Raw genomic sequence first — 57,671 nt, 5'->3', positions numbered from 1 at the left:
CCAATCATCACCCCCAGCCAAGACATGGTGTTAGGGTCCTACTACCTCACCACGGACAATCCCAAACGCCCGAAAACAGAAGACCGCTTCTTTGCCAGCTTTGAAGATGTGATTATGGCATTTGAACAGAAGTTAGTACATATCCACGACAAGATTTGGGTGCGCTACGACGGAGAAATTGAAGGGGACGGGGAAGATAAATCTAACCCGGAACAGGTGATTACCGATGACAATGGTAACGTGTTGAAGATATACAAATTTCTGCGGGTGCGGGAGGATGCCCAGGGGAATTTGATCTCCCAATACGTGCTGACTACCCCAGGTCGGGTCATCTTTAATCACACCATTCGCCAAGCCCTGTTGCAGTAAACAAAGAACGATCGTTCTTGTATTTCATGGAACATAAGGGGGAGCTATGACCACGATACGTAAGGTTGCCGATACATCCATGACCTTAGCTGAGTTCTTGGAGTATGAAGATGAAACTGACTACCTGTACGAATTAGAGAATGGGAAACTAGTTAGGGTGCCAACAGAAAGTCAACTCAATCACCAGATTGCCATATTTTTGTTAGTGACATTTGTGCGTCTTGGTATTTCTGAGAAACTGCTAGGACTTAAGACTGAAATCATCGTTTCCAGCAAGACCGTCCGCATACCTGATTTGGTGCTCATCTCACCAGTTCTGTACGAACGAGTGCGGGGGAATAAGCGTTATCTCATCACCCTGGATATGCCACCCCCGGAATTGGTAGTAGAAGTAGTCAGTCCCAGCAGCGTCAAACAGGACTATGAGGATAAACCCGCAGAGTACAGTGCTAGAGGCATTCCTGAATATTGGATTGTTGATCCCCTGGCACAGAAGGTGACGGTGTGGCAATGGCAAAACAATTGTTACAAGGAAGCAATTTATACAGGGGAGGAGCAAATTTTGTCGTCGTGGTTGGGCGAGTTCTCTTTAACTGCCCGCGTTTTGTTACAAGGGGGTAGTCCCTAGATTGATCCATGGCTGCCAAAGTAGCAGTCTTACAATTGAAAGACCTGATCTTACTGAGGGGGGAAAAATGACTAATCTAGCCTACAGCAACAGTACAACCGATCGGAGGTTGTCTATGGATAGTTACTAACACACAAGTCTCGCCCTAACTCCCCAGGGTTAGAGATTTTCTTTTCTGCCTGTATCGACTGTTCCTTTTATTGATTTTGTGAAAGAGAAAAACGACTATGGAAAAACAGCCCAAACTGCCCAAGTTTATCAATCACATTGTTGGTAAGAAAGACCTGCGCAATCTCATTGCCTATGCCTTTACAGAATTTGGCACTGCCCGATCGGCAGAAATGGCAGACCAGCTCAAGAATTTGGGGTTCCGCTATGCTACTCAGTCGGGGATTTCCATCAGTGTAGAAGACTTGGAAGTACCCCCTGTCAAACGGCGCTTGTTAGCAGAAGCAGAGGCAAAAATTGAACAGACCAAACAGCGCTATGTGAGAGGGGAGATTACAGAAGTAGAGCGCTTCCAAAAGGTGATTGACACCTGGAACATGACCAATGAAGAGCTGAAAAACCAGTTGATGGAAAATTTCAAGGTCAACAATCCCCTCAACTCTGTTTACATGATGTCTATATCGGGGGCGCGGGGGAATGTGTCCCAGGTGCGGCAATTGGTGGGGATGCGGGGCTTGATGGCTAACCCCAACGGCGAAATCATCGACTTGCCCATTAAGGCGAACTTCCGCGAGGGTCTGACAGTCACAGAATACATTATTTCTTCCTACGGTGCGCGCAAAGGTTTGGTGGATACAGCCCTGCGGACGGCTGACTCTGGTTATTTGACTAGACGTTTAGTCGATGTCTCTCAGGATGTGATTATCCGCGAAGTAGACTGCGGTACAATTCGGGGCATTCCCCTGCGAGCAATGCGGGATGGCGATCGTGTAGTGGTGAAGTTAGCCGATCGTCTATTTGGGCGAGTGCTAGCGCGGGATGTCCTGGACCCCACCCAAGGGGAAGTGGAAATTACTCTACCCATTACTGCCGCTGACAATAGGAAGTGGGCGATACCAGGGCGGTTACTCGATCGGGAAGAAGCCCTCACCATTTTTCCGCCGGAAGACGAAACGGAAGAACTACGCACTGACCCCAACACAGGCGTACAGAAACGGGAGAAGTTTTGGGTACTGACCGCTGCCACATCCCTCAAATTGGCAGAAAGATTTACTACTGTACCAGCGCGGGCTATCATTCCTGGCGCTCACCGCAACTGCGATGTCAATGACGAACTCTCTAAAAAAATTGACAAAAAAGGGGTAGAGGAAGTAATTGTGCGCTCGGCACTCACCTGTGATGCTACCCGATCGGTTTGTCAGCACTGTTACGGTTGGAGTTTAGCCCACAATCGGCTAGTGGACGTGGGAGAAGCGGTGGGAATTATTGCCGCCCAGTCCATTGGTGAACCTGGCACCCAGTTGACCATGCGCACCTTCCACACTGGGGGAGCAGTGATGGGGGAAGTAGCACAGCAGAAATCTGCCCCCTTCGATGGCACAGTTAAACTGCCCAAAAAACTCAAACTCCGTCCCACCCGTACCCGTCACGGTGACGATGCCTTCATCGTAGAAGACAAGGGGGAAACGGAAGTAATCATTGCTGGTAAAGACCAGGAAGACCGCTTCACCGTCGTGCAAGGTTCTCTTTTGTTTGTTAAAGATGGGGAGAAGGTGAAAAAAGATACCCTAATTGCAGAAATCCCCGTTGCCGGCAGATCAGCCCGCAAGACTGTGGAAAAAGCCACCAAGGACCTGACAACAGATGTAGCGGGAGAAGTCTATTTCGATCGTCTCATTCCTGAAGAAAAGAAAGACCGCCAGGGCAATACCAGCTATGTAGCAGCCCAGGGTGGCTTGTTGTGGGTATTAGCGGGAGAGGTGTACAACTTACCCCCAGGGGCAGAACCGATTGTGCAAAATGACGATCGGGTAGAGGTAAACAGTGTCCTGACAGTGACTAACTTTATTTCCGAGCACGGCGGGATTGTGCGGCTCAACCCCTCGGTGCATAAAAATGTCTTGGAAGTAGAGATCATCACTGCTTCTGTAGTTTTGGATCAATCCCGTATTGTGGAAGAACATTTCCAGGGACAGCGGCACTATATCCTGGAAACCCCCAGTGGCCAAAGGTTCTCCCTCATGGCGACCCCAGGCACAAAGGTATCCAACAATCAGGTGATTGCCGAACTGATCGACGACACCTACAAGACCAAGAGCGGTGGCATCATCAAATATGCGGGCATTGAGGTGGCACGGCGGGGGCGCAGCCTCAAGCAAGGGTTTGAGGTGGTTAAGGGAGGTACAATTCTGTGGATTCCGGAAGAAGCCCAAGATGTCAATAAAGACATTTCCCTGCTGCTAGTGGAAGACGGACAATACGTGGAAGCAGGCACAGAGATTGTCAAAGACATCTTCTGTCAAACCAGCGGTCTTTTGGAAGTTAAACAAAGGGATGACATTTTGCGGGAGATCGTCATCAAACCGGGGGATTTTTACATTGTCGATGACCCCCTCACAGCGGAACAAAAGCATGAAATGCTAGCCTATCCTGGCACGGAGGTCATGCCTGGTATCGTCGCCCAGGACTTGCGCTACGTGGAATTTGTAGAAACTCCCGAAGGACCGGGCTTGTTGTTACGACCTGTCGAAGAGTTCCATGTCCCCGATGCTCCTGATGTTCCCAGTCAAGAATCTAGCCAAAAGTCGGGTCACTCCATTGGTCTGCGGGCAGTGCAGCGCATCACCTACCGCGACGGCGAACGGGTGAAATCGATCGAGGGGGTGGAATTATTACGCACACAACTGGTGTTAGAAATTGACAGCAATGCACCCCAACTAGGTGCGGATATTGAATTTGACGACACTGATCCCGATAACCTGCGACTACGACTGGTGATTTTGGAATCCCTGGCCATCCGCCAGGAAGACCCAGAGGAAGAAGCCCTGGAAAACACTACCAAAACCCGCCTCCTGGTCAAAGACGGGGATTACATCGAAGCCAAAGCTATAGTTGCTCGGTCAGAAATTCTCGCCCGCCAGGCAGGGACAGTGCGGGGGATCAAGAAGGAAGGGGAGTTAATTCGGCGGTTGTTGATTATGCCGGATAATGCCAGTTTGGCCATTCCCTGTAAGAACCCCCAAGTCCAGGTGGGCGACTTGGTACGCTCTGGTGACCCTATTGGCTCTAAAACCGTCACCCCCGAATCAGGTCAGGTGATTGCGGTAGAAGCCGATCGCGTTATCCTGCGCAAGGGTAGACCCTATCTCATCTCCCCTGGGGCGGTACTGCAGGTGCAACATGGGGATTTGGTGCAACGGGGGGACAATCTGGCTCTCCTGGTGTTCGAGCGGGCAAAAACGGGGGACATCATCCAGGGTTTACCCCGCATTGAAGAGTTACTGGAAGCCCGTAAACCCAAGGAAATGTGCATATTGGCACAGCGGGGTGGCAGAGTGGAGATGATCTATGACGGGGAAGAGGTAACTGCCATTCGCATCCTGGAACCCGATGGTCTGTTTACCGACTACCCGATCGGTGTGGGGCAGAGCATTGTGGTGGTAGATGGCGAAGAAGTGAAACCCGCTACCAGATTGACGGATGGTCCTGCTAATCCCCACGATATTCTGGAAATTTTCTTTGCTGTCTATAAAGAAGACCCCCAGATCATTGCCCTGGCGCAGAAAAAACTCAATGAACTGGAGGACTTTTTCACCGACCGCGAACCAGCAGCGATCGAGACCGCCCTCAAATGCTTGATCAACTACGAGGCAGCACGGGAGAGCTTCCAGCGCGTGCAGGAATTTCTCGTCAATGAAGTCCAGTCAGTGTATCAGTCCCAGGGGGTAGACATTGCCGACAAGCATATTGAAATCGTGGTACGGCAGATGACCTCTAAGGTTAGGATTGAAGAGGGGGGAGAGACCACGCGCCTGCAGGGAGAACTGATTGACCTCAATCAGGTGCAGCAGATCAACGAAGCCATGATCATCGCCAACCGCGCCCCCGCCGAGTATACCCCTGTTTTGATGGGGATTACCAAAGCCAGCTTGAATACCGATAGCTTTATTTCTGCCGCCAGTTTCCAAGAAACGACCAGGGTCTTAACGGAAGCAGCGATCGAGGGCAAATCCGACTGGCTACGGGGCTTAAAGGAAAACGTGATTATCGGGCGCTTAATTCCCGCGGGTACAGGCTTTAATGCCTATGAAAACAACAGCGAAGAACCCCACCGCGATCCTGCTATCCTCCTAGAGGAGGTAGGGGATGATGTAGTCATTGACGATACCACTGCCCGTAACTATTCCCTCGATCGCTTCCCAGAGGAGCTGGTGGACGACAATTCTAAATTCGACGACGAAGAGGAGGACGAGTATGTCTGAGCGGCGGAGCAATCTCCTAATCCCGATCAGCTTACTGCTGGTGGCGGGGGCAGGGGGTTACGGAGCCTATTACTTCTACCAACAGCAGCAGGGGGCAAGGCTAGACACAGTCGCAGAGCATGTAAAATTTGTGCCGCCGACAGCAGTGGCAGGACTGGCAGTCTCAGCTAACTTGGGTCATTGGCAGTCCCTAGAGCGGTTCCAAACCCAGGAATTGCAGGAAGCCTTTGCCGATGTACCCAAAAATTTTCTCTCCTCTGACCTAGATATTGACTTTGCCCGTGACATTCAACCTTGGCTAGGGGCTGTATTTGTAGGCATTTTGCCTCCCCCTGGGCAACAAGCCCTGCATCCTACTGTTGTGTTCACCCAAGACCAGAGTTCTCCCTCAGTGGGAATTACGGGGTCATTTATTGTTGTCATGGGGGTTAGGAATCGCAACAAAGCCGAGAAATTCCTGCAGGAGAAAGTCATTGCCAAGCTGCAACAGCCCCCCCAGAAGGCAGAATACAAGGGGAGCAAGCTATTCATCACCACGGATGGAGTATGGGCGTTTGCCGATCGTTATTTGTTGTTTGCTAATGACCGCCAGAGCCTAGAGGAGGGAATTGATACCTACCAGGGGGGGAAAAGTTTTACCCTACCGCCGATCGAACTTTCCCTCAACCGCCCCCTCCTGCACTTTTATATTCCCGACCTGAAAAGAGCTATAGCCCTAGCGGCCAAAACCACTCCTCAAACCATACCCCAACCGTTTCTGGAGAGAATAGAGGAACAGGCAAAGGCAATGGTCATCGGCTTGGGTGTAGAGGATACAGGTTTACGGCTGCAAGCAGTCACGCAGCTGGGAACAAAAGCGCCCAAATTCCAGCCCGCTCCTGGTAAAGTCATTGCCCATTTCCCTGCTGATACCTATTTTCTGTTTAGTGGTATCAATTTCAAGCAGGCTTGGCAGAACCTCCTAGAGCAGGCAAAGACGGAGAAAACCCAGCAGGAAGCAATCGATGAAATTCGTCAGGGAGTCAAGGACAACCTCAACCTCGACCTGGACAAGGACATTATCGCCTGGATGGATGGGGAGTTTGCCCTAGGAGTCATTCCTTCCGAGGAAGGTATCCTCAAACAAACCCGATCGGGTCTCGTGGCAGTGATCCAAACCTCCGACCGCAAAACCGCGGAAACAACCCTCAAGCGAGTAGATGAACTAACCCAAGAGTTGGGGTTCCCTGTCAAGGTTACTTCCCAGGAAATTAACGGCGTACAAGTACAGGAGTGGACATCCCCCTTTACCCCTGGCAGTATCCTTGCCTACGGCTGGCATCAACCGGACAGCTTGTTTGTGGCGATGGGCCCCCTAGCCAAAGTGATGACACAAAAACCATCCCCTTCCCTGGCCGACAGTGCTGCCTTCAAAGCCATTGCTGGCCAGTTGGACAGTCAGAATCAGGGTTATCTTTATCTCAACTTAGCCAAACTCTGGTCGATCTATGCCCAGGATGTGATTAGTCGTGTGCCGCCTACAGAGGCGAAACAGACACAAGCAGTTATGAACAGCATCAACGGTATGGCAGTAGCCTATTCCCAACCCAGCAGTGAACAGGCAAAGCTGGAATTATTCCTATCCCTGCGCACTAAGTGAGGGAATGGGCGTTTACCATAGCCTGTAAATCCTTGACCTGGGGCAGACGGCGTTCGGAACAGTAGGTCATCATGTATATCCCCCCCAGCAGCCTTACAGTGATGGCCCGCACGCGAAAGTCCTCTGTCAAAAACCAGCACCGCTCCTGTCCCTGGTTGGTTTCGTATTCCGTCTCGATCGTCAAAATGCCATCTTCGCCGAACCAGTAACGACTGACAACGGGAATTTTTTCCACATAGCCCTGATTGCGCAGGAGCTTGCCCTGATGTGCTCCCTGGGGAATATCCACTAAAATGGCTGCCTTCTCTGGGTCAGGAGTCTCTTCTTTGCCGTGTTCTTGCCACATGAAACTAGCGCCCCCCGCCGCTAACTGGGGGTCAACCCCCTGTTGGGCACACACCGCCTGACAGCGCTCATCCTCAGCTTCCAGCACCTCCACGTAGAGGAGAGATTCCCCTGACTGATCAGCAACCAGGTCAAAGTGATGTACAGACCTTTGGGTATACCATACCCCCTGGCTGTAACGGAAAAAATCCATCATGGTTTTGGGTGGCTGGAACATCAGGGAACACTCCGATACAACCTGACTACAGCAGGGCGACGGGGCGTACTACCTCCCCCACTAGCAATAATCGCTTGTTGGCGGCGAAACTCACTGACTAGGTACTCCATCGGCACCACAGACTGACCATAGTAACCATAGTAGTCCCCATACCAGCGGGGAAAACTTGCCCACACATTAGCGGTTTTGGCAATTGCCCGCTCAATCCTACCCGCCTCTACATCCTCCAGGGCACCCTCGCGGCGAATTAACTCGATCGCTGCTAGGTCTTGCCATTCTGGGCTAAAATCGGGCGCACCAATGCGGCGGGCAACATCATCCCAAGTAGTTTCCAAAAACTGGTAAGCACCGGCGGCAGAAGAGCAGAGCCTGCCACTACAGCGTATGCGGCGAGGATGGTCAGCAAAGTTGTAGAAGCGCGTCCCTGTGAACTCAATCTGGTAGCCGTCCTCGCTATCCGTGCCCTCGGCGTAGCGAATCACCCGGAGAAATGCCTGCAAGTTCACCGAAGCAGGGTAGGTAGGGTACTCGCGGGTATCCAGGTAGGAATCAACAACACCAGTAGTAGGCTTGGGCTTGGGTTTGGGTCGTACTGCTGGCGGATTACTGGGCAGGCCACTGCGGCAAAGATGGTTGAGATTGATGTACTGCCCTGTCGAGGTGATCATAAAGCAATCCTGGGCAGAGGCAGATTTGTCCAGCCCAGCAGCGGCAACCACCGCCGTAGTTAGCAAAGTCGCTACAGTTTTACGCATGCAGGATACTCTTCACACCGTTTCCCCACTATACCAGCTAGGGGCGGGCATATTCCAGTTTTTTCTGGGGTATGGTGGTAAACTGGGCAACAATCTGGCGGAATTCTTCTCCCTCGATCGTTTCCTTCTCAATCAGGACATCTACAAGGTAGTGCATGAGGGGAATATGGGCACTGAGAATGCGGTGGGCACGATCGTAGCAGTGGTTAACAATGCGGCGAATCTGTTGGTCAATCTGGCTCGCTACCGCCTCCGAGTATTCTGTAACGGGCATGAGGTCGCGCCCTAAAAATACTTCACTATTGGGACGTTCCAGAGCCGTCAATCCTAATTCCGACATGCCAAACATCGTCACCATTTGGCGGGCGCGGCGCGTGATCTGTTCAATGTCCCCCGCTGCCCCAACGGTTACCTCCGGTGCACCAAAAATCAACTCCTCTGCCACTCTGCCCCCCAAAAGCACCGTGATTTCATCGAGGAGAGAAGCATAGGTCATAAAACTGGGGCTGTAGTCTTCTGTGGGCAAGGGTTTCACAAACCCCCCAATGCCCCCACTGCGGGGAATGATGGTGATCTTGTCCATCAAAAAGGCATTTTCCAACAGAGTTTGCAATAGACCGTGTCCCACCTCATGGTAGGCAATCAACCGCTTCTTCACACTGTCTAGGAGAGGCTTCATGGCTAAACCAATCGTCACCCGATCGAGGGCATCGTCAATTTCTAGGTTGGTAATGGCTTCCTTACGGCGGCGGGCAGTCAAAATAGCCGCTTCATTGAGGAGATTCGCCAAGTCTGCCCCCGCAAACCCAGGCGTACGGCGAGCAATTGCGGCGAGGGAGACCTCATCCGCCAGCCGTTTATTGCGGGCATGGACTTTCAAAATTGCCAACCTGCCGTTGTAGTCGGGGTAATCCACCACAATTTGCCGATCGAACCTGCCCGGACGGAGCAAAGCCGCATCCAAAACATCGGGACGATTAGTAGCCGCCAGAACAATTACCCCTGTATTTGCCTCAAAGCCATCCATCTCACTGAGGAGTTGGTTAAGGGTTTGTTCCCTTTCATCATTACCCCCCCCGAGACCGGCTCCCCTCTGCCTACCCACGGCATCAATTTCATCAATGAACACCAAACAGGGAGCATTTTCCTTCGCCCGCGCAAATAGGTCCCGCACCCGCGATGCGCCCACCCCCACAAACATTTCCACAAATTCTGACCCCGACAGGGAAAAGAAGGGAACACCCGCTTCCCCCGCGATCGCCCTTGCCAAGAGCGTTTTACCCGTACCAGGGGGACCAATCAACAACACCCCCTTGGGAATGCGTGCCCCCACCTTCTCAAACCGTTCCCGGTCCTTGAGGAAGCTCACCACCTCCTGTAGTTCTTCCTTAGCTGTATCAATCCCCGCCACATCGTCGAACACCACCCCTGTCTTCGCTTCTGGCGAAAAGCGGGCACGACTGCGCCCAAAATTGAGGGTCTGAATTGGTCCGCCAGGGGCATTAGCAAGGCGGCGCAACAACAACATCAAAACCAGCACAAATAACACCGTTAGACCGATAGAGACGAACAATCCCCCCCCAGAATTGGCAGGCTTAGGGGGAACGACACCAATATCCACACCATTTTGCCGTAGAGTTTTAATCAGATTGCCGCTATATCCTCTGGCGGGCAGGTCAACCGTAACTCGCTTGCCATTTTGCAGAGTGACAGTAGCCCTGGTATCCGTCTTGTGGTTTTGTTCGATGTCAATCTGTTTGACTTCTTTATTCTCCACTTTCTGCAGAAATTCACTGTAGGTCAAATGTGCTGGAGTCTCCCGCATCTGTGCTCTCACCGTGCCGCAGACTAAGCCCTGGGACAGGACAGTTGCCAATACCAAACCCCGCAGACCCTTCACTGTATTTGACTCCTAAAGGTTAATGAATATAGTGTAATCCAGCCGATCGGCATAATTCTAAGTTAAACTATCTAACACCTTAACTGCAGCAGCCTATGGCCCAGCGTAAAGTTACTCCTGGCTTTTCCGGCGAGGATTTTCTGCAAGCCCTCGATCGCCACGATTACAACTTTCAAGTAGGGCAAATTGTCAAGGGGAAAGTCTTTCAGGTGGATTCCCGCGGTGTCTATGCCGATATTGGCGGCAAATCCCCTGGCTTTCTGCCCATGGAAGAGATTGTCATTGGCATGGAGGATGTCTTTGAAGAGGTTTTTGCCCTAGGGTCAGAACATGAGTTTTTAATCATCCGTGACCAGGACGAAGAAGGGGAAGTCAAACTCTCCATCCGCCGCCTATTTACTAAAAAAGCCTGGCTGACTGTGCAGGAGCTGAAAAATGAAAATCGAGTTTTCCATGTGCGCGTGACAGGGGTAAATCGGGGGGGCGTAGTGGTCGATGCCGGCGGTATTCAGGGCTTCATTCCCCGCTCCCAGTTACTGGAACGGGACACCTTGGACAAACTAGTGGGACAGAATTTGCCAGTGGTGGTGATGGAGGTAGAGGAAGAGCGTAAACGTTTAATCCTTTCCCACCGATCGGCAGTGAAAGTGAGTACCTTCAGTCAGTTGGGCATTGGTCAGCTAGTGGCAGGTACGGTAACGGGTTTACGTCCCTTTGGCGTATTTGTCGATTTAGGCGGAATTAGTGCCCTCCTCCACAACAAGGAGATCAGCGAAAAAAATGTGGGGGATGCCTCTCGCCTCTTCAAAGTGGGGGATAGTCTGCGAGCAGTGGTGATTGAAGTGGATGAATCCCGCCATCGGGTAGGTCTGTCCACCAAAATTTTAGAACTGCACCCAGGGGAAATGTTGGAACGCCCGCAGCAGATTTTTGCGGAAGCAGAAAGCCGTCTGGAAAAGAATGTCAGTAAACTCTGGGACCAGTCTCCGTAGCAGCTCTTGCCGTAGCCCTTGACTTAGTTTACCCTAGCAGCAGGTTTGGGCAAAATCCTATGGTGAAAAAAGTACAATCTCTGGCGGTGGAGGTAACCGTAACTGTCAGCTACGAAGTCAGAACTAGCCCTACTGGTTGTTTGCTGTTTTCCCTGGTGCGAGCAGAATCTAACCCCAGAGAACTAGCTGCCTTTTTGGAGTCCCAGGAAGCATTTTACGACCTGGGTGTCAGTGCCACGCCAGAAGCAGTAGAAATTAGAACAATTGTAGAAGACTCAGACTGGCAGGTGTTGGAGGAAAGGATAGTAAACTTAGTAGAGGAAATGAAGGGGAAGCTGCGCCAAGCTATTCAAGCCTTCGATCGTCTGAAACAGTCCCAACCCCGCGACCGCACGATCGTGTTTAACCTTTAACTGTTGATGCGCCCTACCATGGGGGAACTAGGAGAAGCGAGCGGTTGAATTGGTATCCGCCCCGCCAAAAAGGCAAGACGACCAGCGATCGTGGCTAAACCCATGGCTTTGGCCATAGCTACGGGGTCTTGCGCGAGAGCTATTGCCGAATTGATTAACAAGGCATCTGCTCCCATTTCCATTGCCGCACAGGCTTCACTGGGAGTGCCAATCCCCGCATCAATCACCACTGGTACCCGCGCCTGCTCAATAATAATCTGAATGTTAGCTTTGTTTTTCAGACCCTGTCCTGAGCCAATGGGGGAAGCCAAGGGCATCACTGTCGCACAGCCCATTTCCTCCAATCGTTGCGCCAGTAAGGGGTCAGCGTTGATGTAGGGCAAAACCGCAAACCCCTCCCTAATTAACTGCTCTGCCGCTTTACAGGTCTCGATCGGGTCGGGCAAGAGATAGCGGTGGTCTGGGATCACCTCTAACTTAACGAAATTATTGTCCTCCTGCCCCAGGATTTTTGCCATTTCCCTGCCTAGGCGAGCTACCCGCACTGCCTCTTCTGCTGTAGCACACCCTGCCGTGTTGGGCAACATCCAGTATTTCTGCCAGTCGATCGCTTCCCCTAACCCCCCATGCCCTGCTACCTGTTCTTGCACACGCCGTACCGCCACCGTGATAATTTCGCAGCCACTAGCTTCAATTGCCTGGGTCATAGTACTAAAATCCCTGTACTTCCCCGTACCCGTCATCAAGCGCGAGCGGAAGGTACGCCCCGCAATCACCAGCGGTTGGTCAAGCATAGACTAGTCAGTTACTGCTGTAATCCATTCTAAATAGGTAGGACTACCAGCCACAATAGGGACTTGGATAATTTCAGGCACACTGTAGCTGTGATGGGACTTGATACACTCCTGCAGACGGGCAAAATTTGCCGCCCTGCCTTTAATGAGGAGGAGGTATTCCCCCTCCCGCTGCTGTTTGCCCTCCCAGGTGTAGTAGCTAGTGATGGGCAAGACTTGGATACAGGCTGCTAACCGCTCCTGCAAAATTGCCTGGGCGATCGTTTCTGCCTCCGCCACACTGCTAGCTGTGGTCATTACCAGGGCATAGGACATACTAATTTTCTTGGCTACTCGGGATGCTCTCCTTGGCGGTGCACAGACTCCTAATCTGTAGAAGTACCTGCAACCACTGCAGATTATAGTTGAGACTGTACCATGTCCGCCAATCCTCTCCCTGATGCTGCTGAATGATCTGATACAGATGGGGCAACCGTCGCCACTGCTTCTGGGAAAAGGTCTCAAGGAGAACGAGGCGGTCGTGGAGCGACCCCAGCACCTCCTGGGCGGTAGCCAGATGACGAAGACTGGGATTTAGTTCCTCACCGAAGTAGGGTGTGAAGCACTCCAGTTGGTAACGGGTTAACTTGAATAGCTTGCGCAAGTCATGGAGTTGTTTTTGTTTGCGTAGATTCCAATTGGGTAACAACACGGCTCTGAGACTAGGTAAGAGCAGCTGGGGCATCATCTCCGTTACAGCAAAATCCCCTGCCTCCTGCATATGGGGGTCTTTGAGCCAACTCCCGATCGTTTTCCGCGTCCGCCGGTAAAAAGGGCTGTCCAGCAAAGCAATCATGCGGTGAAAGTATTTTTGCCGTTGCCGTTCCCTCTGTGCCAAATATTTCTGTAACTGCACCTGCTCTACCTCTGGCAGCAAGGGCATATAGTTATTTGTCAAGGCCTGGCGCAGTACGTCCAAATCCCTCACCCTGCCCAGGATACGGCTGATCTGACCCAGTTTAGGTTCCTGCCGACGGATGCTGCGGGGCAAAATCGGGGCAAAACACAATAACCCTGACCGCAGTCGCCGCAAGCCCACCCGCATCTGATGGAGTGCCTCTGGGTCTTGGTCTGCCCGTACTCCCTCCTCCTGCTTAACCCACTTGCGATAGTAGCTCTTCAGTGCCTGGAGTGCACAGGAACCAATCGTTGCCTCGTTCATTTTTGCCCTCTAGGTTAAGAATAGGTTAAATGTAGGTAAAAGATTATAGTTCAGGTTCCGAAAGTTTGGTGGTATTATTAAGATTTGGTACAAAATTAATTCCTATGGCAGAGTCCAAAATTTATCTACGGGGCGTGCGTGCCTATGGCTACGTGGGCTTGCTACCGGAGGAAAATGTCCTAGGGCAATGGTTTGAAGTGGATGCGGAACTATGGGTAGATTTTCTGCGGGCAGCCCAGAGCGATGATATTAACGACACGATCGATTACCGCCACTGTATCAAGACAATCGAGGATTTAATCAAGACCAGCAAGTTTGCTTTGGTAGAAAGATTGGCAGGGGCGATCGTGACAGAGTTGTTGAAAGATAAACGCATCACTAAGATTCGCCTAAAGGTGATTAAGCATCCCCCTATTCCTAACTTTCAGGGTTCGGTTGCCGTAGAAATTTACCAAGAAAATGACACCCTGGACTGTCCCTCTCTAGAAGAGTCAGGGAGCGACAATTACATTACTGCGGTTTACACCGATGGTTCCTGCACAGATAATCCTGGTCCAGGGGGATGGGCAGCTGTGGTCAAGTTTAGTGATGGCAGCAGCAAAGAGTGGGGGGGGAGAGTAGAACGCACTACCAATAATCAGATGGAATTAGAAGCTGTCATTCAAGCCCTAAAATTTTGCCAACCTTATCTCCAGAAACAAAAAATCCCTCTCTATACAGACAGTCGTTACATAAAAGACGGTATTACTACTTGGATCAGAAACTGGCAGAAAAACGGTTGGTTAACCAAGGGAAGGAAGCCTGTGAAAAACAAAGAGTTTTGGCAGAGACTGCAAGCTCTCAACCATCCCAACGTAGAGTGGCACTGGGTAGAGGGTCATGCTGGTAACCTAGATAACGATCGGTGCGATAGACTGGCCCGCGCCTTTGCCCAAGGGAAGTTAATTAATTAATATCACTGAGCGTATGCCAAATTATCGGGTGGAAATCTACGACAAACGATCGGGGCAAACCTATACAGGACTGGTATCTGACCAGGAATACATTCTTGATGCTTTAGAAAAACAGGGAATTATTTTACCCTCTGCCTGTTGTGCGGGCGCTTGTACTACCTGCGCTGTCAAGATCAAAGCAGGCACGATCGATCAACGGGAAGGGATAGGCTTATCCCGCTATTTACAGGAGCAGGGGTATGGACTGATTTGCATTGGTTATGCCCGCAGCGACCTGCTGTTGGAAACTCAAGCTGAAGATGAGGTCTATCGGTTACAGTTCAGTCAGAACTATCCCACCAAAAAGCCGTGGTTTTCTTTTTCCTGGTTGCGCCCTGAGGCAGACTGATAGGTTCTGCAAATATAAACCTGTTGCAACAAAAAACAAAGAATTGAACCTGCCGCTACCACGGACAGTCTTAAGGGTAGTTGCTCAACAAAACCAATGGTTGCCCAATCCGGTTCCATAAACTCACTATCACCTGTAGGGCTGACAGATGGAGAACTCATCCACCGATCGTTGGGGGGTGACACCCATGCCTTTCGTCTGTTGTATCAACGACATCATCCCAAGGTACGGTCTCTTCTGTTTCAAATGTGTGGCGAGGAAGTGTTAGATGATTTGGTGCAAGAAGTGTTTTTGCGGGCATGGCGCGGACTAAGGCAGTTTCGCGGCTCTTGTCAGTTTTCTACCTGGCTCTATCGCATTGCCTGGAATGTAGCTACAGACCAAAGACGATCGTTTGCCAAACGGAATCAAAAACATATTCCTGTACCTGTAGAAGGCTGTCATCATCTGCCTGATCCGGACAACACTCCCTCTCTGCAGCATCTCCACTATCAGCAAATTCTCTATCAGGGATTAGACCAACTGTCCCCTGAGCATCGGGCTGTTATAGTCTTGCACGATTTGGAGGAAGTTCCCCAAAAAGAGATTGCGGCGATTCTTAAACTACCGATCGGTACGGTGAAATCTCGTCTGTTTCATGCCCGCCAAGCCTTGCGGCAGTATCTTATCAGTCAAGGAGTAGAACTATGAAGGAAGACGATGCCCTTGTGCAATTTATCCGCACTTATCGACTAGAAGTACCTCCCCCCAGAGAGGAGTTAGAGGAGAAAATCATACAACAACTGACCCCTCGTTCTGCTGTTTTCCCCTGGTTACCGCTACTGATTGGTACAGTGGTGGTGGGGGCTGGACTCTTTGGTTTTGCTCGCTTTAGGCAGTGGCAGGTGGCACAAACTGAGCTAGATACTAACAGTTTGGAAGCCGCCCTCATGCAAAATTGGGAGGTAGCTACTGCCCGATCGGAAGATTCTCTCTCTTATCTCTTTACTGATCAGGAGGACAAATAACATGAAACATCTTACTTCTTTATTCTTACTGTCAGCACTGACAATTCTGCCTTTGACCGTCTCTGCCCAACCCTCCCCGCCGGAGCGAGAGTTTCCCCGTTGGGAAGAAAGAAGAGGCCGTCTGCTAGAGGAACTGAATCTGACACCACAGCAAAAACAGCAGCTAGAGGTGATTCGGCAACAGCGCCAGGGAGAATTGGCAGACCTGCAACAGCGAAAACAACAACTGCGGCAAGAGATGGATCAACTCCTTAGTTCCAATGCCCCTGAACAACAACTGCGGGCTAAATTCCAAGAAGTTCAAGCAGTCAAATCCAAGATGGCGGAAATTCGCTTTGAACAAATGTTGGCAATGCGCCAAATTCTCACACCTGAACAACGCACCAAATTCCGTGAGTTGATGAGTCAACGTCCGCCTATGCGTCCCCGCCGTTCATTCTAATCTGCTAGCAGGGGAAAAAAGTGTCCTACTGGCCCCTGCCCCCTCCCGATCGTCAGACTGTGCTCGATCGCTTTTGTCACATATGCCTTCCCTTTCTTAACCGCTTCTAATAGAGAAAAACCGAGGGCTAAGTTGGCAACGATCGCTGCTGATAGGGTGCAGCCAGTGCCGTGGGTGTGGGGGGTAGGGATAGCTTCCTGGGGGAATAGTTCCATCTTTTCGCCGTCAAAGTAGACGTCCGTGCCTTTGATTGGTACTGTCATACCGCCACCCTTGACTAGAACCGCTGTCTTTGTTTTTTTATGTATCTCTTCTGCTACAAATTGCATATCATCGATCCCGTTTATATCCCTACCTGTCAACAACTGCGCTTCATAACGATTAGGCGTGATTAACAAAGCTAGAGGTAACAGCCGGTGGGTGATAGAATCAATAGCCTCTTCATCTAACAATTTTGCGCCCGTGCGGGAGACCATCACAGGATCAACTACAACTTGCCGCCAGCCTTGACCGACTATTTTCTTAGCCACTAACTGGACAATTTCTGATTTAAGCAGCATGCCCGTCTTTAGGGCTGCCACTTGCATATCAGCAGCAACTGCATCAATCTGAGCTGTAATCAAAGACAAAGGCATAGCCTCAACGGCGGTTACACCTTGGGTATTTTGGGCAGTGACACAGGTAATGGCACTGGTACCGTGCACACAGTGAAAGGCAAAGGTTTTCAGGTCAGCCTGGATACCAGCCCCCCCGCCGCTATCAGAGCCAGCAATTGTCATCACTACTGGCGGTCGCTCCATATCTCCGTTCACACAGCTATTCCATTTTAGCAAACTGCCCCGCTTCCCCCAAATTAGAAATAAAATAGCTATATCTGTGATAACATCGTAAAAGTTTTGTAGACAAAGTATATGGGCTTGGGGCGTACTCAATGCCAGGTTTTCGATTTGTTGCAGACTCCTGTCTGGATCCTTTGCAAAGGTGAAATTTGGTATGCCAATCTGCCAGGGCAGAATTTATTAAAAGATGCTGGTCATTTTTCTGACCTGCAAGCCGGGAGCAAAGTGACAGAATGGATACTCACTATAGCAGGTAGTAGCTATCTTTGCTATGTCACACCAGTAACGATCGAAGCAGGAGAAGATGCTCTCTTGGTGGAAGCCTGTCTTGACCCCCGCCATGAACTCATGCTGGAAGCTACCCCTGATGCTGTCATGATTGCTGAAGCTGATAGTGGTAAATTGGTGCAAGCAAATGCAAAGGCGTTTTCTCTGACTGCCAAAAGACCGGAAGAACTGATTGGCATGCATCATAGCCAGCTCTACATTGAAGAACAGAGAGAGGAGGCGCAAACTGCTTTTCAGGGCAGGATTGGTGGTTGGTATGAAGGTCTATGCATTCCTCGCCCCGATCGTTATCCTGTCCCCGTCAGCATTTACAGCACTCTGTTTGTGGTGGGAGGTAAGAAATATATCTACAGTTTCTTGCGGGACTTAACCAGACAGCAACAAATAGAGACAGAATGGCACAATACCCTAGCAGAGTTAGCAAAGAGAGAAAATCAGCTAAGCATTGCTCTTTCCAGCGCCAGAGGTGTTTGTTGGGAATATGAAATTGCTACGGGAACGGTAGAGGGGATTGGTACCTTTCAGGTTGGAACTTGGCGCATGGATGCTTGGCGAATGACTTTAGAGGAAAGTCTAGACCAAATTCACCCATTGGATCGACCGATTTTGGAGAAAACTGTGCGTACTCAATTTAGGACAGGCGGTTCTTTTCTGCAGGAAGTCAGGCTGGCAGATTTTGCTATTAACCAACGTTGGTTTTTAGTCAGTGGTCAAGTGTTACTTGATGCTACAGGTAGACCCGATCGGGTGGTAGGCATTACGATTGAAATTACCCAGAGTAAACAGATAGAAATAGAATTACAAAAACAGCGCCGTTTGATGGAGTGGGTAATGACTAACATACCTGCTTTTATTGGTGTAAAAGATAGCCAAAGTCGATATATTTATGCTAATGAAAACCTGCTCAATTACCTGGGATTATCTCTAGCAGACGTGGTGGGCAAAAACAATTGTGAAATTTATACGCCAGAGCTAGCTTTTACTTTTGACTATATGGATCGACAAATTTTGGCTACCAAGAAATCTGTGCAAACAGAGATGGCAGTCAATAAAAATGGTATCGAAAAAGTTTACCTAGTCACCAAGTTTCCCCTCCTCAATGAACAACAGGAAGTGGAAGCGATCGGGGGTATCGTCACAGACATCACAGAACTAAAACAGGCGGAAGATGCAATGCTGCAGAATCAGTCCTATCTGAATTGCTTGATTGAAATCCAACAACAATTACTGATGAATGAGGACAGAAAGTGCTACCCCCGTATCTTGCAACAACTAGGCGAAACAGCAAAGGCTTCGCGGGCTTATATATTTGCTAATCACCGATCGGCAGATGGGCGGCTGTTAACTAGCCAAATTTATGAATGGTGTGCCCCTGGCATCAAACCGCAAATTGACAACCCTGAGCTACAGAATGCTGACTTTGAGGCATATTTCCCTAGCTGGGTAGAACAACTCTCACGAGGGACAGAGGTTGCTTGTATTGTATCTGAATTAACAGAGTTAGGACGACAGATTTTAGAATCCCAGGATATTCAGTCAATTCTGATTTTACCCTTGTTTGTCAATCAAGAATGTTGGGGATTTATAGGGTTTGACAATTGTGTTTCTACTGAACCTTGGTCGGAAGGAGCTTTAGGACTGTTAAGGGCAGCTGCTAGTGCTATTTCTTTCCACCTGGAACGCCAGGAAAACCGCCATGTCTTGATTGAACAGCGCCGCAGAGCGGAAGAAGCCAACGTTGCCAAAAGTCAATTTCTGGCAAACATGAGTCATGAGTTGCGGACACCCATGAACGGGGTAATTGGTCTGACCAGTATTTTGCAGACTACTAATCTAACCCCAGAGCAACAAGATTATGTTCGTACCATTCGTCAAAGTGGGGAAACTCTTCTGACTCTGATCAACGACATTTTAGACTTTTCCAAAATAGAGTCAGGCAGGATTGAATTAGAAATGCAGGATTTTAACCTAAGACACTGCGTAGAGGATGCTATTGACTTGATTTACCCCCAAGTAGCGCAAAAGGGGCTGGAATTACTCTACTTATTCGACTCTAATGTGCCTCTATGGATTCGATCGGATGTGACAAGGCTGCGACAGATTATTCTCAACCTGTTGAGTAATGCTGTCAAATTTACTGAGAAGGGTAGAATCACTGTCTTTGTGTATGTTGCTAAGCAGATTAGTAGCAAAGAAATTGAATTATCCTTTGCTGTGATCGATGAAGGGATTGGTATTCCTGCCGATCGGTTACAGGATATTTTTGATCCCTTTACTCAAGCTGATTCTTCAATTACCAGACGTTACGGTGGCACAGGTTTGGGTTTATCTATTTGTTATAGACTGACTCAGTTGTTGGGTGGTAAGATGAGTGTGGAGAGTACAGAGGGAGAGGGTTCTACCTTTAACTTTACTATTAAAGCTGAGTTAGCTAACTGCCCCCATCTCCCAGCCCCACTGCCTAGAAGAAAAATTGCTGTCTCCGTCCAGCAAAATGATATATATTGCATGATCACTTCTATCCTGAATAGCTTGGGAATGGAGCTTATATCTAATCTTGAGCAAGCCGATGTTTTAATTACAGATGATTTGCAGTCAGCTGCATCTATACCAAAAATCTTCTTATTGGAGTACGGTGAGAGTTATCCTTTTCCGCTATCACTTAGTAAGCCGATTCGTTATGATACTCTATACGGTTTACTAGCTCAAATATTTTTACCGTCAGTTACTAAAGCATCCCAGGATTCTGCTATACGCAAGTTAAGTCAATTCCCTCTACGTATTTTGGTGGCGGAAGATAATGTAGTCAACCAGAAGGTCTGCCTGAAAATGTTGGAAAAGTTGGGCTATCAGGCGGAATTAGTGGCTAATGGGTTAGAGGTACTAGAGGCCCTAGACCGACAGGTGTATGATGTGATTTTACTGGATATCCAAATGCCAGAAATGGACGGGCTGACGGCAACTAAACTGATCAGGGAACGATCGGGCTATCAACCCTGGATTATTGCTCTAAGTGCCGATGCCCAGGCGGAAACTGCCCGCCAGTCCTTCGAGATTGGTGTTAACGACTACCTCACAAAACCAATTCGCATAGATGAAATGTCGGTAGCTTTACAGCGTGCCTACCGCCGTCGCCAGGACGGTCTGTAGCGTGGTATCCTAAAAGCAGTTTGTCGAGCTGTCCATGAAGTTATTCGTTTACCATACTCCCGAAGCGGTTCCCCCTGGTACACCCGACTGCGCGATCGTAGTAGATATTCTGCGGGCAACTACAACTATTGCTACGGCTTTGGCAGCGGGGGCGGAATTTGTGCAGGTATTTGCCAGTTTGCATGAACTAGACCAAGTGGGTAACTCCTATCCCCCTGGGTATTGCCTGCGAGCAGCAGAGCGGGGCGGCAAACGGGTAGAGGGCTATGACCTAGGCAATTCTCCTCTGGACTATACTCCCGATCGGGTTAAGGGGAAAGGGATTTTGCTCAGCACGACCAACGGCACTAGGGCACTGCAACGGGTCAGTCATGCCCCCCAGGTGTTAACAGCAGCCTTCGTCAATTTGGCGGTAATTACGGAATTAGTACAACAACAGCAACCTGAAACTGTATGGGTGGTAGGGTCGGGCTGGGAAGGGAATTTCTCCCTGGAAGACACAGCTTGTGCAGGTGCGGTAGTGGATCGCTTGACCGATCGCTATGACTTGGGGAATGATGAGGCGGTAGCAGCCCATGCCCTCTATAGTCAGTGGCGCCATGACCTGGAAAAGATGTTCTACCAGGCAACCCATGGTCAAAGACTGTTGCGCCTGCAGGGGGAAGCCGACCTAGCTTATTGTGCGCGGTGCGATTTACTCAGGGTCGTGCCTTGTCAGAAGGAGATGGGGGTGTTGCGGGCACTCTAGTTAGCCAATCCCTACCGATACGAACAGTCACATCCGATTCAATGTCCCCCGTGGCTTCTAGCACAATTTCGCCTATCCCTAGGGCTGCCCTTACTTGCTCAGCAACTTCTCGGTCCCCGGACTGGGCAATGATGAGAGTGCGGTCTATTGGCTTTGTCCAGCCTGTTTGGGTGGAAAAAACTTGGGCATAGCCCCGATCGGCTAATTTTTGCACTAGGGAATTGACAGCAGAGGAAGAACCTAAACTATCTTGCACAGCAACGCGAATATGGGCAGGTGTCGTGTTGTCTGTTGCTTCCTCGTCGGGGTAGTAGTTGACTTGGAAATAGCGGTGCATCATCTGCTTAATGTGGCGACTATCTGGCAGCCAGTAACTTAAGTTATACTCTGCCTCGGTGCTAAACCGCCCTGGCAACATTAGCATCTGCACATTAGACCGATCGGTTTTGTGGGCAAAGGCTACTAGCACTAGCATTTCCTCAATCGAGAGATTGGTATCGAGGTTGTTTCGCACAACTTCCAGCAGTTGGGGCACTCTCTTCACTGTTTCCAGATTGAGCTTTTGTTCCAGCAAAGCCCGGATGAGCATCTGCTGTCTTTGCAGCCTGCCAATGTCACCCAAGTCATCCTGACGGAAACGCATAAACTGGATGGCTCGCTTGCCGTCTAAATGCTGCATTCCCTTCTGCAGATTGATATATAGACGCTGGCTGTCGTCCCGATATTGCATATCGTAGGGCACATAAACATCTACACCCCCCAAGGCATCTATGAGCTGAGCGAAACCATTGACATTCACCCGCACATAACGATCGATGGTGACATCATTGAGTAATTTACTGACAGTTTTAGCTGAGAGAATTGCCCCCCCCACAAAATTAGCAGCATTGATTTTACTGAGACCCACCCCTGGAATTTCCACCTGAGTATCGCGGGGAACAGAGAGGACAGTAATAGTTTGGCTGTGAGGGTCAAAGCGGATAAGCAGAATAGTGTCACTTTGCCCATCGAGATTGCCATCCACTGTTTCCCAGTAAGTATTGTTGACGGGTAGGGGGCCCGCCCCTGGTAAGTCAGAGGTCAGAACCACCGTACCCAGCACCAAGATGTTAACAGGACGACGCAACTGTGCCACATGGACTATACTGTCCTCTACGACAGCAGTAGGTGTCCTTTGAAAGGGACGGCTGCTGACAAACAAAGCAGTAGCAGCTCCCAATCCTCCCGCCACAAAGGCTAAACAGACAAGCAGCCAACGTAGGCGCACAGCCCCTAACTTTTTTACCTTCGTAATCACGTACTCCTCACTGGGGTTCCAGGACTTTGCCCAATTCACTATACACTACAAACTCCTGGGGTAGGAACCAACTGGGCATCAACAAAATCGGTACCTCCAAACTGGGCACACCAGAACGACCAAATACTCCCAACTTGCCCTGTAAAAAACGCTGCAACAAACGATCGAAGGAACGACGACTCTCCCGCAGGGGCAGTTTCTCACTCTCTTTTAAGCCAAATTTTGCCCTGGCAGCGGCACGTAAATCTATCTCCACTTGACTTTGTGTCCCGATCGCATCTACTAACTTATTCTGTAGTGCCTGTCTGCCGGTAAACACCCGCCCGTCCGCTACTTCTCTTACGACTTTGGGGTCGAGGTTACGCCCTGCCGCCACATCAGCAACGAATTTTTCGTAGGTGTCCTGGATTAAACCCTGCAGCAATTCCCGCTCGCTATCGGACAGCTTGCGGTAGGGGGAAAAAATATCTTTGTAGGGTCCAGTTTTGATGGTTTGGGGTTCTACACCCAGCCGCTCTAGGAGCTTTCCCACATTAAACCCGCTTAAAATTACACCAATACTGCCTGTTAAAGTGCCATCGTTAGCATAAACCCGATCGGCAGCACTCGCTACATAGTAGCCCCCACTGGCAGCCACATCGAGCATACTGACGTAGACAGGTTTTTTTTCCCGCAGCCGCCGTACCGCTTGGTAAATTTCTTGACTAGCCGCTACTGTGCCCCCTGGGGAATTGATAGACAGGAGTACACCTTTGACATTATCTTCCTCCAGAATCTCTAGGAGACGGTCGCGGACATCCAAGGTATTGGGGTCACTAGTAATGGCACCGGTCAACCTTACTATTTCTAGGTGATTTTCCTGGGTAGGGGGAACCAGAACCGATCGTTGATTCTTGAAGCCCACTACGGCGGAGACAAAGCAGATAACCACGAGGAGGAGAGCCAGCAAGCGATTAGTTTGCATAGAAAACCTCAGTAGAGGACAGAGGCAGAAGCTGCAGTCAACTCCTGCCCAGTAGTGTTACTAACGTACTTTAGCGTAGAAGATACCCCGCAGTTTTACTTCTTTGGGTTCAAAGGCACCAAATTCTGTATCTGAGGGTTGCTCACACTCAAAGGTACCGGCAATTTCCCTAGTGTTGCTATTGATTTTCTCAATTTGCATAGAGAGCTTGCCCTTCATAAATTCATCTTTTTTGATACTGGCTTCAAATTCATCCCGCTTAGCAGTGAGAGCCTCTGCAGCATCGTAACCAATAGCCAGACCTCTACCCTTGGGGTCAATGAAACTAGCTCCACGATAGGTGGGCACCTCTGTTTCCCCTTCAAAATCTACGGCGGTGGTCAAACCAATCAACCCGGGTTGGGATACAGCTTTGTAGTTCTTGATAGAAAACAAAAACGCTACTCTCTCTCCCCCTGGCAATTGCACAGTGATCGGCTGATAGTCCAATCCCTCTTTCTCTTCCAAGACGAGACTGCCATCAGGTTGGAGGGTGACTGTAGCTTTGATGAAATCTAGGCTAGAAGTAGCACGGGTAAGGAGCTTGGTGGGGACAAATTCAGGTTGACGGCGCTTATTGCTGACTTCCTCTTTGACAAAGAAGTTGGTGGGTTCTAAACAAAGATTGTAAATTTCGGTTGGCTTGCCCACTTCCAGAGGAATCACAGCGCGCCCGCGGGCACCCTCAGTCACATCGGGGCACTTGTTTGCCAAACCTGTCCCCAAAATTTCATCATAGGTTAGGGGCTTTTGTACAGCCTCAGCAGGGGCAATACCAAGTATTAACGACAGCACCAGGCAGAAAACCATGCCTAGCCGCCAAATCCAATTAAACCGCATAATTAACCTCTTATTAAAGACCGCTTTAGTTTAGCCTACTAAAATGTGCCGCACTTGACTATATACCTCTTTGACTTGCCAGAACAGTTAATCGGAGTAGCAGCCAACTTCGAGGAAACCTCAAGCCATTTCTGAGTGATGGTATCTTTGTACGCTAAGAAGAGGGTACGTTTACGTACTGCGAGATAAACCCTGTACCACCTGGATCGTAGTCGATCGTTAACGATAGCGAGGGTATTCTTCATAGGTTCCGAAACCAGTGTTGAGCGCCGGCGGCAACAATATGGAATCTCTAAAACACTTAGTTACCGCTAGAGCGACGGAGAGACAGGGATTTGAACCCTGGAAGGTGTTACCCTTACCCGATTTCAAGTCGGGCGCAATCGACCACTCTGCCATCTCTCCCTGTTTAATGTATTGTAGAACAAGTTGGGAGTTATCGTCATGGAGGGAGAGATCGCTGCCAATCGGTTCTTGGTCTGTGGTTTAGGCAGCTTAGGACAACACTGTGTGGCAGCCCTGGAGGAATTCGGTGCTCAGGTTACTGCAATCAGTGAGACCACGCCCAAAACTTGGGAAATTCCTGGGATGAAGGATGCTTTGGATTTATTTTTTGGGGACTGTCGCCAGGGGAAAATTCTAGAACAGGCAGGGATTAGGGAGTGTCGCGGTATCTTACTGGTCACTTCATCGGAGCAGGTTAATATTGAGGCAGCTTTTGTGGCACGCTCCCTTAACCCCCATATCAGACTGGTGGTACGTTCTGGTAAAAAACAGCTCAACGAGATTCTTGCCCAACACCTAGGTAACTTCATTGCCTTTGAACCTGACCAGCTACCCGCAGCAGCTTTCGCTCTGGCAGCCCTGGGAGCACAGACGTTAGGTTGCTTTAAGATAGACAACTACCTCTTGCGGGTAGTTAAGGGGCAGATTACCGATAGTCACCCCTGGCGGCAAAAATTAACCTTGCAAGAAATTAACCGCCCCGACCTGCGTGTCCTCTGCCACGAACAAAAGCACAAGTTACTCTATGCAGGGGACATTTTCCATGACTGGGAACCCACCGATCGTTTGGACACAGATGACAATGTTATCTACGTAGAGGTGTCGGACTATGCCTCTACCCTGGGCACAAAAGACAAGCTGACCTTCCGCCATTGGTTAGGGATGGTTCTCGCTGCCCTCAACCCCCGATCGTGGCAAAGGAGGATCATAGAATTCTTTAGATGGACGGGGCAGGATAAAATTCGCACGATCGCTGCTGGCTGTTTCTTTTTGGTGTTGGCTCTGGGAATTTGGGGCACATTGCTGTTTGGGATGCAGGGGGTGTCTCTAGAAAATGCCTTTGCTACCACGGCGACCTTGATTTTGGGGGGATATGGCGATATTTTTGGCGGCATTACTGACCGTGTGATCGTGCCCCTCTGGTTACAACTGTTTGCCCTCCTGATGACGCTGACAGGGATTGCTTTAACGGGGGTACTCTACGGTCTGCTTACAGATAGCATTTTGAGTTTGCGCCTACGGTTTTTGTCCCGCCGTCCGCCGGTGCCCGATCGGGATCACGTGGTGCTTGTGGGATTAGGGCAGGTGGGGCAGAGAGTAGCAGAGTATTTGCAGGAGTTCCGCCAGCCCTTGGTCGCCCTGCATGGGGAGGAAGTGGACAGTACGGTGTTACCCCAGGTGCCGGTTATCACAGGGGACTTAAAGCAATGCCTACAGTCCGCTAACCTTGCCACGGCTAAAAGCATCATTACTGTCACCGATGATGAAATGACTAATCTGGAGTTGGGTTTAGTTGCCCAGAAGGAAAATCCCCACCTAGACCTGGTGATTCGTACCTTTGAGCCGCGCTTTAGCAGTCATTTATCACGGTTATTGCCCCATGCTCAAGTATTATGTGCCTATGCTCTAGCGGCAGAAGCTTTCGCTGCTGGTGCCTATGGGGAAAATGTGCTCAGTTTATTTCAGTTGCGGCAACATACAATTTTGGTGACGGAGTACACAATTGAGGCAGGGGATACCCTCCATGGCAAGTTGATCACAGAGGTTGCTTACGGTTACGGAGTCTTCCCTGTGCTATATCAATCCCGCACAGGTCAACCTACGCCTCTACCCAGCTACGATATTCGCTTAAAAGTAGGCGATCGGTTAATTGTGTTGGCGACTACAGATGCACTGCACCGTATCGAGTTGGGTAGGGATACAGCCCAAACACGGCGTTGGCGCTTGTGTGTAACTGAGGTCATGGACCGCCGCCACTTGGCTAGTGGGGTAGACACTATTGTCCGCATCACAGGCTGTCAGTTTGAACAGGCAAGGGAAGTGTTCCGCCATCTGCCAGGGGAACTAGATGTGCTATTGTTCAAACATCAGGGGTTACGTTTAGTGCGGGAGTTAGCTAGTTTGCAGATCAGTGCCCATCTCATAGAGGTGAGCTAAACTCGCTTTTAGCCCCTGGTAACCACTGCCTCCACGATCGCCTTTTGTTCTTCCCGATCGACCTTGGTCACTGCCCAGCGTAATGGTTCCCCTTCCTTTTTTAATTCCTCTTCAATTTGAGCGACCGTCAGAGGCTCCGCCAAAGAAATTTCTAGCTCTATATAGTGGGTAGTCATATGCCTGCCTAACAGCTTACGCCTATTTTACCAGACTGGCTACACCTTCTCCTACCCGATCGATCGCTTGCTCTATTTCTTCTGCCTCTACGATGAGGGGAGGGACAAACCGCACCACTTTTACTCCTGCGGGCACCAGCAGCAATCCCCGTTCCATACAAGCCTGCACCACATCACGGGCAGCGATCGGGCTATCTGGCTGTAATACCAACCCTTGAATCAAACCCCACCCCCGCACCTGAGCAATATGTTCGGGAAATTCTTGGGCAATCTTAGCCAAGCCTTGACTCAACTGCTGACCCCGATCGTAGGCATTAGCCACCAGATTTTGGTTGAGGACAGTTTCACAGACCTTCAATGCCACATGACAAGCGAGGGAATTGCCACCGAACGTACTAGCATGGTCTCCTGGTTCAAACACATCACAGTGGGACTTACAGACCATAGCACCGATGGGAATACCGCCCCCCAAGCCCTTTGCTGTCGTGAAAATATCAGGCTCAATGCCCAAATTCTCATGCCCCCAGAGCTTACCTGTGCGCCCCATGCCCGCCTGCACCTCGTCCAGGATGAGTAAAATGCCCCGCTCATCACAGAGAGAACGCACAGCTTGAAAATAATCCCGATCGCCAGGACAAACACCCCCTTCCCCCTGCAAGGGTTCCAGCAAAATGGCACACACCCGGTTGTGATAACGATCAAGGGCTGCCTGCAACCCCTCCAGGTCATTGTAGGGAATGTAGTCAAAGCCTGAGGGTAGGGGTGTGAAGTGTTTTTGATACTTGGGCTGACCCGTGGCGGTGATGGTAGCTAACGTCCTACCGTGGAAGCTGGCATGGGCCGAGAGAATTACAGGTTCATCAATCCCCAACTTGACATGGGCATACTTGCGGGCGAGTTTGATTGCTCCCTCATTCGCCTCTGCCCCCGAATTGCAGAAGAACACCCGATCGCCGCCAGAATGTTCCACAAGCCACTTAGCTAAAAGTCCCTGGGCACGCAGGTAGTAGAGGTTAGAGACATGGTGTAGCTGGTGGATTTGCTCCGTCAAAGCTTCGATCAACACAGGATGGGCGTGACCCAAAGTACAGGTGGCAATCCCCGCCACGAAATCCAAGTATTCCCTACCCTCACTATCCCACAGCCGACAACCTCTCCCCCGCTCAATCGCAATGGGAAACCTAGCGTACGTGTTCATCACATACCGATCGAATTCGGCAAAGTCGAAGGAAGTAGAAGTAGTTACCGCCGCTGTCTGAGTCATAGAGAGATTGCCAAGGGACTAAAACATTATAGGCAAAGTTACCAGGGAGAAGGTAGTTAATTTAGCAGATTAGTCCTGTTTGGGGGAAAATGCCTGACGGATGGTCAATAACACTAGCCCTAGTGCTACCATGCCAAAGACCATGGTTCCTCCCGTCCCCACTGCCAGCAGAGCGCTGCGCACCACCACACTCAATCTAAACGCCAGGTTATTGCCAAAAATAGGATTGACGGATAGTTTTTCCCCGATCGTGCTTGTCAACCAGTACAACGCTAGAGCTATAGCGAAAGCAATACTGGCACCAGTCAAGTTGCGCAGGGGTTTTGGCGATTCATCCATATTTGGGTGAGAATGTCTTTAGTTCGATCATAGCGATGAATTGCTGCCGCTGGGTCACGTTTCCTATCCGTCCGCCAGTTGTTGTAACATAACCTAATAGTTCCACCAGGTAACTTCTATGACCGATGTTGCTGTTTCCCGTATCCGTAATTTCTGTATCATTGCCCACATTGATCATGGCAAATCAACTTTAGCCGATCGGTTATTGGAATTCACGGGGACAGTGTCGCAGCGGGAAATGAAGGAGCAATTCCTAGACAACATGGAACTGGAGCGGGAGCGGGGGATCACGATTAAACTCCAGGCTGCTCGCATGAACTACACAGCAGATGACGGCAATTTGTATGTCCTTAATCTCATTGATACGCCAGGGCACGTGGATTTTTCCTATGAGGTTTCCCGCTCTCTAGCTGCCTGTGAAGGGGCACTCTTGGTGGTGGATGCTTCCCAGGGGGTAGAAGCCCAAACTCTAGCTAATGTCTATCTAGCCATAGAAAACGACTTGGAGATTATCCCTGTCCTCAACAAAATTGACCTACCTAGTGCCGAACCCGATCGGGTGAAACAGGAAATTGAGGAGTTAATTGGTTTGGACTGTTCCCAGGCAATTCTGGCATCAGCAAAAGAAGGAATTGGTATTAAGGAGATATTAGAAGCGATCGTTAAACAAGTTCCCCCCCCCAGAGATACAGTTAAGGAGCCACTGCGAGCGTTAATTTTTGACAGTTACTATGATGCCTATCGGGGAGTGATTGTCTATTTCCGTGTCATGGATGGGGAGGTGAAAAAAGGTGACAAAATCAAATTCATGGCATCGGGACGGGAGTATGAAATTACGGAATTGGGGGTCATGACTCCCCATCAGGTGCAGGTGGAAAGTTTGCATGCAGGGGAAGTGGGTTACTTAGCAGCTGCCATTAAGACGGTCGAACATGCCCGCGTAGGGGATACGATTACTCTGGCGCACAATCCTGCTGCTACTCCTTTGGAGGGTTACGAGGAGGCTAAGCCAATGGTTTTTTGTGGCATGTTTCCTGTGGATGCTGACCAGTTTGAGGAGCTGCGGGAAGCGTTAGAGAAATTGAAACTAAATGATGCTGCTTTGCACTATGAGCCTGAGACTTCCAGTGCCATGGGGTTTGGCTTTCGGTGTGGTTTCCTCGGTCTTCTCCACATGGAAATTGTGCAGGAAAGACTGGAAAGAGAATATAACCTCAACTTGATTATCACAGCCCCAACAGTGGTCTATAAGGTGGTGGATAACAAAGGGAACGTACTGATGATTGACAACCCCAGCGAACTGCCGCCCCCCCATGAACGCCAATCGATCGAAGAACCCTATGTGCAAGTGGAAATCATGATGCCTAAAGACTACATTGGCACCATTATGGAGCTGTGTGAAAATCGACGGGGTATCTACAAAGAGATGAAATATTTGAATGCCGATCGGGTTACGCTCATCTATGAATTGCCCTTGGCAGAAATTGTCACTGACTTCTTTGACCAGATGAAATCCCGATCGAAGGGTTATGCCAGCATGGAGTATCACATGATCGGTTATCGACCGAATGACCTGGTACGCTTGGATATTTTGGTAAATGAAGAGCCAGTGGATTCTCTCGCCACGATCGTGCATCGGGACAAAGCCTACTATGTGGGCAAGGCATTAGTAACGAAATTGAAAGAGTTAATTCCCCGCCATCAGTTCCAAATTCCCATTCAAGCGGCGGTGGGAAGTAAGATACTGTCACGGGAAAATATTCCTGCTCTACGGAAGAACGTGCTGGCGAAGTGCTACGGCGGTGATATTACCCGCAAAAAGAAACTCCTAGAGAAACAAAAGGAAGGCAAGAAGAGAATGAAAGCAGTGGGCAGTGTGGATGTACCGCAGGAGGCATTTATGGCAATTCTGCAACTTAACTCTGAGGGTTGATTTGGGGGTTAGAGGGGGGCAGGTAGGATAGGAACAGTTCTCAGCTTGACCCTATGTATAGCCCCCTGTTTGCTTTAGCTAGCTGGCAGTATTTCACGCAGTCTGACTGGTTAAGGATTGTTCATCCCAGTTTGGCAGTTACCTTTGTCTTCCCCATAGTTGGTGTTGTGGTCAATTTTGCCTGGTTGACTCGTCAAAAAAGATTAGAAAGAAATGATAAGATTGCCGCGGGCGTTGGTGGAGAGCATCTGCGCCTTGGTAAGATTCTCACTGCTGCTGTAGTGGGTAGTTGTCTATTGGGGCTGCTACATCCCACTGTCAAATATATCATCAAAAATGACCTGGGGAGTAAAGCGCCTTTTCAGGTAGTGTTTCTGGTCTTGATGTTTGTTTTAACGATCGGTTCTCTGGTGATTCTCTACCGAGCCAGGGAAGCAATTTGGCGTTACCTATTTGCGGTTTTAACCAGTTTGGGAGTATTGGTCATAGGATTTCAAGATTTGCTGCTGAGAAGGGCAGGATTCGGGGCGATTTTTCGGCGGGACAATGAATGGTATCTCTCCCACTTTTACTTTGGCACAGCAGTCACCATCCTGATGATTATATCCCTAGCGATCGTGCCTGAAATTTACCGCGATCGGAGTGAGAAAGTGCGCCTTGCCCATGCTTTAGTGAACACATTTGCTGTTATTCTATTTATTGGTCAGGGCTTTACGGGAGCACGGGACTTGTTGGAAATTCCTTTGAGCTGGCAAGAACCTGCCATCTGGAGCTGTGACTTCCAGAATCGGGTGTGTGGGGGGCAAGGTAAATGAGACTGGTAGGGCGACTAATTTTGCTAGTGGTATTGGCGTTTTGCACTTGGGGATGTGCGCAAATAGGCGGTGGTAACAAGATCAGTGATGCGGAACTAGAAGCAAAAGTGGTGGAGGTGATCAAAAAAAATCCCCAAGTAATTCTGGAGTCAGTACAGAAATACCAGGAGGAGCAAGCCAGAGCACAAATCCAACAAAGATTTCAACAAGTGGTGGGACAACCAACTAATATCATTCGTCAATCCCCTACAACTGGTAGCCCCGATCGGAAAATTGTCCTAGCAGAATTCTCGGACTTTCAATGTCCCTACTGTGCTCGGGCTCATACTACTGTCAAGCAATTTATGGAGAAACACAAAAATGAAGTGACCCTCACTTACAAGCATTTTCCACTGCAGAGTATTCATCCCGAGGCGTTACCTGCGGCTAAGGCGAGTTGGGCAGCCCAACAGCAAAATAAGTTTTGGGAATTTCATGACCAGTTATTCACACAGCAGCAAAGGTTGGGGGAAGGATTTTATGTGGAACTAGCCCAAAACCTGGGACTAGATGTGGACAAATTTAATCAAGACCGTCAGAGTCAAGTTGCTGAAGATGCGGTAGTAGCTGACTTTAACCTGGGTAGGGAATTGGGTATTCAAGGTACGCCTGCCTTTTTTATGAACGATCGGTTTCTTTCGGGGGCAGTTTCTCTCCAAGAATTAGAGCAGTTGTTAGCTGAGGTGAAGAAATAACTGGTTTTGGTCGATAGGACAATTAGGGCTAAACCATTTATTAAATGGGCAGGGGGTAAGACACAGCTGTTAGACCAGTTTGTTAATTATTATCCCCGTGAGCTGAAAGAAGGCAAAATTAGAAATTACATTGAGCCATTCTTGGGGAGTGGAGCGGTATTCCTACACATTGTGCAACAGTATCAAATCGAGAGTGCCTATCTATTTGATGTGAATAGGGATTTGATTCTCACTTATTTAGTAATTCAGCAACGACCTGAGGATTTACTAACTGTCCTAGAACAATATCAGAAAAACTACGAGGGCACCCCCCTAGAGAAGCGCAGGGAGCTATTTTTAGCAGTAAGGCAGGAGTTTAATAGGAACCGCACACTGATGTCTCCCCCGTACCATAAAGTACCATCTGACAACTGGATTGCCAGAGCTGCCCAATTTATTTTCCTCAATAAAACCTGTTACAATGGTTTATTTCGCCTCAATTCTAAGGGAGAATTTAATGTCCCCTACGGTCGTTACGACAAGCCAAGAATTTGTGACCCAACTAATATATATGCAGTGGCTAGGGCATTACGGAAAGCAGAAATACACTACGGCATCTATAGTGATTGCTTTAATCTAGTTACAGCAGATTCTTTTGTTTACTTCGATCCCCCCTACCGCCCCATCAGCCAAACAGCAAACTTTACTACCTATACAGGTACAGAATTTACTGATAAGGAGCAATTGGAGCTCGCGAAATTCTTTCGGAAACTAGACCAAACCAAGGGAGCAAAACTAATGCTGTCTAACTCTGACCCTAAAAATGAAAACCCCCAGGACAATTTCTTTGAAGAAGTCTTCTGTGGCTACAACATCTTCCGTGTTCATGCTGCCAGAGCTGTCAATTCTAAGAGTACCAAGAGAGGCAAAATCCACGAACTACTGATTACCAACTACGACCCCTAACTTTGCTCTGCCATGAGGTGGGGAATTTTTACCACCAGCACCGAACACTTGGAGTTGTGAAGAACGTAGTTGCTAGCACTGCCCTGAATCAGTTCAGTAATTCCCTTCAAGCCTCGATGTCCCATAACAATTAAATCTGCCTGCCACTCCTCTGCTACTTCACAAATTGTCCGCCCTGGACTGCCGTAGTTTTGGCTGTATTCTGTGGGTACGCCCCTTGCCCTAGCCTGGTTGGTCAGATTATCCAAACGACTGCGGGTAGATTCTAACATTTGTTCCCATTCTTTGCGGTACTTTTGCATCAGGTCATCATACAAAGCGGGGTAATAATCAAGGGTGGAAATGCCATGAAAGACAGGACCATATTCTTCTTCAGGAGAGAGGACATGGAGCAAACGCAACTCACTTTTGTTCAACTCCGCCAGTTCCAAAGCACGGGCAAATACTTGATCCCCTCTGGGGTTATTCTCGATCGCTGCTAAAATTTTTTTGTACATAACTCTCCTCTCCTAGCTCCCTCTTCAGTCTAAAACTTTACGCCTCTAGTAACAGTCAATTTTTGTAAAGGAGATAGGCTATAATTAAAGCCACTGTTTTATGGTCAGCTATGGTGCAGGCAATTCTTTCCCAATTACTCGATCGGGTACGTCCTTTAGTACAAGAGGCAGAGGCATTTTACTTGACTAATGAAGACACACCCATTGAATTTGAGAATAACCGTCTCAAAAGCCTACAAACTAAAGCCAGCCAGGGAATTGCTCTGAGGGTGAGGGTAAACGATCGGGTTGGTTTTGCCAGCACTACAGATGTCAATCGTTTGGAAGAATTGATCGATGCTGCCATCCAGACGGCGGAGATTGGGGAAGAAGCCACTTTTAGCTTTGCCAGTGATAACTCTTCCTATGATGACTTACACGCCTCTACATTTCAGCCCCCCTCTTTTGATAAGTTGGTAGGTGTGGGGGAAAAGTTGATTGAAGGGTTACGCTCCTATAACTCAGAAATTATGGTCAGCGCCGACTTTCATATCCGTTCTGTGCACAAGGCTTTGGCAACTACAGGGGGGACATTCAGCCAGCAGCAACGGCAGGTAGTTAGTTGTACCCTAGGGGGCAATTTGGTACAAGGGGAGGATTTCCTGCAGATTTATGACTACGAAGTGGTGCGGGAAGGTGAGCCTGACTACGATGCCATTCTGGAGCGAGTTATCCAAAAGTACCGCTGGGCAGAGCAAATTACCACCATCGAAAGTGGCGCTATGCCTGTGCTGTTTACTCCCCGCGCGGTGGCGAGTGTAATCGGCGGCTTGTTTAATACAGTCCTCTCGGGGCAGTCGGTGGCGCAGAAGGCTTCCCCTCTCGCGGATAAGGTGGGGGAGAAGTTATTCGATCAGCGTTTGACGGTCTACGAAGACCCCACGATCGGTGTCAGTGCCTGTCCTGTAGATGATGAGGGTACGCCGACGCAAAAGAAGACATTTATTGACCGCGGTGTGGTGCAGGGTTTTTACTGGGATAGGAAATGGGCAGCCAAAATGGGAAGAAGTTCTACGGGCAATGGTTTTCGGTCAGGCTTGAGTCGCCCTACTCCCGCCACTTGCAATTTGTGCTTTGTTGCAGGGGATGTTCCCTATACAGATTTGCGGAGAAAGATGGCCAAGGGTCTAATTGTCGAGCAGGTACTGGGAGCAGGACAGTCCAATCAATTGGCAGGGGAATTTTCTGTCAACTTGGCTTTGGGCTACAAAGTGGTAGACGGAGAAATTGTGGGGCGGGTCAAAAATACAATGGTGGCTAGTAGTATCTTTGAAGCCTTCAACCAAATGATTGATATGAGTAGCGAGCGGGAGTTAGTAGGGGGAAATAGCCTTATTCCTGCCATTTTGTTCGATCGGATAGGGGTAGCATCTAAGGGCTAGACATTACTGCGCAGGGCTACGATCGGGTCAAGTCTGGCTGCTTGGCGGGCGGGAAATACGCCGAAGAACAGTCCAATGGCACTGGAAACTCCCACCGCTAACCAAATTGCTCCCACGGAAATTGTGGTTTCTAGAGGTGTAAGGGCAGCCACTAGAATAATACCGCCAATGCCTAAACTGGTACCTAAAATGCCCCCGATCGTGCCTAGGATTACTGCTTCAATTAAAAACTGGGTGAGGATGTCTCTTTGGGAGGCTCCGATCGCTTTTCTCAGTCCTATCTCCTGCGTTCGTTCAGCCACAGATACCAACATAATGTTCATGATGCCAATGCCCCCCACCAACAGGGAAATACCAGCGATCGCTGCCAACATTGCCGTCAGAGCCGTGGTGACATTGCCCACAATTTCGATTGCGTCTTTCTGGGTGCGGATGGTAAAGGTGTCGTCTGTTTGATGGCGGAGTTTCAACAGATTTTCTACCTGGAATTTGGCAGCACTGACACTGCGATCGTCTTTGGCAGAGATGTTGATGACCTGAATGGCAATGCCGTAGGGAGAAGTATTACGACCACCTAAACGACTGACCATCGTCGTCAAGGGCAACAAAATGGTGTCATCTTGGTTGAAACCCAGGAACGCCCCCTTGGATTCCATAATGCCGATTACCTCATAGGCTGTACCCCGAATGCGGATATGTTGACCAATGGGGTTGATTAGGAACTGGACAGGGTTAGGAGAGTCCTTTTTACATTCCGTTTCCTTGCCAGGCACAGTAGAAGGCAAGCTGCCAAAGAATAATTTAGCTGTATCACAACCAAGGGTGACCACACGGGCGCGGCGCTGCAAATCCTGGTGGTTAAAAAATCTGCCCATGTAGGTGTCCACATCCCGCACCTGGCTGTATTCAGGAGTAGTGCCAATCAAAGGCGTAGTGCGGAAACGATCGTTAAAAGTAGCGCGTTCCGTCCCTCTGACTTCGGGGGCAACAGCTTTGACCGTGGGGACTTGTTGCGCAATGGCTTCCGCATCAGAGAGCACGAGGCGGGGGGGAGGATTGAGGATGTTGCGGCGGGTGCTGTCACTACCCGTGATGACGAACAGAACATTGGTGCCTAGGGACTGGAACTGACCAGCAGCATAGCGTTTACCCCCTTCCCCCACACCGATCATGGCAATCACCGAAGCGTTGCCAATCACTATCCCCAGCATGGTGAGGAAACTGCGCAAGCGGTTGGCACTGAGAGTCTGCCACGCCATTTTGATACTTTCGCCAATGTGCATCGCTCACCTCGAGGGTATCCCTTCCATCTTAGCCAGTAGACAACGGGAGTGTCTCACACTGCAGAACTAATTTGCCGAATTGCTTCCAACATCCCCCGCGCTTTGTTGAGGGTCTCCTGGTATTCCAAATGGGGTTGGGAATCTGCCACTATACCTGCTCCTGCCTGGACACTTACTCGTCCTTGGTGCACGATCAAACTGCGAATGGTGATGGCTACATTCAACTGTCCCCGAAAATCGTAATAGCCGTAGGCACCTGCGTAGGGACCACGCCGATCGGGTTCTAGTTCGTAGATGATCTCCATGGCTCTAATTTTAGGTGCACCGCTGACAGTACCAGCAGGAAAAGTCGCTTGCAATACATCCCAAGCAGTCTTGCTGGGCAGCACTTCGCCGACAACATTGCTGACAATGTGCATGACATGGGAATAACGCTCGATCGTCATCATTTCGTTCACCTTCACCGTGCCCGCACGACACACCCTACCCAGGTCATTCCGTCCCAAGTCCACCAACATCACATGTTCAGCAATTTCTTTGGGGTCCTGCAGCAACTCTTGCGCTAACGCCTGGTCTTCTTCGGGAGTGGCTCCCCGTTTGCGCGTACCAGCGATCGGTCTGACTAACGCCACCTTTTTACAGTTCTCTTGACTGGTATTTTCCACCTTGACCATCACTTCGGGACTGGAACCAATCAACTGCCAATCACCAAATTGCAGATAGGCCATGTAGGGGGAAGGGTTGATTAAACGCAGGGCACGATAGAGGCGGAAGGGATCGCCGCTAAAGGGAGTGGACAGTCTCTGGGAAAGTACCACTTGGAAGATGTCACCACGGCGAATGTACTCCTTAGCCTTTTCTACAGCTGCAGTAAATGCCGTTTCCGTGAAGTTGCTTTCGTAAGCGATGGCAGGCGCATCAGGGGTTAAAACTAGGTCATACCGATCGGTTAGGGGCTGATGTAGCTTGGCTATAGTCTCCTCTAGGCGCTCCAGGGCACGATCGTAGGCTATGGCAGGTGCGGTTTCCCTGGTATCAGCATAGACAATCACCCAAATCTTGCGCTTGACCTGATCAAAAACCAGTAACCGATCGAATTGCATCCACAAGCCATCGGGGAGACCGCAAGGGGGATGAATGGGCACACGGGGTTCTATCCATTTAATCAACTCATAGCCCCAGAACCCCACCACACCAGCGATACTAGGGGGCAACTGCAGCAAATGGACAGGATGAATATCAGCTAAACACGCTGCCAAGTGGTGGAAAGGATTACCCTGTAACTCTCTCTTGGAGCCATCGCGGTAAACCTGGACTGTCCGATCGCCGTAGTTTGCCAACCGCCACAGGGGGTCACAACCCAGCAGACTGTAACGCCCTATTCTCTCCCCGCCCTCCACCGATTCCAACAAAAAGTTGTAGGCTGAGCCTTGACAGACTCGATACCATGCCCCCACAGGTGTATCCAAATCCGCCACGAATTCCCGAAATACAGGAATAAAATTACCCCGATCGGTCAAGGCAAGAAACTGTTGGTAAGCATCCATAGGGACTGGCAGAGGGAGCAAACTTAGTATAACTAGTCATAGCGCCGATCGATGGGCCAGTGTTCCTGCTCTCCACCAATGTAGACCTTCACAATAGGGACATATTCCTCACTGAGGCGGTAGAGAGTATTGAGCAAGGTGTCTAAAGCGATGGCATCAGCCGTCCCCAAATCCACCCAACAGCGCGCCCAATTGCCCTCGTATTCCACATCACTGATATTGTGCATGACCGCCATCATTTCCCCCTGCAAACTATCGGAGTCATAGTCCAGATGACTGACATCCACCCCTGCTTCTAGCACCTGGAGGTTAGCCGCATTGAACCCTCCCAACTTCCCTAGCAAAAACCAGGAAGAAAACACCTCATCTATAATTTGCTTTTCCCTCTCTGTGAGATAGTCCTGAAACTCAATCCAAATCCACAGGTTGAACCAGTCGCACTCCCGAAATTCCACCCGCATAGATAATTGACTAATCCTCCTCCTCTTCTGGAAGGGTACTCAGGGGAAAAGACTCTGCCGCTTTTAACAACTCCGCTACTTCCTCTGGGGTCAGCTCTGCTAGCGTTTTACCTGCTAGGTGGGGACACAACATAGCAATCATCTGCCGATCGGTCAGCACTTGGTCTGCCCCCATCATCTCCCCCAACCAGAGCAAGTCAGGATCAACCGTCATCTAACCCCTAATGGCTTGGATAGCTGCGTTTACCCCCGCTCCTGGCGTGATTTCTACCCCTAGCATCTGCAAAGTCGCTTCCAGCGCACTAATGGCACTGAGAATATCCCGATCGCTGACATAGCCCAAATGCCCAATGCGGAATATCTTGCCGTTGAGATGGTCTTGACCCCCCGCCAGAGCAATCTGGAAATGTTTCTTCATCAGGGAGCGCACCTTCTCCGCCTCCACGTTGACGGGAGCTACAGCAGTAATGGCAGGACTAGCACAGTCATCACTGGTGAAAAGAGGCAACCCCAGCGCTCTAACTGCACTCCTCACCGCTGCCCGATGCCGACTGTGGCGAGCAAAGATGTTTTCCAGTCCCTCTTCCTGCATCATAGTCAAACTCTCTCGCAGAGCCACGATCATGTTGACAGAGGCTGTAAAGGGAGTGGTGTTCTTCTGCGCATCCTTGCGAGCTTTGCCCAAGTCCAGGTAGTAGCGGGGTAGGTCAGCCCGTTTGTAAGCCTGCCATGCCCTCTCTGACACTGCCACAAACCCCAACCCAGGGGGAATCATATAAGCTTTTTGTGACCCCGACCCGATCACATCGATACCCCACTCATCCATAGGCAAGTTGGTTGCCCCCAGGCTAGTGACCGCATCGACAATAATCAGAGCTTCCCCGTGGGCTTTGACGTGACGATTGATGGTTTCTAGGTCGTTAAGTACCCCCGTAGAAGTCTCACTGTGGGTGATGATCACCGCCTTGATGGTCTTGTCTTTGTCTGCCTCCAACTTCTCGCGGAACACCTCGGGGTCAAGGGGCTTACCCCATTCTGCTGTGATGCGTTCTGTGGTGAGACCATAAGCCTCGCACACCTCTGCCCACCGTTGCCCAAATTTGCCGTTTTCCCCCACCAAAACCCGATCGCCCTTGGAGAGAAAGTTGATAATGGCTGCTTCCATCGCCCCCGTGCCACTAGCAGTGAGGATCAAGACATCGTTTTGGGTCTGGTGTAGCCACTTGAGCTTGTCTGTGACATCGGCAAAAATCTGGCTGAATTCACTGGAACGATGACCGATCGGGTGTTTTGCCAGAGCTAGCAATACGCGTTCAGGAACGGGAGTGGGCCCTGGAATCATCAACATCAACTTGTCCTGCATAGGCACTCCTTGGGCAAAGGTTAGGTAGTAATTATACTGAAGGGGCAGGGGCTGTGTCTAGGATAACTAGGTTGTCACGGTGGACGACAGTGGGTTCACCTTCATAGCCAAGAATATCGCTAATTGCCTCTGACTGACACTTCTGAATCTGCCGCACTGCCTGGCTATTGTAGTTGCTGATGCCTCTGCCGATTTCTCTTCCCTCCTGGTCAACCAAACTGACACAATCCCCGCTGTCAAACTCCCCCCGTACCTCCACAATCCCTGCTGGTAACAACGATTTGCCCTTGGTGGTAACAGCAATCACGGCTCCCTCATCTAACACCAGTTCCCCCAGGGGGATCATGCCGTAGGCAATCCAACGCTTGCGGGCACTCAGGGCTTGGGGCTGGGGAGCAAAATGCGTCCCGATCGGTTCTCCCTTGAGAATTTGCAGAATGTTTTCTGGCTCCCTGCCATGCATGATAACTGTCCTTACGCCCGCGCTGGTGGCAATCCTGGCAGCTGTAATTTTGGTGACCATCCCCCCCGTCCCCCAACTTTTCCCCTCTGAGGTTGTGTCAATGGCCAGAGAACGTAACTCGGCACTGCTCACAGACAAAATTGGCTCAGCGGCAGGGAATTTGCGGGGGTCAGCAGAATACAACCGATCGACATCGGTCAGCAAAAACAACCACTGGGCCTGTACTAGGCTTGCTACCAGGGCAGAGAGGGTATCGTTATCACCGAATTTCAATTCCTCCACAGCCACGGTGTCATTTTCATTGACGATGGGAATTACCCCCATTTCTAACAGTTCGTTAAAAGTGTTGCTGACGTTGACGTAGTGCTGTCTTTCTATGAGATTGGCACGGGTAAGAAGTACTTGGGCGACAGGCTGCTGAAACTGACTGAAAAAATCGTCGTAGATGCGCATCAACCGACTCTGTCCTACAGCCGCCACTGCTTGCTTAGTGCTCAACTTTTTTGGACGCTCTGTGATCCCTAACCGCGTACAACCTACCCCCACTGCCCCCGAGGACACCAAGATAACCTTGTAGCCCTGGCGACGCAATTCCACGATCGTTTCCACCAACCGCGCAATGGCACTGATATATAAATCCCCTGTATCTGGGCGCGTCAGCGTCGAAGTGCCAATTTTGATTACTAAAGTCATCCCTGCAGTAACCGCACTACTGCTTGCCTAATGTCAGACTGCTTAACTAAGGATTCCCCCACCAAGACCGCCTTCGCCCCCGCTGCTTGTACCAAATCCAAATCAGCCCGCGTGAATAGACCCGACTCACTCACCCAAAACAAACTTTCCCGCAGTTCCCTATCTACTGAGTTGATGACCTCGATCGTGGTTTGCAAATTCACCGTAAAATCCCGCAAATCCCGATTGTTCACCCCGATCGCCCCCCGTCCTGCCCTCAGCCCTGCCAATATCCCCGCCAAAGACAAAACCCGCTGTAACTCCCCGATCGTGTGCACCTCCACCAATACCTGCATTCCCAACTCCTGGGCATAATCCCACAAATCCTGCAAATCGTAGTCGGACAAAATCGCCACAATCAACAACACCGCATCCGCGCCAAACGCCCGCGCCCAGTCCAACTGCACCCGATCGATGATGAACTCTTTACACAACACAGGCAAGCTCACTGCCCCCTTTACCTGCCCCAAATACTCAAAACTGCCCCCAAAAAACTCCCTGTCAGTCAACACCGAAATTGCCCTTGCCCCCCCCTCCTCGTAAGCCGTCGCGATCGCCACAGGGTCAAAATTTTCTCTGATTACTCCCTTACTCGGTGATCCCCGTTTCACTTCCGCAATCAACCCTGGCTGGTAAGGGGAGCACCGCAGACTGCCAATAAAATCTCGCACCGGCAAACGTTCCAAACGGGAAATATCCCGATCGGTTTGAATCTCCAATTCCTTGTGCCAGACAATCTTTTCCAGGACGTTACTAGGTATGGCAGTCCTAGCAGTGGTATAGCCCTCCCGCTCTGTGTGCAACCGCCTAACCAGCAACTCCACCATAACCTAGCTAGATAAGCGATCGAGCATAGTCAAAATCCCCTGCTGCCCCAAGAGCAACTCCCGCAGTAGGCTAAATAGCCCTACCCCCAATACCGGTGTAATGTCGACTCCCCCCAGGGGCGGTACCAGGCGGCGCAGGAGTACCAACAAAGGCTCTGTCGGCACATAGACAATTACCCAGGGAAACTTCTGCAAGGGGATTTGGGGATACCAAGTCAGCACAATACGCAGCACGTAGAACACAATCAGCGTTCCTAACACTAATCCCAGCAGCAACTCCAGTAACCCCATAGTCCTAATCGCTGTTTTGAAAAATGGTCAACAAGGGTAAGCACGCACCGAAACAGGCAACTATAGCTAATATACCCTCAAACACAGGGGAAATTTGAAAATATGTCGCCCAGCGCTCTACTAGAGACGGCAACGCCATAAACAATACCACTGTCGCCCCTAGACGCATCAGTAAACTCTTAGCCATAGCTCCTCCTTACGGTATCGCCTAATCAACTCTTGTGCTTTGATAAGCAAAATTTATCTATCAATAGATAGATTATTAGCGTAACTAACTGTTACAATTTAAGAGTCTAACCACTAAGTAAATATACCTAAAATGTTTGGGATCGCCTATTTGCTGGGGCTGAGACCCATTTGTGGCGGGTGGATGACTTTCACTCTTTTTTTGGGATCGCAGGGTAGAGAGGTGGCTTTTAATGTCGGCGTTGGTAGGGTACTGAGGCAAGCCCTAGAAATGTCATTGTCACTGTGGTGAGAGATGGTAGTATGATCCCCGAAGTGAAATCCAAAGACGGGTCGGGAGAGCAACTTACCCTTGGGGAGGTGTTGATGGAATTTAGTAAGTACCAGGGTCTGGGTAATGATTTTATTTTGATTGACAACCGGCAGCAGCAGGAACTGTTGGTACCTATTGCGGGTATCCCTCGCCTTTGCGATCGGCATTTTGGCATTGGGGCGGATGGGGTGATTTTTTTGCTACAGGATAGTGCAGGCAATTATGTCATGCGCATTATTAACAGTGATGGTTCCGAACCTGAAATGTGTGGCAATGGCATTAGATGTCTGGCGCAATTTATGCAGGATTTGGGCATCGACCCACCAGATAACCGATACACAATCAAGACTTTAGCAGGGGAAATGGTCGTTCATCTGCAGGACAATTTAATCACCGTCGATATGGGGGAACCTCGTTTACTGGCTCAGGCAATACCTACTACCCTGGGTAAACCCGATCAACAGGTAGTTAATCTTCCTTTAGTGGTCGAGGGCACAACTTGGCACGTGACCTGTGTTAGTATGGGCAACCCCCACTGTGTCACCTTTGTTCCTGAAGTCGACAATTTGCCCTTGGCCGAGGTTGGACCGTTGTTTGAACATCACCCTGCCTTTCCGCAACGGGTTAATGCTGAATTTGTGGAAGTGCTTGACCGTAGCCAGGTAAAAATGCGAGTGTGGGAACGGGGGGCAGGGATCACCCTTGCCTGCGGAACAGGCGCTTGTGCCACAGTGGTGGCGGGGGTGCTGCAGGGGCTAATCGATCGTTCTTGTACCGTGTACCTGCCTGGTGGAACACTCAAGATTCACTGGGAGGAGAGTAGCAACCATGTGTTTATGAGTGGTACAGCTGAGCGGGTGTTTACGGGTAAATACTAGAAACGGTTTTCCCACTCGATCGTTAAACTATTGTTGCCTCCCAGGTCAGTATTAGTTCTGATAAGGGTGTTGGGGTCAAGGCGATAGCGGAGGGTGTAGTTAGTATTTTGGGAGGGGTCATTAATCACGCCACGGATAGATAGGGAGAAATCTCTGCCTATTTCAATCGCTCCCTCTGCCGCTAGACCTAGAGCGGAAATACGTTTGCCATCACCACCTGTGGTCACGGGGCTAAGATTGAATTCCGACAAACTCAACACATCCCCAATTGCATCCTGTAGGAGAGAAACTATTGTCCCTCCTGCCAGATTGACCAAAGTAGCGGTGGGGTCCCCCCCTGTCTGAGTTAATAAGCCCCCCCCAATTAATGCCAGGATTTCGGAATTTGTGCGGGGCGGGCTGCTACGCAACTCGATCGTGGGACTGCTACCTCTGCCAGTGACTGTAGCCTGTACCTGCAATGTCCGTTGCGCACCCAAATTGCTGACAGGAATAGCACTAGGATTAAAGGCATCAAAGGGAGAGGGTTCAATCGGCGGGCGAATTACCTCTGGCACTACCCCTAACACGCGTACGTTCAAATTGGGGTCTAAGCCCTGGGTGGGCAGGAATTCAGCAAAGTTGTCAAAGGAACGATCGAGGCGGAAACGCGCTGATATAGCATTGACCTGCCCTCTAGTGATGGCAATCCTACCTGCAGGGCGAATGTCTTTGATACTACCGTTGACTTCTACTTCTCCTCTGCCCACAAAGTTGAACAGGGGTGCGCGTGTAATTTGCACATTGTCTGCTAATGCTACTTTGAGGTTGCGGAAAGAGATAGGGGCAGGTGCCGAACCATTGCGCTCTATTGTTTCTTCAGGCAAAAGAATACGTCCATTAGAGAGAGTCACTTTGCCTGTGAGGACAGGGTTTTGCAGGGAGCCGCCCACAGTTACTTGCCCATCAAAATTGCCACTGTAGGTATTTTTTAGATTGAGGGTAAGTTTAGTGGCAGTGAGGGTAAGGGGATTTTCTGCCACTAGGGTTTCGTTGCTAATAGGCAGACTGCCCTGGGCAAGTAGTTCTCCCTGACTGAATCTACCCTGGAGGTCAACGGTGGCACGATCGAGGTCAAATTCTACTTTTCCTTGGAGGTCAGTAATTTCCTCTGGCAAGCCCGCCACTTGAATGCGTGCCCCTGTGACTGTGGCATTACCCAGCAGTTTCGGTTGTTTGGTAGTACCACTAATAGCAATCTTGGCTTCCCCTTTACCATCAAGCCAGCGCAGGTTAGGGGTGAGGAGGTTGACAAACGCCAGGGCTTGGTCTTTCACCTCTAGGTTCATTTCTAACTGGGTGCCAGGAAAGACATACCCGATCGCCAAGGGTAGATTTCCCCGCAGTTGCATGGGTGGAGCACCAGCGAGGGCAAGGGTACTGTTAAAACTTAGTCTCCCCTGCTTGTAGGTGAATGCCCCCGTGATCGACTCGATTGGTTCCTGGCTGATCGTGCCCCCTACTAGCTCTAACTCCCCCTCAACTTGGGGTTGCAGGATGTTGCCCCCCAACTTAGCTTTGCCTTTGAGCTTCCCTGTCACTTCCACAGGGATAAGCTGCAAGAAGGGTAGAGGGCGCAAAGACTCGATAGGGAAGTTCTCTAGTTCTAGTTCCCCTTGAATCTCTCCTAATTTGCCCGTTTGCGGGTCAATTAAGCTAATTTGGGCACCTTGCAACTCCCCAAAAGATTGGTCAGATTGGAGGCGGGCACGAGCAATCTTCAAGGTACCGTTGCGGTATTCCCCCTGCAGGCTAATGTCATTGACAGCAAACTTACCGTATTCCCAATCTTTGCCTACCAGGTTCACTTGCACCCCTAATCCCCCTGGGGCGGAGTCGGTGACAGTGATTTTTCCCGATAGGGAACCTGCCAAATCCGTCAGGGGTGGCAAAACACTTCGTTTGGCAGTGGCAATTTCCTGCTGCGTAAGACGTTGTTGGATTTGGAAAAAATACTGCAGTTGTTGGCTGAAGGGAGCCTGGGACAGACCCACGGGGGGAAAAGTTGCTAAGTCCTTCCCGGAGGCATAGCGGGGGCGAGCTAATCCCTGGGCAATGTCCGACCACTGTGACCACTGCATAATCTGGGTAATGTCCTGGAGGTTACCTTCTGCGATCGTCAGGCTAGCCTGCAGTCTGGTGGTAGCTCTGGGGTTGTAGGCAACCTCTAGCTGGTAAGCAGAAGTCCGATCGGGGGTGACAGGAATTGTCAGTTCTCCGTTTTGCAGGAGAAAGTTGCCGTCTGTGTAGGTGAAATCGCCCCTTAGTGTTTCCCCCTGAACGCGACCATAGGCAGGACGATCGATGGTGAATTGCCCCACAGTCTGGAAGTTTTTCCCCAGGTTAATTTCCCCTCTCCCTGCCACTATGCCGCTGATTTCTGTTTGCCCCAAGGCAGTTGCTACCAAGCCAAGGGGGAAGTTTTCTACCTCGACCTGGAGTTGGTCACTAGCCAAGGAGCGGGCTGTTGCTTTGGCATCGCCCAAACGCAGGTCAATACTTTGCGGTTGCAGTTGGGTATTGAGGTCTAGGTTAATGCGGTCTCTGTTCCCGCGTAAATCTACCTTTATCCCCCCTTGGTCAAAGCGGAAATCCCCTGCAAGGACAGGGTCAAAGGATATACCCTGGTAACCTAATCCCACTAGCGTGGCTCTACCCTGGATTTGGGGGGCAAAAATACTACCGCTGATATTGCTGCTAAATTCGATCGTGCCCTCTGGTAAGTTGTTCTCCCCTGCCAAGGTAATTCCTCTGCCTTTTAGGTCGCCGAGTATTTGTAGCCGCTCCAGTTCTCCTCTGACTTGCCCCCGAAAATCTAAATTCCCCACCAACTTAGCTGGTATTTGGGGAAACAGAAACCGTAAATCCTCTAATTGGGCATTCTCACTCCGCACCTGCAAGTTGATTTCCCCTATACCCTGGGGTAGATGGCGGTCATTTTTCTCTAACTCAATTTCCCCTGTTGCTGTGAGCACTTCTCCTAGCTGGAGAGTTTGCACCAGGATATTTTTGCCGTCCCATGCTAGGTTGCCTGTGAGAGTTGCCTGGAACTGTCCTATACCCTGGGGTAGCTCTAGTTTGGCTGTGGCGCGGATGTCTTCTAGGGCAAGACTACCGTTGGGGCTAATGGCTTCTAGTGTCCCCGCTACTGTGGTTTGGGGCAGCTGTAGCCCAGGAGTACTGAGTTTGGCAGACCAGCCCTTGTCAGTAATTAGTCCCTCACCCCTAATTTTGCCCTCTGGCAAGTTGAGTTCAACCCGATCGACAGTAGTCATCCCTGGGGCAACAGTAGCTTGGGCACGGAAAGGATACTTGGCTTGGGGAGCTTGGGCATCGATGACCAGTTGAAATTCCTTTCCTCCACCAGTGAGACGGGCACTGCCCTGTACATTCCCCAGGGGAAAGGGTAAATCTACTTGGTAGAGTTGGGCAATAGTCTCCCCCTCGATGTCCTGGGCTAGGAGATTGACATCTAAGCTGGGCTGTTCCCCTAGCACCAATTTGCCGCTGCCTTGTACTACACCCTTAGCTGCTGCAAATCGCAGTTGGGGTAATTGCCAGGTTTGCCAGTCTGAGGTAGCTACTACTAATTCTGCCGTTTCTATGGGGATGCGATCGATCGTCAGGGGTTCTAGCGCTGTTGCCTTGCCGTAAAAGCTGGGTTCTGTACCCCTTAACTTGCCTGTGATCGCCACCTTGCCTGCCATCGGTACGGGACTGGAGATAGGAGACTGGTCTAAATCCAGGCGGGGGATACGTAAATCTATGTCCAAACCCCGATCGGGGGTAATTTCCCCCGCTGCAGTGAGGAGAACCTTTTTATATCGAGCTTGCAATCCTTTTACTTTGGTAGTGGCACTATCGTAGCTGAACTCCCCGGCTATCTCCTCTAGGGGCTGCTCCACACCAGGAATCATCACTGCCCCCTGTTTGACCTTAAGCCCCGCTTTAACTTGGGGTTCCCGATCGGGACGGAAAAATATCAGAGCATTGCCGTCTACTTTCCCCCCTATTGTTGTAAAGGGCAGGTCAGGAATGAAGCTGGTAGTGACAGCTAGATTGACATCCTGCTGTAGCACCTGTAGATTACTGTCCCCTGTGCGCAAATTCCATTCGTAGTCAAGCATAGCTCGCCCTTGGGACTTCTCATTCCCGATAGCTGCCATGGCTGTGGGGTTGAAGTCTGGCTGCCATTGCCCTAGTTTGACCTCCGCCACGCCCCTAGCTAAGACAGAATTGAGATTGTCCCAGCGGCTGTTTATCCCCAACCGATCGAGTGTGACTAACTGCCTTGTCTTGCTAATACCGATGGTTAGCCGTCCCTCCACCACATCGATCGTTTCTAGGTCTAGCCAATCTGGTAACTCCACAGTAATCGGCTCTTGGGTTAGGGCTGGTATTTGTCCCTGGTCGTCCTGGGGTAAAAACACCCTGGGGCGTAGTAATTTGCCCCGCAATTTTAGCTTGCCCGATCGTTGCAGTTCCCAAGGGTCAGTGTGCAGCTCAATGCGATCGAAGACGTAAAAGTCGGGCTGGGTGGGGGTAGGGGGGATAACAGTCCTGGCAAGGTGAACTGACCTTGTACTGACGAAACTAACCTGCCCTAACTCGATCGGCCTTTGTAGTACCTTTGTTAAGTAAGCCTGGAGCTGGGGAGTCAAGTGTGTGTTGAGGTAATAGCGCCCATACCAAATGCCACCTAGGACAGAAGCTGTGACCGTCAGAGTTAATCCCGCTGCTATCCGTCTGAGGGCTTGCACAATACCTCCTTAACCTTAGATACAAGAAGAGGACCAGGTACTTTCCTCGTTCCGTCCTGATCCCCTTTTTGGTTCGCTCCTCACACACTTTCTACACTACCCCATCACCCTTAGCGTCGCTATACATGTTTATGCACCTGCATCTGCTTGCTCCTGCACAAATTTTTGCAACAGGGGAAGAGCCTGAGCGGCGGCTTCTTGGTGGGCTTCCTTGATGCTATTGCCTGTTCCCTTGCCCCAACAGCGATTTTGTATCCACACTTCCGCCACAAAGGGGGGCTGATTTTGTACTAGGCGATATTCTGGTAACTGCTTCCAGTGGGCTTGGGTTAATTCCTGGAGAGCAATTTTGTAGTTGCCAAAGGCGGGCTTTGTTTTCAAGGGGGGAATCAATCGTTCCCAGTGGCGATCGAGCCAAGGACTGACCAAACTAAAATCATCCGTGGACAGATATAGTGCCCCCACTAGGGCTTCCAAACCATTTGCTAACCGTGACCGCAACCTAGGTGTGGATTTTGCTACCTCAGGAGCAGCTAAGATGAACCGATCGAGGTTATAGCTGTCGGCAATTTCTGCTAGTACCCGATCGCTGACCAGCTGATTGCGCAAATTGGTCAAATCCCCCAGGGAAGACAGGTGTTGTCGATAGAGGTAGAGGGTAACTTCCAGGCGAATGACACTGTCACCGCAAAATTCTAAATAGTCATTATTTTCACTGCCGTAGCTGGGGTGAATGAGGGCTAAATCCACTAATTCCCAGTTAACTCGCTCCTTGTCCGCAAGAGGTAAACGATCGAGTAAGCTATGCAATTCCCTCAACCTAGCTGGCGTTATCTTCGTCATTGCAGTTGTAAAAATTTCTCCAACTCTTCTACCAACCTGGGAGGCCAACGCCGCACCTCCCGCACCCACTCCAAGTCTGTGTAGCGCTTATCCAAGCCCAGCACTGCCACCCAGTTACTCTCTGCCTCCCCGTGCCTGCCCTGCTGCCACAGCATAACTGTCCATGCTGCCCGCACCTCCGCCCAATAGGGATACCTGCGCACTAAATTCCTAATCCGCTTGGCTGCCTCTACCTCTCTGCCAACTTGATACAAAACCAGAGCAGCATTGACCTGACTGATCGACAATTTGGGGTCTAGTTGCGCTGCCCGCTCGTAGTAAGCCAAACTCCTCTCCCATTCCCCCTTGCCCCCATAGGCATTTCCCAGGTTGTTGTAAGCATAGGCATCTTGGGGCTGCAACTCCAGTACCCGACTGTAATCCCCGATCGCTTTGTCCCACTGCCGTAACCGCTCATAGGCAATGCCCCGATTAAGGTAAGCATCGACTGCCCTGGGGTCTATTTCAATCGCTCTATTTAAGTCCGTAATTGCCCCCTGCAGGTCATTTTGCCCCAGCAGCCAGGTTCCCCGATCGAAAAACAGATTTGCTGCCGCTTCCCCAGGGAGTAGTAGCCAGCAAAAACCAACCAGCAGGAGCAGCCGTCTCGGGAGCCTCGCCGACCGACGCCTCGGGAGCCTCGCCGACCGAAAAATTCTAACCAATGCGGGTATTGATGTAGTTGTAGGAATCGATCGAGGCTGGCTTTGTAAAGAAATCGGTAGACGTAGCATATTCCCCCAGGACACCAAACCTTGCTCCCTCTGCTTCCACCACCTTGAAGAAAGCGATCCAGTCAGCAATGCGGGCTGCCTGCTGCAAGTTATGGGTGATGATCACCACCGTAAAATATTTCTTCAGTTGGGTAATCAAATTGTCAATGCGGATACTAGAGATGGGGTCAAGGGAAGAACAGGGTTCATCCATAAGGATAATTTCTGGTTCCAGGGCAAGGGCACGGGCTATGCACAACCGTTGTTGTTGCCCCCCCGATAGTTGCAAAGCATTAGTTTTCAGTCTGTCCTTCACCTCATCGTAGAGACCCACCAGACGCAAATATTTCTCCACTTGGTCGGAGATATTGCCCCGAAAACCGTTCACTCGCAACCCCAGAGCAATATTCTCATAGATAGAAGTAGGGAAAGGATTGGGGCGCTGAAACACCATCCCTACCCGCCGCCGCAGCTCGATCGGGTCAATTGTCTGTATATCTTCCCCAAATACCCGAATCTCGCCCGTAATTTGCGTACTGGTGATCATGTCGTTCATGCGGTTAATACAGCGTAGGAGTGTAGTTTTACCACACCCCGACGGACCGATAAAGGCTGTGACAGAGTGGTTGTAAATATCCAATGTCACATTCTGAATCGCAGGGTTGATGCCGTAAAATACCGTGACATCATCGAGGGCAATGGATACCCCTTCCCCCTGTAAAACTGTGCCAGATGTGTACTCAGGATTCATAGGTCTTGGATTGAAATAGGTTAGCCGTAAACAAAGCCAGAGCGCCCAAAATCAGCAAAATAACCAGTAGGACAACAATCGCTGCTGCACTCAGCGGTTCTGTAGCGGGCTGGGTTGTCCAGAGATAAATCTGGAGCGGGATTGTCACAAACTGACTGAGGAAAGGACCTGTTCCCTCCGGATTCTGGAAAGGTGTGAAGGAAATTAGACCCAATGCCCCTACCACTGCTCCCAAAGCTGCTGTTTCCCCCATAGTTACCGTTGCTGCTAGTAATACCCCCGAAGTCAAACCAGAAAAAGCATAGGGAATTACTATACGCAAAATCACCTGGGACTTACTCATCCCTACAGCGTAGCCCGCGTAGCGTAGAGTAGCTGGTACATTGCGCAGGGAAGTCCTAAACGTTGTGATCACAAATGGTAAAGCCAAGATCGCCAGAGTCATGGCCCCCGCAATCACCGTCCTACCTGCTCCCATTGTCCTAACAAACAGCTCCGCTCCTAGCACACCATAGATAATCGTAGGGATAGCGGATAGGTTGTCCAAGTTAATTTCCAGTAGGGTTTCTACCCACCTTACCAGCCTTCTATTCTTAAATACTCGATAGAGAAATACATCTGCATACTCTTCTAAAAAGATAGCTGCCCCCAAACCCACTATGATCAGCATCACCACGACCAGAAACACCAGCCACAAATTGCCCACCAATGCTGCCAAAATACCAGCCTGCTCAGGGTCAGGGTCAGCAAACTGGGTCAGAAATTGCCAGTTCAGGTATTTAGCTCCTTGACGGAAGTTACTCACAGCTAAAAAAGCTAGTACCAGGGAGATTGGCAAGACCGAACAGTATACTAGGCTAGCAAAAATTCCTCCCAGCAATGTCCTCAGGGTGTTATTACTCCTGAACTCCGTCCCTACTATTCTCTCCTCCCTTGCCAAACTAACCATCCCCTCTTCTGCTGCCGAACTGACTGACCTCTCCTCTACCTTTGACACCCCTAAAGTCTCAATCTGGGCAGCAAAACGTCGCCGTGACAAATTACCAATCGAGTTCAACACAAAGGTCAGCAAAAATAACACCAACCCCGTGGCAAACATAGACTTAAACTCAATACTGTCGAAACCCACTGCCGCCGTGGCTGCCTGAAAAATAAACGAAGCCACCGTCTGTCCTGCCTGCAACGGGTTAAAAGTAAACTGCGGTGTTAAACCAGAGGCTAACACAGGAATCATTGTCTCCCCGAAGGCACGGGAGAAAGCCAGCGTAAAAGCGGCAATTAGGGCAGGAAACACCGTTGGTAAAACTATCTTTAGGATGTACTCGTGCTTGCGCATCCCCAAGCTATAGGCAGCTTCAAAGTAGGAGCGGGGCACAGCATTGATGGCACTTGCTCCAATCCCCAACACCGTCGGTGTGACAAATAACCCTACAATCAAACCCGATACTAGTAAGTTATAGGGTTGAATCAGGGGGAAGAACCTTTGCAAAGCAGGCGTAAACGTAAAGAAAGCAAATGCCCCCAACACGATCGTGGGGACACCAGAAATCAAATTCAAAACGGGGGTGACAAAATAATTCAAACGTTTAGGTAGGTACTGGGTAACAGCGATAGAGAGGAGGACCCCTAGAGGTGCTGCCACTGCCAAGGCAATTACCGCCACAATACTGGAAGCAATAATGAGAGAGACAACCCCTATTTTCCGCCTTTCACCCTCAGGTGGCTCAAACATCACTGTCCAATCCCGATCGGTGAAAAACTGCCAAATACTAGCCCCTACTGTCTGTCCCTCTGCTAGATAGGTCTGGAAAAAAGCGATCGTGTCATAGACCATGAAGGCGATAATAGCCAAGAATACCAGAATTGGAATGGTTGCTAGCACTCCTGTAGTAAAGGCAAACACTCCTTCCCAAAAGTTAACAACCCTGTGGTCGCCAGCCCAGCGACCCTTCTGTAGTATCTCTTGCCCCAATTCCGACAGTTCTGGACTTGCCATAATCAGCCAAACTGACCCGAAATGTAGTCTTTGGTACGCTGTTGCGTTGGACTACCGAAGATGAAGTTAGTTTTGTCGAATTCCACAATCTCCCCTAAGTACATAAAGGCAGTGTAGTCCGATACCCTACTTGCCTGTTGCATGTTGTGGGTCACAATAATAATTGTCACTTGGTTCCGCAGCTCTTGGATCAGCTCCTCAATACTATTGGTAGCGATCGGGTCAAGGGCAGAGGTGGGCTCGTCAAACAGAATAATTTCTGGGGATGTCGCCAAAGTTCTAGCAATACACAGGCGCTGCTGTTGCCCCCCCGATAAAGAGAAACCAGGTTTATCCAGCCGGTCCTTTACCTCGTCCCACAAAGCTGCCCCCCGTAGGGCCTTCTCCACTAATTCATCGAGGGTACTCTTCTTCTTGATCCCCCGAATCCGCAAACCATAGGCAATATTTTCGTAAATACTCTTGGGAAAGGGATTGGGCTTTTGGAACACCATGCCGATCCGCATCCGCACTTCAATGGGATCGACATCCCTAGCCATAATATCTTGACCTTCCAGCAGAATCTGTCCCTCGTAGCGCGTACCAGGATAGAGTTCATGCATCCGGTTAAATGCCCGCAACAAGGTACTCTTGCCACAGCCTGAGGGACCAATCAGTGCCGTCACCTTCTTCTCCGCCACAGTCATGTTGATATTTTTGAGAGCGTGGAAGTTGCCGTAGTAAAAATTAAAGTTGACAACCTCAGCCTTTACCTTATCCCGTGCGATTGTAGTCCGCTCCATGATATTTATTGGCTCCATTGCAAACTCACCCTACCACAATTCTTACCATTTGACACGCTTACGGAAATAGAACCTCAAATAAATCGCCAAAGCATTCATTGATAGCGTCATAACCACCAACACAACCGCCGCTGCTCCCGCATTTACCACACTAAACTCTGGACGAGGACGGGATACCCAGTCGAATACTTGAATTGGCATTACCGTAAACTGGGAAAACAACCAATCAAAAGGACCATAAACCCCTTGCCCCTCAGGCTTGGGCGAAAAGGGAAATGGTGGGGGAAAGGTAATAAATGTTAGTGCCCCGATCGTGACCAGGGGAGCTGCTTCCCCAATCGCCCGCGATAACCCCACAATAATTCCCGTTAAAATCCCTCCCGCCGATGCAGGTAGGATATGATCCCAAATCATTTGCCACCTGGAAGCCCCGATCGCATATACCCCCTCTCGCAGCGACTGGGGCACAGCCTTAATTGCCTCCCTGGTGGTGACGATAATAATTGGCAAAATCAACAGTGCCAGGGTTAAACCCGCCGTGATTACCGTTTCCCCTAGCTTGAACTGATGCTTGAATACCCCCAAAGCTAACAAACCGTAGATAATTGAAGGAACACCTGCCAAGTTAGAGATATTGATTTCAATCACATCCGATGCCCACTTGGGAAAAGGAATGGGTAAGCCCCCCCTACCCGCATACTCTTCTAAGAAAATACCAGCGCCTATACCCAGGGGCACAGCAATAACAGCGGTGAGTAAAATTACGCAGAAAGAGCCTATGATAGCAATCTTGATCCCCGCTATTTCAGGATCAGAATCAGGGACAGAAGTTAGAAAAGTCCAGAGGCCTTGTAAACCCTCACCAAATAAACGCTTGCCGCCCTCTAACAACAACTTGCCGATCAAGATTAACAAAACACCTAAACTGAATGCCAGGGCACTTAGCCCCAAAGCAATGAATATGTTGTCCACTAGTTTCCTAGCACTGATTCCCTGACGAATTAACCCTAGGTCAAGCAATTCAGGCATCTCGTTAGTCATCAGTAGGTCTCCTTGTACTTCTTGATCAGGAAGAATCCAATTAAGTTGAGAACCAAGGTTATCACTGCTAAAGTTAACCCAGCCGCAAATATACTTTCGTACTCTAAAGAACCAAATTCAATATCACCTAAAGACACTTGCACAATGTAAGCAGAAATGGTAGCAGCCCCTTCTAAAGGATTCCAACTGTAAATCGCCTGCAGCCCCCCTGCCACTGCTACAATCATCGTTTCCCCTACTGCCCGAGACACCCCTAAAATGTAAGCAGCAACAATACCGGAAAAAGCTGCCGGCAGAACCACATTAATTGCCGTGTTCAAGCGAGTTGCTCCCAGAGCATAGGAACCCTCCCGCATCTGGTTGGGCACAGCCCGCATAGCATCCTCCGCGATCGAACTGATAATGGGAATAATGGCTATACCTATGACTATGCCTGCACTGAGGCGATTGAATCCAGGAATATTTTCATTGAAAGACCTGATAAAGGGAGAAATAACGTTGAGAGCAAAGTAACCAAAAACTACCGACGGTACACCTGCTAATAATTCCAGAATTGGTTTTAGGGCTTCCCTAACTGAAGGTATGGCAAACTCGCTAAGGAAAATCGCTACCGTAGTCCCGATCGGTATAGCTACTACTAGGGCAATGAAAGAAGTCAGAAGAGTACTGGAAAGTAGAGTCAGAATACCAAAATGCTTTTCTTCAAACAAAACTGTCCATTGCGGATTAACTAAATTGAAAAAGTCTAAAAATATGTTATCTACGCCTACTTCCTTTAGCTCTGGGTTAGTGAAAAACTTGATGCTCTCGAAAATAAGAATCTCCATGATGCCTAAAGTGACCAGCACAGAGGAGATCGCCGCTAGTAAAAGTAAAATCTGAATAAATCCTTCCCGTAGCTCTCTGACCTTCCGTCTCTGGAGAGCCGCCTGCGAAGTAACAGATAAAAGAAGATTAGTGGTGTCCGACACGATGTTACCTAGTTAACTCTAAATCCCTATATAGCGATAAATTTGGCAAAACACAAGGGGGGAAAAGCCCCCCTCAGTTTATTCCTTAGCCTCCTTGGCAATGATCTCTTTTACTGTAGCACCGATTTGTTGCTCACCACCAAACACAGTTCCGATTTTGCGCTTGGTGAAAACGTTGTTCAGTACTGCTCTGTAGTCAGCTGCAGACAAAGGCACTACATCGGCTTTCTTAGCCAAAGAGGGAGCATTGCGCATAGTGAAGAGCACGAACTTGGTTACTTCATCCCGGTTAGCAGACTCGGCATTCACATACCAAAATAGAGGACGGGACAAAGGCTGATAGCTGCCATCTAGCACTGTTTCGTCGGAAGGCATTACAGGGCGGTTAGTCTTGGGGTTAACAATTGCTACTGCCTTCAGCTTGTCCTTGTTCTCTTCATAGTAGGACTTACCAAAGTAGCCCAAACCACCGCGGTCTCTTGCTACACCTTGTACCAATACGTTGTCATCTTCACTGGCGGTGTAGTCAGTGCGACTGGCTTTAGCCTTGCCCACGATCGCTTCTGTAAAGTAGTCAAATGTACCAGAAGCCGTACCTGCACCATAGAGCCGTAGGGGCACATCAGGGAACCCAGGACGGACATCCTTCCAGTTGTTGATCTTGGAGCCAGGCTCCCAAATCCGCTTCAATTCTTCCACCGTTAGGTTGGTAGCCCAAGTGTTTTGGGGATTAACTACCACCGTGAGACCATCGAAAGCAACGGGCAGTTCGATATATTTAATACCATTGCGGTTACAGGTTTCCATCTCCCGCTTGGAAATAGGACGGGAAGCATTAGAAATATCCGTTTCACCGTTGCAGAACTTACGGAAACCAGCACCCGTACCAGATACACCCACCGTGACACGTATACCAGGGTTTTGCTTCTGAAATTCAGCCGCTACAGCTTCAGAAAAGGGAAATACAGTGCTGGAGCCATCCATCTTAATTACTTTCTGCGCCATCACCTGGCTAGGCATCACAGAAGCTATTGCCAGGACAGAGGCTACCAACAAACCACGACTGGAGAAGTTCATAGGGTCGAGTCTCTTTTTAGGTTGGACTACATATTCACCATAAACTGTGGCGGATACGAAAACACTAAGGTAAGTTTAACCTCTGGTTAAGAATAGGTTAAGATAGCCGAACAAATTCTAATCCTATTGTTGATTGATTTACCCTATTATGAACTTATATCAAATAAATTTGGTGGATTAGGAGATTAAATTTTTGTGAAGTTCCATCACGTTGCTATTCGGACTGGGGATATTTGGCAGGCTATTAATTTTTATGAATGCCTGGGGTTTGTGGTGGAGGAGCGGTTTACCGCGGGAATTACCCTGGCTTGCTGGATGGTGAGTAATGGCACCCGTTTGGAGTTAATGCAGATTCCCGAACCACAACCTGCCCCTGATTGTTTTTTTGATGAGCATTATACGGGGTATTACCATTTGTCTTTTGTGGTTGCGGATTTAGGGGCAACTTTGCAAACTTTGGCAGATAAACTGGGTAGGCTGAAGCTGTTGCTGCCTCCTAGGGAACAGAAAATTGGCGATCGGATTTATAAGACGGCATTTATTGCTGATATAGATGGGTTACCGATCGAATTGATTGAAGATAGCGGTGCTTCCTAGGGAGGGAAAGTTTTTGTCCCACTGCCAACTTATTTGGTATAATGGAGTCCTCACCGCGGGGTAGAGCAGTCTGGTAGCTCGTCGGGCTCATAACCCGAAGGTCGCAGGTTCAAATCCTGTCCCCGCCATTGTCAGGGAGAGAAACTAGGTGGGGTCTAGCCCAGATTAGGGTTTCGTTTTTGTAAACAACCATACCTGGTTTTGCCCCTTTGGGTTTGAAGACGCAGCGGGGTTTGGTGTAAATTACTGCCACCTGGTCACTGTATCTGGCTTTGCTGTAAAAGGCGGCTAGGTTAGCAGCAAATTCCAGTTCTTCCCGATCGGGTTCTTGTCCTGGTTTTAAGCGAAGTAAAACATGGCTGCCTGGAATTTCTAAAGCATGAAACCACAGGTCATAGTCAGTAGCAATTTTGAAGGTCAGGCTATCATTTTGGAAGTTATTTCTACCGATCCAAACTTCATTGCCCTGGGGGGTGGGGTAGCGGTAGCAGTTAATGTCTGGCTTGGCTTTGGG

At 49.8% G+C, this 57,671-nt stretch carries 54 protein-coding genes and 2 tRNA genes (2 of these 56 only partly in view); 22 read left to right on the top strand and 34 right to left on the bottom strand.

Annotated elements, in window-relative coordinates:
- The 4 genes from rpoC1 to NZM01_06810 form a co-directional block, all read left to right on the top strand.
- Nucleotides 1–369 carry the 3' end of a DNA-directed RNA polymerase subunit gamma gene (gene rpoC1, locus NZM01_06825; GenBank protein MCS6959746.1) on the top strand. The gene continues 1,665 nt to the left of window position 1, outside the view, so only the last 369 of its 2,034 coding nucleotides appear in the window; the start codon falls outside the window, past its left edge; it ends in the stop codon at nucleotides 367–369.
- 46 nt (nucleotides 370–415) lie between these two features.
- Nucleotides 416–997, top strand: a complete 582-nt coding sequence (locus NZM01_06820; protein ID MCS6959745.1) for a Uma2 family endonuclease — start codon at nucleotides 416–418, stop codon at nucleotides 995–997.
- 227 nt (nucleotides 998–1,224) lie between these two features.
- On the top strand, nucleotides 1,225–5,427 hold the full coding sequence (locus NZM01_06815) for a DNA-directed RNA polymerase subunit beta'' (GenBank protein ID MCS6959744.1): 4,203 nt from the start codon (nucleotides 1,225–1,227) through the stop codon (nucleotides 5,425–5,427).
- Nucleotides 5,420–7,066 carry a DUF3352 domain-containing protein gene (locus NZM01_06810; protein MCS6959743.1) on the top strand — a complete coding sequence of 549 codons (1,647 nt, stop codon included), beginning with the start codon at nucleotides 5,420–5,422 and terminating at the stop codon, nucleotides 7,064–7,066. The genes NZM01_06815 and NZM01_06810 overlap by 8 nt, the downstream gene beginning before the upstream one ends.
- Here the strand turns inward: NZM01_06810 and NZM01_06805 are convergent.
- The 3 genes from NZM01_06805 to ftsH are packed head-to-tail and all read right to left on the bottom strand — an operon-like array spanning nucleotide 7,059 to nucleotide 10,247.
- On the bottom strand, nucleotides 7,059–7,628 hold the full coding sequence (locus NZM01_06805; GenBank protein ID MCS6959742.1) for a phycobiliprotein lyase: 570 nt from the start codon (nucleotides 7,626–7,628) through the stop codon (nucleotides 7,059–7,061). The two genes, NZM01_06810 and NZM01_06805, sit on opposite strands and share 8 nt — an antisense overlap.
- Entirely contained in the window at nucleotides 7,628–8,383 is a 756-nt protein-coding gene (locus tag NZM01_06800; GenBank protein MCS6959741.1) for a glycoside hydrolase family 104 protein, read from the bottom strand. The genes NZM01_06805 and NZM01_06800 overlap by 1 nt, the downstream gene beginning before the upstream one ends.
- 37 nt (nucleotides 8,384–8,420) lie before the next feature.
- Nucleotides 8,421–10,247: an ATP-dependent zinc metalloprotease FtsH gene (gene ftsH, locus NZM01_06795; GenBank protein MCS6959740.1), complete on the bottom strand. Its 1,827-nt coding sequence runs from the start codon at nucleotides 10,245–10,247 to the stop codon at nucleotides 8,421–8,423.
- A gap of 131 nt (nucleotides 10,248–10,378) precedes the next feature.
- On the opposite strand from ftsH, the gene NZM01_06790 reads away from it, so the two are divergent.
- The gene (locus NZM01_06790) at nucleotides 10,379–11,275 is read left to right on the top strand and encodes a S1 RNA-binding domain-containing protein (protein ID MCS6959739.1); all 897 of its coding nucleotides are present in this window, start codon (nucleotides 10,379–10,381) and stop codon (nucleotides 11,273–11,275) included.
- A gap of 59 nt (nucleotides 11,276–11,334) precedes the next feature.
- Nucleotides 11,335–11,688 carry a hypothetical protein gene (locus NZM01_06785; protein MCS6959738.1) on the top strand — a complete coding sequence of 118 codons (354 nt, stop codon included), beginning with the start codon at nucleotides 11,335–11,337 and terminating at the stop codon, nucleotides 11,686–11,688.
- On the opposite strand, the gene NZM01_06780 is transcribed toward NZM01_06785, so the two are convergent.
- Genes NZM01_06780 through NZM01_06770 form a run of 3 tightly spaced genes read right to left on the bottom strand, consistent with a single transcriptional unit; the run spans nucleotide 11,685 to nucleotide 13,683 of the window.
- Entirely contained in the window at nucleotides 11,685–12,482 is a 798-nt protein-coding gene (locus NZM01_06780) for a thiazole synthase (protein ID MCS6959737.1), read from the bottom strand. The genes NZM01_06785 and NZM01_06780 overlap by 4 nt on opposite strands.
- A 3-nt stretch (nucleotides 12,483–12,485) precedes the next feature.
- Complete coding sequence (locus NZM01_06775) at nucleotides 12,486–12,797, bottom strand: divalent-cation tolerance protein CutA (protein ID MCS6959736.1); 312 nt, start codon at nucleotides 12,795–12,797, stop codon at nucleotides 12,486–12,488.
- Between the two features lies 1 nt (nucleotide 12,798).
- On the bottom strand, nucleotides 12,799–13,683 hold the full coding sequence (locus tag NZM01_06770; GenBank protein MCS6959735.1) for a CHAD domain-containing protein: 885 nt from the start codon (nucleotides 13,681–13,683) through the stop codon (nucleotides 12,799–12,801).
- 104 nt (nucleotides 13,684–13,787) lie between these two features.
- On the opposite strand from NZM01_06770, the gene rnhA reads away from it, so the two are divergent.
- The 5 genes from rnhA (at nucleotide 13,788) to NZM01_06745 (ending at nucleotide 16,473) form a co-directional block, all read left to right on the top strand.
- Nucleotides 13,788–14,636, top strand: coding sequence for a ribonuclease HI (gene rnhA / locus NZM01_06765; protein ID MCS6959734.1), 849 nt, complete (start codon nucleotides 13,788–13,790; stop codon nucleotides 14,634–14,636).
- A 13-nt stretch (nucleotides 14,637–14,649) separates the two neighbouring features.
- Nucleotides 14,650–15,024, top strand: coding sequence for a 2Fe-2S iron-sulfur cluster-binding protein (locus tag NZM01_06760; GenBank protein MCS6959733.1), 375 nt, complete (start codon nucleotides 14,650–14,652; stop codon nucleotides 15,022–15,024).
- A 96-nt stretch (nucleotides 15,025–15,120) separates the two neighbouring features.
- Nucleotides 15,121–15,714 (top strand): sigma-70 family RNA polymerase sigma factor, encoded by a 594-nt coding sequence (locus NZM01_06755; GenBank protein ID MCS6959732.1) that lies wholly within the window; start codon nucleotides 15,121–15,123, stop codon nucleotides 15,712–15,714.
- The gene (locus NZM01_06750) at nucleotides 15,711–16,031 is read left to right on the top strand and encodes a hypothetical protein (protein ID MCS6959731.1); all 321 of its coding nucleotides are present in this window, start codon (nucleotides 15,711–15,713) and stop codon (nucleotides 16,029–16,031) included. The genes NZM01_06755 and NZM01_06750 overlap by 4 nt, the downstream gene beginning before the upstream one ends.
- A 1-nt stretch (nucleotide 16,032) precedes the next feature.
- Nucleotides 16,033–16,473 (top strand): Spy/CpxP family protein refolding chaperone, encoded by a 441-nt coding sequence (locus NZM01_06745; protein MCS6959730.1) that lies wholly within the window; start codon nucleotides 16,033–16,035, stop codon nucleotides 16,471–16,473.
- On the opposite strand, the gene thiD is transcribed toward NZM01_06745, so the two are convergent.
- A complete protein-coding gene (gene thiD, locus NZM01_06740; protein ID MCS6959729.1) occupies nucleotides 16,470–17,273 on the bottom strand; it encodes a bifunctional hydroxymethylpyrimidine kinase/phosphomethylpyrimidine kinase in 804 nt (267 codons plus the stop codon). The two genes, NZM01_06745 and thiD, sit on opposite strands and share 4 nt — an antisense overlap.
- A 111-nt stretch (nucleotides 17,274–17,384) precedes the next feature.
- Here thiD and NZM01_06735 point away from each other — a divergent pair, with 111 nt between their 5' ends.
- Nucleotides 17,385–20,750, top strand: coding sequence for an ATP-binding protein (locus NZM01_06735; protein MCS6959728.1), 3,366 nt, complete (start codon nucleotides 17,385–17,387; stop codon nucleotides 20,748–20,750).
- 34 nt (nucleotides 20,751–20,784) lie between these two features.
- On the top strand, nucleotides 20,785–21,498 hold the full coding sequence (locus tag NZM01_06730) for a 2-phosphosulfolactate phosphatase family protein (GenBank protein MCS6959727.1): 714 nt from the start codon (nucleotides 20,785–20,787) through the stop codon (nucleotides 21,496–21,498).
- Here the strand turns inward: NZM01_06730 and NZM01_06725 are convergent.
- The 4 genes from NZM01_06725 to NZM01_06710 all read right to left on the bottom strand — a co-directional run bounded on the left by NZM01_06725 (nucleotide 21,449) and on the right by NZM01_06710 (nucleotide 25,043).
- The gene (locus tag NZM01_06725; GenBank protein MCS6959726.1) at nucleotides 21,449–22,834 is read right to left on the bottom strand and encodes an LCP family protein; all 1,386 of its coding nucleotides are present in this window, start codon (nucleotides 22,832–22,834) and stop codon (nucleotides 21,449–21,451) included. The two genes, NZM01_06730 and NZM01_06725, sit on opposite strands and share 50 nt — an antisense overlap.
- Nucleotides 22,803–23,759 carry a signal peptide peptidase SppA gene (gene sppA / locus NZM01_06720; protein ID MCS6959725.1) on the bottom strand — a complete coding sequence of 319 codons (957 nt, stop codon included), beginning with the start codon at nucleotides 23,757–23,759 and terminating at the stop codon, nucleotides 22,803–22,805. Before sppA ends, NZM01_06725 begins: the two co-directional genes overlap by 32 nt.
- Before the next feature lie 60 nt (nucleotides 23,760–23,819).
- Nucleotides 23,820–24,638 carry a photosystem II manganese-stabilizing polypeptide gene (locus NZM01_06715; GenBank protein ID MCS6959724.1) on the bottom strand — a complete coding sequence of 273 codons (819 nt, stop codon included), beginning with the start codon at nucleotides 24,636–24,638 and terminating at the stop codon, nucleotides 23,820–23,822.
- 320 nt (nucleotides 24,639–24,958) lie between these two features.
- Nucleotides 24,959–25,043: transfer RNA gene (locus NZM01_06710), tRNA-Ser, on the bottom strand.
- Nucleotides 25,044–25,082: 39 nt separating this feature from the next.
- On the opposite strand from NZM01_06710, the gene NZM01_06705 reads away from it, so the two are divergent.
- Nucleotides 25,083–27,080: an NAD-binding protein gene (locus NZM01_06705; protein ID MCS6959723.1), complete on the top strand. Its 1,998-nt coding sequence runs from the start codon at nucleotides 25,083–25,085 to the stop codon at nucleotides 27,078–27,080.
- Between the two features lie 8 nt (nucleotides 27,081–27,088).
- On the opposite strand, the gene NZM01_06700 is transcribed toward NZM01_06705, so the two are convergent.
- From NZM01_06700 to NZM01_06690, 3 genes are all read right to left on the bottom strand, one after another.
- Entirely contained in the window at nucleotides 27,089–27,256 is a 168-nt protein-coding gene (locus tag NZM01_06700) for a hypothetical protein (protein ID MCS6959722.1), read from the bottom strand.
- A 22-nt stretch (nucleotides 27,257–27,278) separates the two neighbouring features.
- Nucleotides 27,279–28,520: an aspartate aminotransferase family protein gene (locus NZM01_06695; GenBank protein MCS6959721.1), complete on the bottom strand. Its 1,242-nt coding sequence runs from the start codon at nucleotides 28,518–28,520 to the stop codon at nucleotides 27,279–27,281.
- A 69-nt stretch (nucleotides 28,521–28,589) separates the two neighbouring features.
- Nucleotides 28,590–28,859: a DUF3082 domain-containing protein gene (locus NZM01_06690; protein MCS6959720.1), complete on the bottom strand. Its 270-nt coding sequence runs from the start codon at nucleotides 28,857–28,859 to the stop codon at nucleotides 28,590–28,592.
- 118 nt (nucleotides 28,860–28,977) lie between these two features.
- On the opposite strand from NZM01_06690, the gene lepA reads away from it, so the two are divergent.
- Genes lepA through NZM01_06670 form a run of 4 tightly spaced genes read left to right on the top strand, consistent with a single transcriptional unit; the run spans nucleotide 28,978 to nucleotide 33,286 of the window.
- Nucleotides 28,978–30,792 (top strand): translation elongation factor 4, encoded by a 1,815-nt coding sequence (gene lepA, locus NZM01_06685; GenBank protein MCS6959719.1) that lies wholly within the window; start codon nucleotides 28,978–28,980, stop codon nucleotides 30,790–30,792.
- A gap of 53 nt (nucleotides 30,793–30,845) precedes the next feature.
- Nucleotides 30,846–31,607, top strand: coding sequence for a DUF4079 domain-containing protein (locus NZM01_06680; GenBank protein MCS6959718.1), 762 nt, complete (start codon nucleotides 30,846–30,848; stop codon nucleotides 31,605–31,607).
- On the top strand, nucleotides 31,604–32,341 hold the full coding sequence (locus NZM01_06675) for a thioredoxin domain-containing protein (protein ID MCS6959717.1): 738 nt from the start codon (nucleotides 31,604–31,606) through the stop codon (nucleotides 32,339–32,341). Before NZM01_06680 ends, NZM01_06675 begins: the two co-directional genes overlap by 4 nt.
- 6 nt (nucleotides 32,342–32,347) lie before the next feature.
- The gene (locus tag NZM01_06670) at nucleotides 32,348–33,286 is read left to right on the top strand and encodes a DNA adenine methylase (GenBank protein MCS6959716.1); all 939 of its coding nucleotides are present in this window, start codon (nucleotides 32,348–32,350) and stop codon (nucleotides 33,284–33,286) included.
- Here the strand turns inward: NZM01_06670 and NZM01_06665 are convergent.
- The gene (locus NZM01_06665) at nucleotides 33,283–33,783 is read right to left on the bottom strand and encodes a universal stress protein (GenBank protein MCS6959715.1); all 501 of its coding nucleotides are present in this window, start codon (nucleotides 33,781–33,783) and stop codon (nucleotides 33,283–33,285) included. The two genes, NZM01_06670 and NZM01_06665, sit on opposite strands and share 4 nt — an antisense overlap.
- A gap of 110 nt (nucleotides 33,784–33,893) precedes the next feature.
- Here NZM01_06665 and NZM01_06660 point away from each other — a divergent pair, with 110 nt between their 5' ends.
- On the top strand, nucleotides 33,894–35,204 hold the full coding sequence (locus NZM01_06660; protein ID MCS6959714.1) for a TldD/PmbA family protein: 1,311 nt from the start codon (nucleotides 33,894–33,896) through the stop codon (nucleotides 35,202–35,204).
- Here NZM01_06660 and NZM01_06655 read toward each other — a convergent pair.
- The 9 genes from NZM01_06655 to NZM01_06615 are packed head-to-tail and all read right to left on the bottom strand — an operon-like array spanning nucleotide 35,201 to nucleotide 42,358.
- Nucleotides 35,201–36,487, bottom strand: a complete 1,287-nt coding sequence (locus tag NZM01_06655; protein MCS6959713.1) for an ABC transporter permease — start codon at nucleotides 36,485–36,487, stop codon at nucleotides 35,201–35,203. The genes NZM01_06660 and NZM01_06655 overlap by 4 nt on opposite strands.
- 53 nt (nucleotides 36,488–36,540) lie before the next feature.
- Nucleotides 36,541–38,034, bottom strand: coding sequence for an anthranilate synthase component I (gene trpE / locus NZM01_06650; protein MCS6959712.1), 1,494 nt, complete (start codon nucleotides 38,032–38,034; stop codon nucleotides 36,541–36,543).
- Between the two features lie 32 nt (nucleotides 38,035–38,066).
- Entirely contained in the window at nucleotides 38,067–38,495 is a 429-nt protein-coding gene (locus tag NZM01_06645) for a DUF3531 family protein (GenBank protein MCS6959711.1), read from the bottom strand.
- A 10-nt stretch (nucleotides 38,496–38,505) separates the two neighbouring features.
- Nucleotides 38,506–38,709, bottom strand: coding sequence for a hypothetical protein (locus NZM01_06640; protein ID MCS6959710.1), 204 nt, complete (start codon nucleotides 38,707–38,709; stop codon nucleotides 38,506–38,508).
- Complete coding sequence (locus tag NZM01_06635; GenBank protein ID MCS6959709.1) at nucleotides 38,710–39,858, bottom strand: alanine--glyoxylate aminotransferase family protein; 1,149 nt, start codon at nucleotides 39,856–39,858, stop codon at nucleotides 38,710–38,712.
- 31 nt (nucleotides 39,859–39,889) lie between these two features.
- Nucleotides 39,890–41,014: a glutamate 5-kinase gene (gene proB / locus NZM01_06630; protein MCS6959708.1), complete on the bottom strand. Its 1,125-nt coding sequence runs from the start codon at nucleotides 41,012–41,014 to the stop codon at nucleotides 39,890–39,892.
- The gene (gene trpC, locus NZM01_06625; protein ID MCS6959707.1) at nucleotides 41,011–41,880 is read right to left on the bottom strand and encodes an indole-3-glycerol phosphate synthase TrpC; all 870 of its coding nucleotides are present in this window, start codon (nucleotides 41,878–41,880) and stop codon (nucleotides 41,011–41,013) included. Before trpC ends, proB begins: the two co-directional genes overlap by 4 nt.
- A 3-nt stretch (nucleotides 41,881–41,883) precedes the next feature.
- Nucleotides 41,884–42,171, bottom strand: a complete 288-nt coding sequence (locus tag NZM01_06620; GenBank protein MCS6959706.1) for a YggT family protein — start codon at nucleotides 42,169–42,171, stop codon at nucleotides 41,884–41,886.
- A gap of 4 nt (nucleotides 42,172–42,175) precedes the next feature.
- Nucleotides 42,176–42,358, bottom strand: a complete 183-nt coding sequence (locus tag NZM01_06615) for a hypothetical protein (GenBank protein ID MCS6959705.1) — start codon at nucleotides 42,356–42,358, stop codon at nucleotides 42,176–42,178.
- Between the two features lie 359 nt (nucleotides 42,359–42,717).
- On the opposite strand from NZM01_06615, the gene dapF reads away from it, so the two are divergent.
- On the top strand, nucleotides 42,718–43,548 hold the full coding sequence (gene dapF, locus NZM01_06610; protein ID MCS6959704.1) for a diaminopimelate epimerase: 831 nt from the start codon (nucleotides 42,718–42,720) through the stop codon (nucleotides 43,546–43,548).
- Here the strand turns inward: dapF and NZM01_06605 are convergent.
- From NZM01_06605 to NZM01_06565, 9 genes are all read right to left on the bottom strand, one after another.
- Nucleotides 43,545–48,347, bottom strand: coding sequence for a translocation/assembly module TamB domain-containing protein (locus tag NZM01_06605; protein MCS6959703.1), 4,803 nt, complete (start codon nucleotides 48,345–48,347; stop codon nucleotides 43,545–43,547). The two genes, dapF and NZM01_06605, sit on opposite strands and share 4 nt — an antisense overlap.
- Before the next feature lie 129 nt (nucleotides 48,348–48,476).
- Complete coding sequence (locus NZM01_06600; GenBank protein ID MCS6959702.1) at nucleotides 48,477–49,190, bottom strand: putative dsRNA-binding protein; 714 nt, start codon at nucleotides 49,188–49,190, stop codon at nucleotides 48,477–48,479.
- Nucleotides 49,187–49,894, bottom strand: coding sequence for a tetratricopeptide repeat protein (locus tag NZM01_06595; protein MCS6959701.1), 708 nt, complete (start codon nucleotides 49,892–49,894; stop codon nucleotides 49,187–49,189). The genes NZM01_06600 and NZM01_06595 overlap by 4 nt, the downstream gene beginning before the upstream one ends.
- On the bottom strand, nucleotides 49,887–50,693 hold the full coding sequence (locus NZM01_06590) for a phosphate ABC transporter ATP-binding protein (GenBank protein MCS6959700.1): 807 nt from the start codon (nucleotides 50,691–50,693) through the stop codon (nucleotides 49,887–49,889). The genes NZM01_06595 and NZM01_06590 overlap by 8 nt, the downstream gene beginning before the upstream one ends.
- The gene (locus NZM01_06585; protein MCS6959699.1) at nucleotides 50,683–52,689 is read right to left on the bottom strand and encodes an ABC transporter permease subunit; all 2,007 of its coding nucleotides are present in this window, start codon (nucleotides 52,687–52,689) and stop codon (nucleotides 50,683–50,685) included. The genes NZM01_06590 and NZM01_06585 overlap by 11 nt, the downstream gene beginning before the upstream one ends.
- A 2-nt stretch (nucleotides 52,690–52,691) precedes the next feature.
- The gene (gene pstB, locus NZM01_06580; GenBank protein MCS6959698.1) at nucleotides 52,692–53,471 is read right to left on the bottom strand and encodes a phosphate ABC transporter ATP-binding protein PstB; all 780 of its coding nucleotides are present in this window, start codon (nucleotides 53,469–53,471) and stop codon (nucleotides 52,692–52,694) included.
- A 42-nt stretch (nucleotides 53,472–53,513) separates the two neighbouring features.
- Nucleotides 53,514–54,512 carry a phosphate ABC transporter permease PstA gene (pstA, locus tag NZM01_06575; GenBank protein MCS6959697.1) on the bottom strand — a complete coding sequence of 333 codons (999 nt, stop codon included), beginning with the start codon at nucleotides 54,510–54,512 and terminating at the stop codon, nucleotides 53,514–53,516.
- Nucleotides 54,512–55,483, bottom strand: a complete 972-nt coding sequence (gene pstC / locus NZM01_06570; GenBank protein ID MCS6959696.1) for a phosphate ABC transporter permease subunit PstC — start codon at nucleotides 55,481–55,483, stop codon at nucleotides 54,512–54,514. Before pstC ends, pstA begins: the two co-directional genes overlap by 1 nt.
- A 78-nt stretch (nucleotides 55,484–55,561) precedes the next feature.
- Complete coding sequence (locus tag NZM01_06565; GenBank protein ID MCS6959695.1) at nucleotides 55,562–56,560, bottom strand: PstS family phosphate ABC transporter substrate-binding protein; 999 nt, start codon at nucleotides 56,558–56,560, stop codon at nucleotides 55,562–55,564.
- A 195-nt stretch (nucleotides 56,561–56,755) separates the two neighbouring features.
- Here NZM01_06565 and NZM01_06560 point away from each other — a divergent pair, with 195 nt between their 5' ends.
- Entirely contained in the window at nucleotides 56,756–57,157 is a 402-nt protein-coding gene (locus NZM01_06560) for a VOC family protein (GenBank protein ID MCS6959694.1), read from the top strand.
- A 54-nt stretch (nucleotides 57,158–57,211) separates the two neighbouring features.
- Nucleotides 57,212–57,285: transfer RNA gene (locus tag NZM01_06555), tRNA-Met, on the top strand.
- Here NZM01_06555 and NZM01_06550 read toward each other — a convergent pair.
- Nucleotides 57,267–57,671 carry the final stretch of an NFACT family protein gene (locus NZM01_06550; GenBank protein MCS6959693.1) on the bottom strand. 1,338 nt of this gene lie beyond the right edge of the window, so 405 of the gene's 1,743 nt are visible here — the last part of the coding sequence; the start codon falls outside the window, past its right edge — the gene reads right to left on this strand; it ends in the stop codon at nucleotides 57,267–57,269. The two genes, NZM01_06555 and NZM01_06550, sit on opposite strands and share 19 nt — an antisense overlap.

The sequence above is a fragment of the Pseudanabaenaceae cyanobacterium SKYG29 genome (genome assembly GCA_025055675.1).
In the GTDB taxonomy this organism is placed as follows: Bacteria; Cyanobacteriota; Cyanobacteriia; order Pseudanabaenales; family Pseudanabaenaceae; genus M5B4.
This window is presented reverse-complemented; position numbering and strand designations above follow the sequence as displayed.

Bases quoted from the DNA above. Each gene is read 5' to 3' on its own strand.
- NZM01_06820 (MCS6959745.1), top strand. From the start codon at position 416: ATGACCACGATACGTAAGGTTGCCGATACATCCATGACCTTAGCTGAG.
- NZM01_06815 (MCS6959744.1), top strand. From the start codon at position 1,225: ATGGAAAAACAGCCCAAACTGCCCAAGTTTATCAATCACATTGTTGGT.
- NZM01_06810 (MCS6959743.1), top strand. From the start codon at position 5,420: ATGTCTGAGCGGCGGAGCAATCTCCTAATCCCGATCAGCTTACTGCTG.
- NZM01_06805 (MCS6959742.1), bottom strand. From the start codon at position 7,628: ATGTTCCAGCCACCCAAAACCATGATGGATTTTTTCCGTTACAGCCAG.
- NZM01_06800 (MCS6959741.1), bottom strand. From the start codon at position 8,383: ATGCGTAAAACTGTAGCGACTTTGCTAACTACGGCGGTGGTTGCCGCT.
- NZM01_06790 (MCS6959739.1), top strand. From the start codon at position 10,379: ATGGCCCAGCGTAAAGTTACTCCTGGCTTTTCCGGCGAGGATTTTCTG.
- NZM01_06785 (MCS6959738.1), top strand. From the start codon at position 11,335: ATGGTGAAAAAAGTACAATCTCTGGCGGTGGAGGTAACCGTAACTGTC.
- NZM01_06780 (MCS6959737.1), bottom strand. From the start codon at position 12,482: ATGCTTGACCAACCGCTGGTGATTGCGGGGCGTACCTTCCGCTCGCGC.
- NZM01_06775 (MCS6959736.1), bottom strand. From the start codon at position 12,797: ATGTCCTATGCCCTGGTAATGACCACAGCTAGCAGTGTGGCGGAGGCA.
- NZM01_06770 (MCS6959735.1), bottom strand. From the start codon at position 13,683: ATGAACGAGGCAACGATTGGTTCCTGTGCACTCCAGGCACTGAAGAGC.
- rnhA (MCS6959734.1), top strand. From the start codon at position 13,788: ATGGCAGAGTCCAAAATTTATCTACGGGGCGTGCGTGCCTATGGCTAC.
- NZM01_06760 (MCS6959733.1), top strand. From the start codon at position 14,650: ATGCCAAATTATCGGGTGGAAATCTACGACAAACGATCGGGGCAAACC.
- NZM01_06755 (MCS6959732.1), top strand. From the start codon at position 15,121: ATGGTTGCCCAATCCGGTTCCATAAACTCACTATCACCTGTAGGGCTG.
- NZM01_06750 (MCS6959731.1), top strand. From the start codon at position 15,711: ATGAAGGAAGACGATGCCCTTGTGCAATTTATCCGCACTTATCGACTA.
- NZM01_06745 (MCS6959730.1), top strand. From the start codon at position 16,033: ATGAAACATCTTACTTCTTTATTCTTACTGTCAGCACTGACAATTCTG.
- thiD (MCS6959729.1), bottom strand. From the start codon at position 17,273: ATGGAGCGACCGCCAGTAGTGATGACAATTGCTGGCTCTGATAGCGGC.
- NZM01_06735 (MCS6959728.1), top strand. From the start codon at position 17,385: ATGGGCTTGGGGCGTACTCAATGCCAGGTTTTCGATTTGTTGCAGACT.
- NZM01_06730 (MCS6959727.1), top strand. From the start codon at position 20,785: ATGAAGTTATTCGTTTACCATACTCCCGAAGCGGTTCCCCCTGGTACA.
- sppA (MCS6959725.1), bottom strand. From the start codon at position 23,759: ATGCAAACTAATCGCTTGCTGGCTCTCCTCCTCGTGGTTATCTGCTTT.
- NZM01_06715 (MCS6959724.1), bottom strand. From the start codon at position 24,638: ATGCGGTTTAATTGGATTTGGCGGCTAGGCATGGTTTTCTGCCTGGTG.
- NZM01_06705 (MCS6959723.1), top strand. From the start codon at position 25,083: ATGGAGGGAGAGATCGCTGCCAATCGGTTCTTGGTCTGTGGTTTAGGC.
- NZM01_06700 (MCS6959722.1), bottom strand. From the start codon at position 27,256: ATGACTACCCACTATATAGAGCTAGAAATTTCTTTGGCGGAGCCTCTG.
- NZM01_06695 (MCS6959721.1), bottom strand. From the start codon at position 28,520: ATGACTCAGACAGCGGCGGTAACTACTTCTACTTCCTTCGACTTTGCC.
- NZM01_06690 (MCS6959720.1), bottom strand. From the start codon at position 28,859: ATGGATGAATCGCCAAAACCCCTGCGCAACTTGACTGGTGCCAGTATT.
- lepA (MCS6959719.1), top strand. From the start codon at position 28,978: ATGACCGATGTTGCTGTTTCCCGTATCCGTAATTTCTGTATCATTGCC.
- NZM01_06680 (MCS6959718.1), top strand. From the start codon at position 30,846: ATGTATAGCCCCCTGTTTGCTTTAGCTAGCTGGCAGTATTTCACGCAG.
- NZM01_06675 (MCS6959717.1), top strand. From the start codon at position 31,604: ATGAGACTGGTAGGGCGACTAATTTTGCTAGTGGTATTGGCGTTTTGC.
- NZM01_06665 (MCS6959715.1), bottom strand. From the start codon at position 33,783: ATGTACAAAAAAATTTTAGCAGCGATCGAGAATAACCCCAGAGGGGAT.
- NZM01_06660 (MCS6959714.1), top strand. From the start codon at position 33,894: ATGGTGCAGGCAATTCTTTCCCAATTACTCGATCGGGTACGTCCTTTA.
- NZM01_06655 (MCS6959713.1), bottom strand. From the start codon at position 36,487: ATGCACATTGGCGAAAGTATCAAAATGGCGTGGCAGACTCTCAGTGCC.
- trpE (MCS6959712.1), bottom strand. From the start codon at position 38,034: ATGGATGCTTACCAACAGTTTCTTGCCTTGACCGATCGGGGTAATTTT.
- NZM01_06645 (MCS6959711.1), bottom strand. From the start codon at position 38,495: ATGCGGGTGGAATTTCGGGAGTGCGACTGGTTCAACCTGTGGATTTGG.
- NZM01_06640 (MCS6959710.1), bottom strand. From the start codon at position 38,709: ATGACGGTTGATCCTGACTTGCTCTGGTTGGGGGAGATGATGGGGGCA.
- NZM01_06635 (MCS6959709.1), bottom strand. From the start codon at position 39,858: ATGCAGGACAAGTTGATGTTGATGATTCCAGGGCCCACTCCCGTTCCT.
- proB (MCS6959708.1), bottom strand. From the start codon at position 41,014: ATGACTTTAGTAATCAAAATTGGCACTTCGACGCTGACGCGCCCAGAT.
- trpC (MCS6959707.1), bottom strand. From the start codon at position 41,880: ATGGTGGAGTTGCTGGTTAGGCGGTTGCACACAGAGCGGGAGGGCTAT.
- NZM01_06620 (MCS6959706.1), bottom strand. From the start codon at position 42,171: ATGGGGTTACTGGAGTTGCTGCTGGGATTAGTGTTAGGAACGCTGATT.
- NZM01_06615 (MCS6959705.1), bottom strand. From the start codon at position 42,358: ATGGCTAAGAGTTTACTGATGCGTCTAGGGGCGACAGTGGTATTGTTT.
- NZM01_06600 (MCS6959702.1), bottom strand. From the start codon at position 49,190: ATGACGAAGATAACGCCAGCTAGGTTGAGGGAATTGCATAGCTTACTC.
- NZM01_06590 (MCS6959700.1), bottom strand. From the start codon at position 50,693: ATGAATCCTGAGTACACATCTGGCACAGTTTTACAGGGGGAAGGGGTA.
- NZM01_06585 (MCS6959699.1), bottom strand. From the start codon at position 52,689: ATGGCAAGTCCAGAACTGTCGGAATTGGGGCAAGAGATACTACAGAAG.
- pstB (MCS6959698.1), bottom strand. From the start codon at position 53,471: ATGGAGCGGACTACAATCGCACGGGATAAGGTAAAGGCTGAGGTTGTC.
- pstA (MCS6959697.1), bottom strand. From the start codon at position 54,512: ATGACTAACGAGATGCCTGAATTGCTTGACCTAGGGTTAATTCGTCAG.
- NZM01_06565 (MCS6959695.1), bottom strand. From the start codon at position 56,560: ATGAACTTCTCCAGTCGTGGTTTGTTGGTAGCCTCTGTCCTGGCAATA.